Here is a 55,151-nt window from a genome sequence, read left to right on the forward strand (position 1 = left end):
GCCATGGCCGGTCCGGACGACGACAGCGACAAAACAGAAGAACCTACCCAACGAAAACTCGAGCAGGCGCACGAGCAGGGCGACGTCATCAAGAGCATGGAGGTGAGCACCTTTTTCGGGCTCGTCGCCGTGACCGCCGTCGTCGGGCTTACCGGTTCGGGAATGACCGGCGTGCTGCTGCCATCTCTCAGGGGTCTGTTCGAGCACGCCGCCGACATCTCCGTGGACGGCGGCGGTCTTCGCCGCCTCTACCTCACCCTGGTCGGCGGCTTCATGCTGGCGCTTGCCTTCCCGCTGGTGCTGATGGCGCTCGGCGGCATTGTCGGCAGCCTTGCCCAGCATCGCATGGTGTTCTCATGGAAGTCGCTGGAACCGCGGCTCGACAAGGTGTCGCCGCTTGCCGGGCTCAAGCGCTTGTTCTCGCCCGAGAGCCTCGCCAACTTCGTCAAGGGCCTGCTCAAGGTGGCGATCCTGGGCACGGTGATGACCATGGTGCTGTGGCCGGAGCGTGATCGCCTGGACGCGCTGGTCACCATCGACATTGCCCGGACGCTCTCGGTGGCCAAGTCGATTGCCCTGCGCATGCTGGGCTTCATGCTGGTGCTGATGTTCCTGATCGCCGCCGCCGACTACTTCTGGTCGCGTTACCGCTACATGCATCGCCAGCGGATGTCGTTGCAGGAAGTCAAGGACGAGCACAAGCAGACCGAAGGTGACCCGCATATCAAGGGCCGCATCCGTTCGTTGCGCATGCAGCGGGCGCGGCAGCGCATGATGCAGAAGGTGCCGGAGGCAACGGTGGTCGTCACCAACCCGACCCATTATGCGGTGGCGCTGAAATATGACGATACGACGCCCGCCCCGGTCTGCGTCGCCAAGGGCGTCGACGAGGTGGCGCTGCGCATTCGCGAGATGGCAAAGGGCGCCGACGTGCCGATCGTCGAGAACCCGCCGCTGGCTCGCGCCCTCTATGCCAGCGTCGATCTCGACGAGGTCATCCCGGAGCAGCATTACAAGGCGGTGGCGCAGGTGGTGGGCTACGTGTTGAACCTCAAGAAAAAGCCGAGCTGGCGGTCCTGATGGCGGCGTGCAGGGTGCCGACGAGCGGCAAAAGCCGGAATCATCGGGCCAGATCGGCGAAAAGGCGCAAGTCGGCGTTTGCCTCGTCACGGGTGATTGTTAAAGATCATGCCGAGAACAGACGATTCCCGGCCGGGGCGCGGAGCATCGGCAGGCGGGCAGGGTAACAGCAGCATGAACGAAACCGAGCCGTCGGCACCTTCCATCGAAACGCCGATCGTCGACCGTTCCGAGCGCGGCGGCAACGTCGGGCTGGTGATCGCGCTGGCGCTGGCGCTGGTGGCCGCCGCCGCGGTGTTCGCCGTGCTCGACCGGGCAGCGGCAGAACCCTTTGTGCTCGGCCTTCTCGGCCTCCTGGCGGTGATCGGCGTCTTCTCGCTGTTCGCCATCGCCATCGGTCTCGTACGCCTGTCGTCGCGCAACGATGGGCAGGTGCAGCTCGCCAAGCGCTTCCTCGACACCATGACGGACGGCGTCTGCGTCACCGACGGCGATGGCCGCATCGTCTATGCCAACGCCACCTATGGCCGCCTTATCCGCGCCGAATCGGCGGTCGACGTCCGGACCGTCGAGAGGGTGTTCTCGGGTGATCCCGATACGGCCGACGTGATTTTCCGGCTGGCCCAGGCCTCGCGCGAAGGGCGGCGGGCGACAGAGGAACTGCGCGTCGCTCATCCGCTCGGCCGGATCGACGGGCCTGCCCGCTGGTACCGCATCCGCGTGCGGCCGCTCAACGGCCTGTTCCAGCCGCTCAACGTCTGGCAGGTGGCGGACATTACGCGCGACCGCGATGAACAGGAAAACAGCTTCCAGGCGCTGCAGCGGGCGGTGAACTTCCTCGATCATGCGCCGGCCGGCTTCCTGTCGGCCAACGCACTCGGCCGCGTCGTCTACATGAATGCCACGCTGACCGACTGGCTCGGCTACGACCTCGCCGAGTTCGAGGCCGGCGCCATGCAGCTCAAGGAAATCGTGGTCGGCGATGGTGTCGCGTTGCTCGACGGCATCCGCGGCGCCTCGGGCGAGGTGAAGACCGGCATCGTCGACCTCGACATGGTCAAGCGCAACGGCCAGATCCTGCCGGTCCGCATCATCCACCGCGTGCCGGTGGGCAGCGATGGCGCCGTCGGCGACAGCCGCACGCTGGTGCTCAACCGCTCGCCCGGCGAGGATGTGTCGGAATCGCTCCGGGCGGCGGAGGTGCGCTTCACCCGCTTCTTCAACAACACGCCGGCTGCCATCGCCTCGATCGACAAGGACGGTCGAATCGGCCGCAACAACGCGCCGTTCATGCGCCTGTTCGGCGCCACCATCCGGCCGGACCCCTCGGCGCCGCGCGGCCGGCTGACCGACGTGGTGGCGGAACGCGACCGCAAGGCGATTTCCGAGGCCATCGTGTCGGCGGTGAACGGGCAGGGCACCCTCTCGGGCATCGATGTATCGCTGGCCGGAGAGGGCGAACGCTCGGCCCGCGTTTACGTGTCGCCCGTCGAGGAGGGCGCCGGCGACGGCGAGGTGGCCATCGTCTACGCTCTGGAGACCACCGAGCAGCGGGCGCTGGAGGCGCAGTTCGCGCAAGGGCAGAAGATGCAGGCAGTCGGCCAGTTGGCCGGCGGCGTGGCGCATGACTTCAACAATGTGCTGACCGCCATCATCGGCTTCTCCGACCTGTTGCTCAACAACCACCGGCCGACCGATCCGTCCTTCCAGGACATCATGAACATCAAGCAGAACGCCAACCGCGCAGCCGGCCTCGTCCGGCAGCTGCTGGCCTTCTCGCGCCGCCAGACCCTTCGGCCGCAGGTGCTGGTGCTGTCCGACGTTCTGGCCGAGCTGACCAACCTTCTGAGCCGTCTGCTCGGCGAGAAGGTGCAGCTCAAGGTCAACAACGGCCGCGACGTCTGGCCGGTTATGGCCGACCTCAACCAGCTCGAGCAGGTGATCATCAACCTCGCGGTCAACGCCCGCGACGCCATGACCAAGGCGGGCAAGCTGGAGATCCGCACCTCCAACGTGATGGAGGCCGACTGTGCCGCCTCTTATCCCTTCAAGGGCATGCCGGCCGCCGACTACGTGCACATCGAGGTGGAGGACAATGGCTCGGGCATGACGCCGGAGATCATGGAGAAGATCTTCGATCCCTTCTTCTCGACCAAGGAAGTGGGCAAGGGTACCGGCCTCGGTCTCTCCACCGTCTATGGCATCATCAAGCAGACCGGTGGCTACATCTATCCGGTGTCTGAGGTGGGCGTCGGCACCACCTTCCACATCTTCCTGCCGCGCCACGAAGCGCCGGCCGAGGCGGTGCCGAAGAAGAACGTCGAGGCGACGCCGATCGCCGACCTCACCGGCAACGCATCCATCCTGTTGGTCGAGGACGAGGAGGCGGTGCGCGCCTTCGCGGCACGTGCGCTGGTCTCGCGCGGCTACACCGTCCACGAGGCGTCCACCGGCGCCGAGGCGCTGGAGGTGATGGCGGACGTGGGCGGCAAGATCGATCTGGTTGTGTCGGACGTGGTGATGCCGGAGATGGATGGCCCGACGCTGCTGCGCGAGTTGCGCAAAACGCAGCCCGACCTCAAGATCATCTTCGTGTCGGGCTATGCCGAGGACGCGTTCAAGAAGAACCTGCCGGAAAACGAGCAGTTCAACTTCCTGCCCAAACCCTTCTCGCTGAAGCAATTGGCGACGACGGTCAAGGAAACGCTGGCCGAGTAGCTTGGCCGAGACTTTCTCAGCGCGGGCGCATGTCTTCGGGGCTGGGTGAACCAGTCCCGAAGCATTTCGGCTGTCAAGCCAATTCGCGAAGATGCTAGCGCATCCGCTCATTGAGATTATTGCCGATTTCTCATTTGCATCAGTGGCATGAGAAATCGGCAAGCAGAATACCAAGAGGCATTTTTGATGCCTCCTGGTATCAAGCCTTCAGGGCCTTGGCGATGTCGGCGGCGAGGCGGGCGTTGTTCATGACCAGGGCGATGTTGGTCTTGAGCGACGAGCCGGCGGTGCGCTCGAACATGTCGGCGAGGAGATAGGGTGTTACCTGCTTGGCCGAGATGCCGGCGGCCTTGGCCGAGGCCAGCGACGCCGCGATGAAGCCCTGCATGCGGACGGCCGGGATCTCGTCGGTCTCCGGCACCGGATTGGCGATCAGCATGCCCCCCTCGATGCCGATCATCTCGCGCGCCTTCTGGAAGGCGGCAATCTCCGAGGCCGAATCGAGCCGCAGGGGGGCCTTCAGGCCGGAGCCGCGCGACCAGAAGGCCGGAAACTCGTCGGTGCGATAGCCGACCACCGGCACGCCCTTGGTTTCCAGCACTTCCAGCGTCTTCGGCAGGTCGAGAATGGCCTTGGCGCCGGCGGCGACGACGATGACCGAGGTGCGGCCGAGCTCTTCGAGGTCGGCGGAGACGTCGAAGCTCTCCTCGGCGCCCTGATGGACGCCGCCGATGCCGCCGGTGGCGAACACGTCGATGCCGGCGAGACGGGCGCAGATCATGGTGGCGGCGACGGTCGTCGAGCCCGGCCGGCCGGTGGCCAGCGCGAAGGCGAGGTCGGCGCGCGACAGCTTCATGACGCCGGTCATGGTGCCGAGCCGGTCGAGCGTCTCGGCGTCGAGACCGACGCGGATCTTGCCTTCCAGCACGGCGATGGTGGCCGGCACGGCGCCCCGGCTACGGATTTCCGCCTCGACGGCGCGCGCCGTCTCGACATTGTCCGGGTAGGGCATGCCGTGGGTGACGATGGTGGACTCGAGCGCGACGACGGGCTTGCCGGCGGCGAGCGCAGCGTCGACTTCCGGCGAATAGACGAGTGGCAGGGATGCCATCATGCCTCCGAATGTGGCCGCACGACAGGGCCACGGAGTGGGCACGCGACGTCGGCGGCGGGTGATGGATCTCCGAGCCAAACCCTATACGACGAGACGGCTGCCTTGCGAAAGAGGGAAGACGCGGCTTGCGCCGAAAAGGGGAATAGCCCTGATCTTTCAATCAAGGCTGCGGATCTTGAATGCCGTCTAGGTCTCCGCCGCCAGAGCCGCAGCGATCACGTCGGCCGGAAGTTCGCCAAGGGCACCGGCGGTGGCGAGCGCAGCGCGGGCGGCCATCATGCCGACCTTGACGGCGGCGGCGAGCGGAGCGCCGGCCGCCAGCGCTAAGAGTATGCCGGCCGTCTGGGCATCGCCGACGCCGGTGACGTCGACAACTTCGGTCGGCAGGGGCGTCAACTCAATGATGCCTCCGTCGTCCAAGATCGCCAGCGGTTTGGAACCGCCGGTGATGACGGCTCGCCGGGCGCCGGTGGTCAGCAGCCGCTCGGCAGCCTCGATCGGCCTTTCTACAGGATGACCGACCAGAAGCTCCGCCGAGGGCAGGTTGCAGATGATGAGCGCGCCCGAGGCAACGAGTGGCTTGAGGCGCGGCGCCTTGGCTCTGGATATGGCGTCGAACACCAGCCTGTCGCCATAGGCGTCGGCGAGGCGGGCAAGTTCGCCAGGGGCGAGGTTGGCATCGGCGAAGACGAGCGGATCGCCATCGTTGTTCAGCGCGGCTGCCGGCAGAACGAAACTGTCATAGAGACCAAGATCGGAGATGGCCGATACGAGCTCGCCGGCCTCGTCGTGGATGGCGAGATAGGTGCCGGTGCGGCCGTTGGCGTCGACGACCATGGCGGAGGTGTCGATACCGGCGGACGTGAGCTCAGCGATGAGCTCGCGGCCAGCGGCGTCGTTGCCGACCTTCGACACGAAGCGGCAGGGCGCGCCGGCCCGTCCGAGCAGCACCGCCACATTGCGCGCCACCCCGCCGGGACGGCGCGTGACGATCCCCGGACAGGAGGTTGCAGGCTCATAGATGAAGGCCGCTCGGCCAAGCACATCCTGGTGACAACCGCCGACCACAAGAAGCGATCGAAAGCCGCCGTTTCGATTCCCCGATTTCAGAATTTTTCTCCCTATTTTCCGGCACCTTAACCTGACCGGAACACGACGGGAACGAAACCAGACTTGTATTTTTATGTCAAGGACATATATGCCGCTTGCTCTAGGGAACAAATCGTGTACATTGACCGTGAGTTTGAAATCCGGGAACGCCCGTGAAATAAGGAGCGGAGCAGTGTCGCAGAATTCACTTCGCCTCGTGGAAGGAACCTCCATGGACAAGACCAAGGCGCTCGACGCCGCCCTGTCGCAGATCGAACGGGCCTTCGGCAAGGGATCCATCATGCGCCTCGGCAAGGGGCAGGTGGTGGAAGTGGAAACCGTGCCGACCGGTTCGCTCGGCCTTGATATCGCGCTCGGCATCGGCGGCCTGCCGAAGGGCCGCATCGTCGAGATCTACGGGCCGGAATCGTCGGGCAAGACGACGCTGGCGCTGCATACGGTGGCCGAGGCCCAGAAGCGCGGCGGCGTTTGCGCCTTCATCGACGCCGAGCACGCGCTCGATCCGGTCTATGCCCGCAAGCTGGGCGTCAACCTCGATGATCTCCTCATCTCGCAGCCGGACGCCGGCGAGCAGGCGCTTGAGATCACGGACACCCTGGTTCGCTCCGGCGCCATCGACGTTCTGGTGGTCGACTCGGTGGCGGCGCTGACGCCGCGCGCCGAACTGGAAGGCGAGATGGGCGATCAGTTGCCGGGCCTGCAGGCCCGCCTGATGAGCCAGGCGCTCAGGAAGCTCACCGCGTCGGTCTCCAAGTCGAAGACCATGGTGATCTTCATCAACCAGATCCGCATGAAGATCGGCGTGATGTTCGGCAGCCCCGAGACGACGACCGGCGGCAACGCCCTCAAGTTCTACTCGTCGGTTCGCCTCGACATCCGCCGCATCGGCGCGCTGAAGAACCGCGAGGAGATCGTCGGCAACCAGACCCGCGTCAAGGTGGTCAAGAACAAGCTGGCGCCGCCGTTCCGCGAGGTCGAGTTCGACATCCTCTATGGTGAGGGCGTGTCCAAGGTTGGTGAGCTGATCGACCTCGGCGTCAAGGCCGGCATCGTCGAGAAGTCCGGCGCCTGGTTCTCCTACAACAGCCAGCGTCTCGGCCAGGGGCGCGAGAATGCCAAGCAGTTCCTGCGCGAGAACGAGGCGCTCGCCACCGAGATCGAGGCGGCCATCCGCCAGAATGCCGGCGTCATCGCCGACTCCATCCTCAAGGGTGCGCCCGAGGACGATGCCGAGGGCACGGCACCCGATCTCGAATGAGCTAGGCTTGCCGCGCGTGTCGCCCCCGCCCGAGGGGGGAGGGCGGCCCGTTCGGCGCCGGTTCGGGAGACAGAAATGCAGTTTCGCAATCCGGCCGGCGTTCACGCGCCGGTCGCTGCCTATAGTCACCAGGCCGAGGTACCGGCCGGAGCCCGTTGGCTCGTGATGGCCGGTCAGGTCGGCATGCGGCCCGACGGCAGCCTGCCTGTTGACCCGGCGGAACAGCTCGAAGTGGCGCTCGACAACGTCCGTCACAATCTTGAAGCGGCGGGCATGGGGATCGGCGATCTGGTCAAGATGACGACCTATCTGGTTGGCGAGGTCGATCCCGATCGGCGCCGGCAGATATTCGGCGCATTCTTCGGCGATCATCGGCCTTGCACCACGCTTCTTTATGTGTCGGCGCTGGGTACGCCGGCCCTCAAGGCCGAGGTCGACGCCTGGGCGGCGCGTGAGGCGCAGGAGGGCTGACCCGGCCTGTTGGATGAAAGCGGCTCCGTTGCACAGAAATCGGTCGGTTGCAGTCTTTCGCCGCCGCTGGACAGTCGCATGGCCGGCGGCTAAATAACGCTTTGCCTTGCTTGGAACCGATGACGTCGGAGCCGGTCTGGCCTGCGCGTCCTTCCCTCCGAGAGACTGCCCCCACGAGGCGCCCTCCGGATTGCCGAGACGATCCCCGCCGGCTGGTGCCCTGTTTCGCTGTCTCTCGACGCAGGGCTCAAGTTTGCGGGAGCGTGCGAGCGGCTCGCGGGAAATGGGGTTCGGGCGGACCGGCTGCGTGATGACGCGAGCGGTGCCGTCCCAGCGCAGGCAGGCGGATCGTCATGAGTGGTGTGAACGAGATCAGGAAGACCTTCGTCGACTATTTCGGCAGGAACGGTCACGAGGTGGTGTCGTCGAGCCCGCTGGTGCCGCGCAACGACCCGACCCTGATGTTCACCAACGCCGGCATGGTGCAATTCAAGAACGTCTTCACCGGCCTCGAGAAGCGTCCCTACAGCCGCGCCACCACCTCGCAGAAGTGCGTCCGGGCCGGCGGCAAGCACAACGACCTCGATAACGTCGGCTATACCGCTCGCCACCACACCTTCTTCGAGATGCTGGGCAACTTCTCCTTCGGCGACTATTTCAAGGATCGAGCGATCGAGCTGGCCTGGAACCTGATCACCAAGGAGTTCGGGCTGCCCAAGGATCGGCTGCTGGTCACCGTCTATTCCGAGGACGAGGAAGCCGCAGGCTACTGGAAGAAGATCGCCGGTCTCACCGACGACCGCATCATCCGCATCTCCACCTCGGACAATTTCTGGGCGATGGGCGACACCGGCCCCTGTGGCCCATGCTCGGAAATCTTCTACGATCACGGCGATCACGTCTGGGGCGGTCCTCCGGGTTCGGCCGAGGAGGACGGCGACCGCTTCATCGAGATCTGGAACCTCGTGTTCATGCAATACGAGCAGATTTCCAAGACCGAGCGCGTCAACCTGCCGCGGCCGTCGATCGACACAGGCATGGGGCTCGAGCGCATCGCCGCCGTGCTGCAGGGCGTCCACAACAACTATGACATCGACCTGTTCCAGGCGCTGATCCGCGCCTCGGTCGAGGCGACCGGCGTCGCCGCCGAAGGCGAGCGCCTCGCCTCGCATCGTGTCATCGCCGACCATCTACGCGCCTCGAGCTTCCTCGTCGCCGACGGCGTGCTGCCATCCAACGAGGGCCGCGGCTATGTTCTCCGCCGCATCATGCGCCGGGCCATGCGCCACGCGCATCTCCTCGGGTCGGAGCAGCCGCTCTTGCACCGTCTGGTGCCGGTGCTGGTGCGTGAAATGGGGCAGGCCTATCCGGAGCTGGTGCGCGCCGAGGCGCTGATCACCGAGACGCTGAAGCTCGAAGAGAGCCGTTTCCGCCGCACGCTGGCGCGTGGCCTCGGCCTGCTCGACGAAGCCACCAGCGGCCTGGAAAAGGGCGGCAGCCTCGATGGCGAGACGGCGTTCAAGCTCTACGACACCTACGGCTTCCCGCTCGACCTGACGCAGGACGCGCTGAAGGCGCGCGGCATCGCCGTCGACACCGACGGCTTTTCCGCCGCTATGGAGCGGCAGAAGGCAGAGGCGCGCGCCAACTGGGCCGGCTCGGGCGAAGCCGCGACGGAAACCGTCTGGTTCGGCCTGCGCGAGAAGGTCGGCGCCACCGAGTTCCTCGGCTACGACACCGAGAAGGCCGAGGGCGTTGTCGTGGCCCTGGTCAAGGATGGCAAGGAAATCACCGAGCTCAAGGCTGGCGAGACGGGCTCGCTGATCGTCAACCAGACGCCGTTCTACGGCGAGTCGGGCGGTCAGGTGGGCGATAGCGGCGTCATCTCCGGCGCCGGCTTCCGCTTGGTGGTGACCGACGTCGCCAAGAAGGCCGACGGCCTGTTCGTCCATCAGGTGACAGTCGAGAGCGGCGCCGTGAAGGTCGGCGAGGCGGTGGAACTTACCGTCGACCACGCCCGCCGGTCGCGCATTCGTGCCAACCACTCGGCGACCCACCTCTTGCATGAGGCGCTGCGCGAGGTACTCGGCAAGCATGCGGCGCAGAAGGGTTCGCTGGTGACGCCCGACCGGCTGCGCTTCGACTTCTCGCATCCGAAGCCGATGGACGAGACGGAGCTTGCCGAGGTCAGCCGCCTTGCCAATGCCATCGTGCTGCAGGACAGCCCGGTGACGACCCGCCTGATGGGGCAGGAAGAGGCGATCGCCGAGGGCGCCATGGCGCTGTTCGGCGAGAAGTATGGCGATGAAGTCCGCGTGGTCACCATGGGCACGGCGCTGGAAGGCGAGAAGGCCGGCAAGACCTATTCGACCGAGCTCTGCGGCGGCACGCACGTGTCGCGCACCGGTGAGATCGGCCTTGTCCATATCGTCGCCGAAAGCGCGGTGGCGGCCGGCGTGCGCCGCATCGAGGCGCTGACCGGTGATGGCGCGCGCGCCTATTTCGAGGATCAGGAGAAGACGGTCCGCAATGTCGCCCGGGAGCTGAAGGTACCGGTCGGCGACGTCGTCGATCGCGTGGCTGCCCTGGTGGAAGAGCGGCGCAAGCTGGAGCGCGAGCTCGCCGAGGTCCGGCGCAAGCTCGCCATGGGCGGCGGCGCGGCCGCCGACGAGGTGGCGGAAATCGCCGGCGTCAAGTTCCTGGGACGGGTGGCCGAGGGCGTCAGCCCGAAGGACCTGAAGGGTCTCGTCGACGAAGGCAAGGCCAAGCTCGGCTCGGGCGTGGTGGCGCTGGTCGGCGTTTCCGAGGACGGAAAGGCGGGCGTGGTGGTCGGCGTGACGCCGGACCTCACGGCGCGCTTCTCGGCCGTCGATCTGGTGCGCGTGGCGTCCGAGGCGCTGGGCGGCAAGGGAGGCGGCGGCCGTCCCGACATGGCGCAGGCCGGCGGCCCGGAGGGTGCCAAGGCGGCGGACGCGCTCGATGCCGTCAGGAAAGCGCTGGCCGGCTAAGGTCTGTCGACAGACAGAAACAAGGACGCCCGTCCGAGCGGTGGCTCGGGCGGGCGTTTCTTTTCAGCGAAAGCCACTGTCAAATCTGTTCGATCTTGCGGGCGGTTTCGTCGAGAAGCTCGGCCAGCGCGTCGATTTGCTCGGCCGTCAGCGTGGCGCCATGCGTCTTCAGGCGCAGGGCGAGACGCATGTTCTCGACGGCCCGGATGAGGCGCGGATCGCGCTCGGGCCGGCGGTCCGAGCCGGCTTCGGCAAAGCGAGCGAGGACGGCGTCGATGGCGGCGCGGTTCTCCTCGACAGTGGCCCGGCCGGTCTCGGTGGCAGCGTAGAGCTTCTTGTTGCCCTCGGCGCTCGCGACCTCGATCTGGCCGGTCTCTTCGAGCAGCGTCAGCGTCGGATAGATGACGCCAGCGCTCGGTGCATAGGCGCCGCCGGTGCGCTCTTCGATCTCCTTGATGATCTCGTAGCCGTGGCGGGGCTGCTCGGCGATCAGCGCCAGCACGACGAGGCGCAGCACACCGTTGTCGAAGAAGCGGCCGCGGCCGAAGGGGCCGCCGCGATGGCCGGGGCCGTGACGGTCGGGACGTTCGCCGCGTTCGCCCCAGAGGGAGCGGCCGAACGGACCGCGGCCACCGGTGGCGCGGGAATCGTCATGGTCCTGATCGTGAAGGCCGCGAAGGAAGTGGAACTTGTGATGCATGGATATCTCCGTTAGTTCGTGATGCAATTAGATATATCTAAAATGACTCTTATGACAAGAGGCGAGAGGTTTTGAGATGTGAATGGCCATGCGTTTCCGTCGAAGGCGATTTGCTCAAGTATTTGAGAAATATCGGTATAATCACTTGATCACAAAGCCGTGTTCTCCGCTCCCGATAACGCGGTGCCCGTTGCTCTCGCTCGGCGATCGGGATCGGCTATATCTAAATGGGCCGGTGACTGTCGGTCGTTCGGTGAGAGCCAACCAGGAAATGGAGGCGGGCGGTGTCTTTTGAGACAGAGATCGGTGAGATGGTTCGGGATGAGCGGGAATGGGTGATGGCGCTGTGGTCACGCTGCGGATTGACGCGGCCATGGAACGATCCGGAGGCGGATATGGCGCTGGCCGAGGCGACCGAGAATGCCACCGTTCTCGTGGCACGAGCAGAGGGACGCATCGTTGGAGCCGCCATGACCGGTCATGATGGCCATCGGGGGGCGCTCTACTATCTGGGCGTCGATCCGGATTGCCGCAGGGGTGGCATCGGCAAGGCGCTGGTACGGGCGGCTGAGGCTTGGTGCAAGACACGCGGCGCGCCCAAGCTCAACCTTCTCGTTCGCAACGAGAACCAGGTCGTGCTCGCCTTCTACGCGGCGCTCGGCTACCTGCCGACCAACTGCGTTTCGCTTTATCGAACGCTCGACCCTGAGCGTGCCGAGCGCGAGCGTTTAGAGAAAGCCGCCTGGGCAACGGCGCGTAGCTGACGGTCGGTCCGAGCCGACCCTCAACTAAAGTCTAATGATTGGATATAGTGTTCAAACTGTTGAACAAAACAGGATACTCGCTCGGCGAACGCATGTCGTCGGGGCAATATTTGCAAATGGGTAGCGATTTCACGTGTTACTACGACTAAGTAGAAATAGACCGATCGGTAAGATTTAAACATGATAGATTCCTGACGGATTGAAATCGCAGCCTGAGCGGTTGTTCTGTCCCGCGGCGGGGAGAGGCGATCGCGAGTGTCGGAGGCCGATACATGCTTGCGCTCGAGTTGGTGCTTGTACTGGTCGTGGCCGGCCTTGTCGTCGGAACTCAGTTCCGACTCATCGCCATGGCGCCGCTAGCGCTTGCGGCTTGCGCCTGTGCCTTTCTGGAAGCCATGACACTTGGCGCCTCCGGGTCACGTATCGCCCTGCATATCGCCGAAGCCGCCATCTTCTTTGAAGTTGCCTATGCGCTGGGGGCCATGCTGGTTCACGTCCGCCTGCCGTTCCTGCCGGTGCGGCCGCGCATCTGAGGCTCCCTGAACGATCGGACTATTTTCCAGGGTTTTGCTGCTGACAAAATTTGGCAGCATGGTGACGTATGTATGCTCCATCGCACTATTGCGAGGAGATGTTCATGGTCACGCCCACCTATTACCTGCTGCATGTCGCCGACCCCGAACGGAGTGGTCGCTTTTATGGCGAGCTGTTCGGTCGAGCTCCGGTCGAGACGTCGCCGACCTTCGTTCTGTTCGTTCTCGACGGCGGCATCAAGGTAGGGCTGTGGTCCGGTGCCACCGTCGAACCGGCAACCGGCGGAGCGCCGGGCGCCATGGAGATCGGCATCGCCATGAAGGCGCCGGCCGAGGTCGATGCCTTCCATGAAGGCTGGATCGCGCGCGGCTTACAGGTGTTTCAGGCCCCCACCGACATGGATTTCGGTCGTAGCTTCATGGTGACCGATCCGGACGGCCACCGCATTCGCATCTTTGCCGTTACCGCCTGATACACCGAGGCCCCGCCGGCGGATGTCGGCGGGGCCTCAGCTTATCCAGGTGGGAGAGGATCAGCTGTTGTCCTCGGTGGGGGCATCTGGGCCGTTCTTCTTGATCGACTCGATGGCGTTCATGGCGGAAGCCTTGGACTTGTAGCCCTCGGTCCAGAAAATGGTCTCGCCGTTGTATTTGAAGTAGGCGACGTATTCGTCGGCCTTGTTCTTCTTGATCTCGAACTTGTGTGCCACGTTTGCCCCTCCGTTTGAAGTTTCAGACGTTGGATGAGCTGTCCGATATCCTGCCCTAAGGCGACGCTCTGCGGACAGCACCATCCAACGGGAAAGTATTGCCAGCCTTGGAAGCTGTCATTGCTCTTCAGGTATGAGTTCGGCTTGAAGTTCTCATCAATATGTCTAGCCAAACGAAACGCGACGGACCGTTTCCGATCCGCCGCGTGATATCTCCATTCGTAGATGTCGGCTTACCACTTGGCCATTTCGGCTTCGAGGTTGGAGGCGACCTTCTCGAGGAAGCCGGTGGTCGACAGCCACTTCTGATCCGGCCCGATGAGAAGGGCGAGATCCTTGGTCATGAAGCCGGCCTCGACGGTGTCGACGCAGACCTTCTCCAGCGTCGCCGCGAACTTGGCGAGCTCGGCATTGTCGTCCAGCTTGGCGCGATGGGCGAGGCCGCGCGTCCAGGCGAAGATCGAGGCGATGGAGTTGGTCGAGGTCTCCTTGCCCTTCTGGTGCTCGCGATAGTGGCGGGTGACGGTGCCGTGGGCCGCCTCGGCTTCCACGGTCTTGCCATCCGGCGTCAGCAGCACGGAGGTCATCAGGCCGAGCGAGCCGAAGCCCTGGGCCACGGTGTCGGACTGCACGTCGCCGTCGTAGTTCTTGCAGGCCCAGATATAGCCGCCGGACCACTTCAGCGCCGAGGCGACCATGTCGTCGATCAGGCGGTGCTCGTAGGTGATGCCCAGCTTGTCGAACTCGCCCTTGAACTCGGCGTCGAACACCTCCTGGAAGATATCCTTGAAGCGGCCGTCATAGGCCTTGAGGATGGTGTTCTTGGTCGACAGGTAGACCGGCCACTTGCGCATGATGCCGTAGTTGAACGAAGCGCGGGCGAACTCGCGGATCGATTCGTCGAGGTTGTACATGGCGAGCGCCACGCCGGCGCCGGGGGCCTTGAAAACTTCCTTCTCGATCACCGCGCCGTCCTCACCGACGAACTTGATGGAGAGGGTGCCCTTGGTGGGGAACTTGAAATCGGTAGCCTTGTACTGGTCGCCGAAGGCATGACGGCCGACGACGATCGGCTGCGTCCAGCCGGGCACGAGGCGTGGCACGTTCTTGCAGATGATCGGCTCGCGGAAGATGACGCCGCCCAGGATGTTGCGGATGGTGCCGTTGGGCGACTTCCACATTTCCTTGAGGTTGAACTCCTTCACGCGCGCTTCGTCGGGCGTGATGGTGGCGCACTTGATGCCGACGCCGTGCTTCTTGATGGCGTTGGCGGCATCGACCGTCACCTGGTCGGCCGTGGCGTCGCGGTTCTCAACGGAGAGGTCGTAGTATTCGATGTCGATATCGAGATAGGGCAGGATCAGCTTGTCCTTGATCAACTGCCAAATGATGCGGGTCATCTCGTCGCCGTCGAGATCGACGACCGGGTTCGCAACCTTGATCTTCGCCATAGTGGGGTGACCTTCCGAACGTGGGACCGGGGCCCTGGGGCCGGTTCGCGCGCCTGCCGATACGCAAACGCACGGATGAACCGCCTGTAGCATGGCGTTGCTGCCGAGACCAGTCCGGCCAGTACGCTTTTGGGCGTACGCTAACGTAAACGGAAGGTGTCAGGACGGCAGAGTGACGACCACCGGCCCGTTGCGGGTGGCGACGATGGTGTGCTCGAACTGCACCGTCGGCGCACGCGGCTCGGAATAGAGCGTCCAATCGTCGTCGCCATCCTCAGCCCATTCGGCGCCCAGCGACAGGAAGGGTTCGACGGTGAAGACGAGGCCGTCGGTGATGACGCGCCGTTCGCGTGGGTCCGGCCAGGTGGCGATATCGGACGGCTCCTCGTGCAGGGCGCGGCCGACGCCATGGCTGCCGAGGTTGCGCACCAGCGTGTAGCCGTTCTTGCGGGCGAAGGCGCCGACGGCGCGGCCGACGCCGGCCAGAGGCTTGCCGGGCGCCACGGCGCCAATGCCGGCCCACATGGCCCGCCTACCGTCTCGGCAGAGCTTGTCCAGCCGGGTCGGAATGGGAGAGACGCCGAAGGAGGCGCCGCTGTCGGCAAAGAAGCCGTCCTTGGAGGCGGATACGTCGAGGTTGATCAGGTCACCTGCCTTGAGAACCCGGTCGCCGGGGATGCCATGGGCAATCTCCTCGTTGACCGAGATGCAGGCGATGCCGGGAAAGCCGTAGCTGGCCTTCGGCGCCGGGATGGCCCCGGCTTCGTCCAGAACGCGGCCGGCGATCTCATCGAGTTCGGCGGTGGTGATACCGGGGCGGACGGCGGTGGCCATGGCGGCGATGGCGTCAGCCACGGCGCGGCCGATGGCCTTGAGGCCGTCGAGCTCGTCTTCGTTGGTAACGGTCATATCGTCTTTCTCGGCGCCACGCGGCGCTTACTTGTGTTTGCCGATCCAGGTCGCGAAGGCGGCGAGGAAGCCGTTGAGGAAGGATTTGGTGTCCTCGCTCATGAGCTTTCCGTCCTTGTCCAGGATGTCGCCGATCTTGGAAACATAGGCTTCCGGCTGCTGCATGGGCGGCATGTCGAGGAAGACCAGCGACTGGCGCAGGTGGTGATTGGCACCGAAGGCGCCGAGCAAGCCCGGCGATACGCTGACGACGGCGGTGGGCTTGCCCTTCCAGACGCTGTGGCCATAGGGGCGGGAGCCGACGTCGAGGGCATTCTTCAGGAGGCCGGGAACCGACCTGTTGTACTCTGGCGTCACGAACAGCACGGCGTCGGCGCCAGCGATCTCGCTCCGGAACTTGGCCCAGGCAGCCGGCGGAGCGTCGCCTTCAAGGTCTGGATTGTAGAGCGGCAGGTCGCCGATCTCGACGATGCGGAGCGCCAGCTTGTCGGCGGCCAGCGTTGCGAGATTTTCGGCCACTGCCCGTGAGAAGGATCCCTTGCGCAGGCTGCCGACCAGAACTGCGACGTCATAGGCCATGCTTTCCTCCTGTGTCCGGCGGGTTGCCGCCATCGTTATAGGGGATTTGCCGGAATGCTGTCCATGCGCAGGATTGTTTGGGGGATTTAGTCTGTGTCGTCAAAATTTCCTGTCTAGTGATTTGATGGCGTGAAAATCTATTGACAGATAGGGGAATGAGAGGAATTTTGTCGGAATGGATGAGATCGATCGTCAAATCGTGATCTGCCTCGGCGACGATGCGCGCCGCTCGCTGGCCGACATCGGCCGCGAAGTCGGTCTGTCGACCTCGGCGGTGAACGAGCGCATCCGCCGCCTTCAGGCAGGCGGGGTGATCCGCCGCTTTACCGTCGATGCGGACGCCGAGGCGATGGGTCTTGGTGTGTCCGCCTTCGTCTTCATCGGGTTGGCTGCCGATGCCGATGAGGCGGCGTTCAGGCTGGTTGCCGCCGAACACCCCGCCATCGTCGAGTGCCAGCACGTCACTGGCGGCTGGAACTATCTCGTCAAGATCCGCGTGGCGTCGCTTTCCGGCATCGAGGCCTTTCTCGATGATCTCAAGCGGCGGCGGTTGATCGCTCGTAGCGAGACGATGATTGCGCTTTCCACCGTCGTCGAGCCGCCGTTTCGGCCAAGAGGGGATAGATCGTGAGTTTGCTGCTGTTTGCCGCCAAGGGTTTCGCTCTCGGATTTGCCGTCGCCGCACCACTGGGACCGATCGGGGCGCTCTGCATCAACAGGACGCTGCAGCGCGGCTTCTGGGTGGGGCTTTCCGGTGGCCTGGGCACAGCGTTCGCCGATGCTTTCTATGGAGCCCTGGCGGCACTTGGGTTTGCTGCCTTTTCGGCCTTTCTCGCCACGATCGACGGACCGATGCGCCTTGTCGGCGGCCTTGTCATGATCTGGCTTGGGTGGAAGGGCATGCAGCCGAAGCCGCCGCGCCCGGCGGCCGAGATCGGGGCACGTGACCTTCTCGGCACCATAGGCGCCACCTTTCTCCTCACCATCGCCAACCCGACGACGATCCTTTCTTTCGCGGTGTTCTTTGCAGGACTGGGCCTCGCCTCGGCGGCGGACGCGCCGTCCGCCCTGGTGGTGGTGGCCGGTGTCTTCGCCGGCTCGCTCGCCTGGTGGATCATTCTGACGGGCGGCGTGTCGCTGGTTCGCCACAAGCTGAGCGACCGCTTTGCGCTCTGGGTCGGCCGTCTGTCCGGTGGCCTTATCCTCGCCTTCGGCCTGCTGGCTGTGGGATCCTTCGTGCTCGGCCTTGTGCGCTAACCCCTCGATCGTTCGCGCATGCTCCTGAGGCAAGCCTCGATAAAAACGCGCAGCTTGGGCTGCAGCCGGCTCGACCTGGGGTAATAAAGGTAGAGCGCATCCTGAGCCGGTGCGAAGTTGTCAAGGCAGGTTTCGAGACGCCCGTCGGCCAACTCGCGGCGGATGTTTTGCGATGAGGCATAGGTAAGCCCGAGACCGGCCACCGCCATGGCGAGCAGGAGGGCGGAGTCGTCGGAGGTGAGTTGCCCCGGCGGGTCGATGGCGACGGCGATTCCCTCCCGCTCGAACTCCCAGCGATAGAGATCCCCGCTCGGCGGCAGGCGGAAGCGCAGGCAGACGTGGTGGGCGAGATCGTCAGGCGTCGTAGGCCGGCCGTGCGCGGCGAAATAGGCCGGCGAACCAACGACGACCCAGGAGAAGGGCGGGGTGACGCGGACTGTCAGCATATCCTGATCGATGAACTCGCCGATGCGGATGCCGGCGTCAAAGCCGCTCTCGACCAGGTCGTGGCGCTTGGTGTCGGTGATCACTTCGACGGCAATGTCGGGGTAGGCCGTCAGGAAGGCCGGCAGCATGGGGGTGAGTACTTCGCGCGCGATGATGGGATGGGTGAGAAGGCGGAGTGTGCCCGACGGCTTGGAGCTGAGGCTGGCGAGATTGCTGAGCGAGCCGGCAATGGCATCGGCGGCCGGCCTGACCTCGCCGAGAAGCCGCTCACCGGCTTCCGTGAGGGCGACGTGACGTGTGGTGCGGTGAAACAGTGGCAGGCCGATGCGTCGTTCCAGTGTCTGCACGGCCTGACTGACGGCGCCGGGCGTGACGCCGAGCTCGCCGGCGGCGGCACGGAAGCTGCCGCGCCGGACCACCGCAAGAAACTCGCTGATGCCATCAAAGAGGTCGGGCCGTGCCATGATCACTCCTGCGCGCGCGTGGTGCGGGCTCGCCCAAGCGCGATTTGGCAGCTCCGCTGCGGACGATGCATGATAACCGCCTCAATAGCGGATCATTGTATAGTTGATCTAATTAGCCTGTTGCGTTCGGCCTGGCTATTCCGACCGCAAGTCGAGGCTTATGTCATTGGTGGGCGCTGGTCGCTTCCATTGATGACCCCATCCGCCCGCCGCGCCGGCCGCTTTCTTGTTTCCCAATCGATTCTTCAAGGTGATGACATGCGCTACAACACGCTCGGGGGCACCGGCCTTCTCGTCTCGGAAATCTGCCTCGGCGCCATGACCTTCGGCGGCAAGGGTTTCTGGACCGTCGTCGGTTCGCTCGATCAGTCGGTGGCCGACCGCATCGTGGCCGGCGCTCTCGACAAGGGCGTCAACTTCATCGACACCGCCGACGTCTATTCGGAAGGGTTGTCGGAGGAGATCACCGGCGCGGCGATCCGCAACTCCGGCCGCGCCCGCTCGGACGTGGTGCTGGCCACCAAGGTGTTCGGTCCGGTTGGCAATGGTGTCAACGATCGCGGCGCCTCGCGCGGCCACATCATGGATGCCGTCAAAGGCAGTCTGAAGCGGCTCGGCACCGACTACATCGATCTCTACCAGATCCACGGCACGGATGTGGTGACGCCGATCGAGGAAACGGTGCGGGCGCTCGACGATCTCGTGCGTGAAGGTCTCATCCGCTATGTCGGCGTCTCCAACTGGCCGGCCTGGCGGATCATGAAGGCGCTCGGCATCGCCGACCGCCTCGGTCTCGATCGCATCGCCAGCCTTCAGGCCTATTACTCCATCGCCGGCCGCGACCTCGAACGCGAGATCGCGCCCCTTCTTCAGGCCGAGAAGGTTGGCCTGATGGTGTGGAGCCCGCTGGCGGGCGGCCTTCTGTCCGGCAAATACGGCCGCGACGGGTCGGCGCCGGAGGGCGCGCGGCGGGCCAACTTCGATTTCCCGCCGGTGAACAAGGACCGAGCCTTCGACGCCATCGACGTGATGGCCGAGATCGCCAGAGACAAGGGTGTGTCGGTGGCGCGCATTGCGCTGGCCTACGTGCTGCACAAGCCGTTCGTCTCCTCGGTGATCATCGGCGCCAAGTCGGTCGAACAGCTCGACGACAATATTGCCGCTGGCGATGTGGTCCTGTCGGCCGACGAACTCGCCCGCCTCGATGCCGTCTCGGCCCTGCCGGCCGAATATCCCGGCTGGATGCTGGAGCGGCAGGGCAACGAGCGCCTGGCCTCCGTCGCCAAGCCACGCTGAACGATCGGTCGGGTGGTGCGGCGAGGCGCCACCCACCGCGTGTTCCGAATATCGCCCTTTTCTTGACCGACGTGATGTGCCAAACCCGCGCCAAACTTGGGACAGGCAAGATCATGTCGGACGACACAGCGGCCGGCCGCGGACCGGCCATCATCCTCTGCGAGCCGCAGATGGGCGAGAATATCGGCGCGGCAGCACGCGCCATGGCGAACTTCGGGCTTTCCGATCTTCGGATCGTTGCGCCGCGCGACGGCTGGCCCAACGAGAAGGCGGAAGCCAATGCCGCCAAGGCGACGCACATCATCCATGCCGCGCGGGTCTATGACCGGCTGGAAGAGGCGATCACCGATCTTTCCTTCGTCTACGCCACCACGGCGCGCGATCGCGACGTCACCAAGGCCGTGCGCGGGCCGGTGCATGCCGCCAAGCACATGCGGGCGCTCGAAGCCCAGGGCGCGGGCGTCGGGCTGCTGTTCGGGCGCGAGCGCTGGGGCCTCAACAACGACGAGGTGGCGCTGGCCGACGAGATCCTGACGCTGCCGGTGGTGCCGGAATACGCCTCGCTCAACATCGCCCAGGCGGTGCTGGTGGTGGCCTACGAGTGGCGCAAAGCCGGGTTCGAGGATCCAGATGCGGCGCTGCCCTTTGCCGCGTCCGATCGATCGCCGCCGGCCGGCAAGGCGGAACTGCTCGGTCTGTTCGATCATCTGGAATCGGTGCTCGACGAGCGGCACTTTTTCCATCCGCCCGAGAAGCGGCCGACGATGATCCGAAACCTCCGCGCCATCTTCCAGCGCCAGCAACTGACGCAGCAGGAGATCCGGACGCTCCGGGGCATCATCACTTGCCTTGATGGCAAGAACCATCGGCCGAAGAAGCCTGTCACCGACAACGGCGAGGCCTAGGCCAAAGGTTTCGTTAACCCTGCGGGCCGCAGGATGAAAGCCGCTCGGCCCGATGTCGCCGCATTCGGCTGGCAAGGCTGGATGGACGAGGCAGGCTCTAGGGAATTCCATGCGCATCCTGGTGTTCGACAGCGGAGTCGGCGGCCTTTCGGTCGCCCGCGAGATCGGCAAGGCGTTGCCGGATGCCGGCATGGACTATGTCGCCGACCTCGCCGTGTTTCCTTATGGCGCTCTTGAGCCGGACGTCCTCATCGAGCGCGTCGTCTCGCTGATGGACGAGGCGTTTGCGGTGCTCGATCCGGCGGCGCTGGTGATCGCCTGCAACACCGCCTCGACGCTGGTGCTGCCGCCACTGCGCGCCCGTTTCAAACTGCCGATCGTCGGTACCGTGCCGGCAGTGAAGCCGGCGGCGGAGCACAGTCGGTCGCGCCTGGCCTCGGTGCTGGCAACGCCCGGCACGGTGAAGCGCGACTATACGCACGACCTCATCGAAACCTTCGGTGGCGACTGTCGCTTCACGCTGGTGGGGTCCGGGGCGCTGGCCGGGCTCGTCGAGCGGCAGTTCTCGGGCGAGGCGGTCACCGACACGGAGCTTTTCGCCGAGATCGCCCCCTGCTTCGTGGAAGAGGAGGGCAGGCGGACCGACACGGTGGTGCTCGCCTGCACCCACTATCCGCTCGTTCTCGATCGGCTGAAGGCGCTGGCGCCGTGGCCGGTGGAGTGGATCGATCCAGCACCGGCCATCGCGCGCCGCGTCGCGACGGTGACGGCCGGCGCCGGTCCGTCGCGCGACGAGGGTCTCCCGCTCCGCTTCTTCTCGACCGGCCGCCGTCCGGCCCGCGCCATGCTCGATGCCTTCGGATTCGTCGAAGGCACTGGGCTTTTCAGCGCTGCCGCGGAAAAAAGCGCTGATCTCGGCTCGAAAGCCGGCAAAGCCGCGCTTTCAGTTTGACAGCGGCCGCTCCCTCGACTATTCACCCCTCAACCCGCCGGTTCCTTGGCAACGAGGAGCCGGCGTGGCCGTTCACGTGTCCCGTGGGGGACCTGCCGCGCGCAGTGTTTCCCTGTCGGTTTCGGGTGGCTATCGGGCCAGATCGAAGCAGAGGAGGGCGCGCGTCCTGAATGAACACTGACAAAAAGCGGGATACGCGATGTCTAAGCGCCATAGTGCAAAGTACAAGATCGACCGCCGCATGGGCGAGAACCTCTGGGGTCGCCCGAAGAGCCCGGTCAACAAGCGTGAATACGGCCCCGGCCAGCACGGCCAGCGCCGCAAGGGCAAGACCTCGGACTACGGTCTGCAGCTGCGCGCCAAGCAGAAGCTGAAGGGTTACTACGGTGACCTCAGCGAGAAGCAGTTCTACAAGATTTACGAAGAGGCCGTCCGCCTGCGTGGCGACACCTCGGAAGCGCTGATCGGCTTGCTCGAGACCCGTCTCGACGCCGTCGTCTATCGCGCCAAGTTCGTGCCGACCCCCTTCGCGGCCCGCCAGTTCGTCAACCACGGCCACGTCACCGTCAACGGCCGCAAGGTCAACGTCGGTTCGTACCGCTGCAAGGTCGGCGACGTGATCGAGGTTCGCCAGAAGTCCAAGGAACTGGCGATCGTTCTCGAGTCGGTCGAGCTCGCCGAGCGCGACACGCCCGACTACATCGAGGTCGACACCTCCAAGAAGATCGCCAAGCTGGTCCGCGTGCCGGCCCTGGCCGACGTTCCCTACGCCGTCAAGATGGAGCCGAACCTGGTCGTCGAGTATTACTCGCGCTGATAGGGTTCCGAGCTTCGGACAAGTGGAAAGGCCGCCCCGCAAGGCGGCCTTTTTGCTGTTCAGAGACCCAGATCCTCATAAACGGCCTGGAAGATGTCCTTCGGGAAGGCACCGACGCAGCCCTCAATGGCCGTGTTGGTGAAGATGACGATCGTGAGGCCGCTGGCCGGATCGACATACCACTGATGGCCGTAGATGCCGCCCCAGGCCCAGGTGCCGGGCTTGCAGGGCGCCTTCTGCACTGTGGGATCGCGATAGACCGACCAGCCATGCGAATAGCCCTGGCCGGACGGTGCCGGGTCGATATCCACCGTGTGCGCCTCGGCGAGCAGCGGCATGGAGGCCGGCGACAGGAGCGGCCTGCCGCCTTGGCGCATCGCTTCGAGGAACACAAGGAAGTCCTCGGCCGTGCCGATCATGCCGGCGCCGCCGGAGGGAAAGGCCGTGGGGTCGAAGGCGCGCCCCGTCCAGAACTCGATAAACCCCTCGCCGTCCTTCACGCGTTCGATGTTGCCCATGCGGGTCGGTGGGGTGCCATCGGCATAGACCACGGCAAGACGGGAGGGATCGACGGGGCGGAAGGCGGTGTCGGCCATGCCGAGCGGGTGGGTGACGCGGGCCTTGACGATCTCGGGCAGGGAGCGGCCGTCGGCCACTTCCATCACTCCGCCCAACACGTCGATGGCGACGGAGTAACGCCAGCCGGCACCAGGCGGGAAGGCGAGGGGCAGGGCGGCGATGCGTCGGATGTTCTCGGCAAGGTCGAAGTCGGACGGACCGGTACCGCCGGCCGCTGGCCTGCCGTTGCCATTGTCGAGGTCATAGCTGAGGCCGGCTGTGTGGTTCATGAGCTGCGAAATGGTGATCGGCGGGGCACTGCCGTCGGCAAGGCGTGGCCGGAAGTCGGGCAGGTAACGGGTGACCGGATCGTCGAGCCGCATCCTGCCGGCCTCCACCATGGCAAGGGCGGCCACGGAAACCATCGGCTTGGTCACGGACGCCAGGCGAAAGATAGTGTGTGGCGCCATGGGCCAGTCGGCCTCTCGATCGAAGAAGCCGGCCTGCCGATCGTAGACAAGCTCGCCATTCAGCTTGATCAATATGTTGGCGCCGACGATCGTTCTGTCCACGGCGCGGTCGACGACCCTGTCGACTCCTGGAAACTGGCTGGCCTTGCCCACTTCGTCTTCTCCCTCAGATTGTTCGCATGCACTCTGCCATTCTATGGCTGCGGCCGGCATCCTAATATCTCACGGGTCGAGTTTTGGCAGGATGGCGAGTGGACCACTTTCGGATAAGCGGTCGCCAAGTTACAATACGTTACCATATTGACACGTTACTAAAATGGAACATATTATCTCGCCATGGCAGATGTTTTCGATGCCCTCGCCAGTGCGCACCGTCGCCAGTTGCTGGACGCCCTCAGAGAACGGGACGGCCAGACGCTGGGCGAGCTCGAAGGCTGTCTGCCGTTGTCACGCTTCGCGGTGATGAAGCATCTCGGCGTTCTGGAGGATGCCGGGCTGGTGGTCACCCGCAAGGTCGGGCGCGAGAAGTTTCACTATCTCAACCCCGTTCCCATTCAGGAAGTGAGCGATCGCTGGATCTCGCGCTACGCTTCGCCGTTTGCCCGCGGTCTTGCCGATCTCAAGGGCGGATTTCAGCAGGGGATTTTCAAGATGAACACCGCAGTGGTTGCACCGAAGCATGTTTACGAGCTTTTCATCGACGCCGCGCCGGAGGCCGTCTGGGCCGTTCTGACAGATGACGCCAAGACGCCGCTCTGGCAGCATTTCAACATGGCCTCGCGCACTGAATGGCGGGTCGGCGGCAAGATCGAGTTCCTCTTGGGCGGACATTCGATGATCGTTGGCGAACTGCTCGAGTTGACGCCGCCGAAGCGTCTGTCTCACAGCTTCGCTGCCCGGTGGGCAGACGATGTCGCCGGCGATCCGCCATCACGCGTCACCTGGGATCTGGAGCCGGCAGGCGACGGAGCAACAAAGTTGACGCTGGTACACGATGATTTCGGCGGCGATACCACCACCAGCCGCATGGTGACGGCCGGCTGGGTCGAGGCCATCTCTCGCCTGAAGACGCTGGTCGAAACGGGGCGGACCTTCTCGATGCCCGGACGGCCTGGTGCGTAGGCGGTACGCAGACAAGCAGAAAGGCCGCCCTTGAGGACGGCCCTTCGGAATATTACGCTGGATTGAGGCTCAGATCCGGGCGCGTCCGCCCGGACCGAGGGCCGGCGGCCGATGGGTCGCTCGACCTTCCCTCACCTCATTACCGCTGGACTATCGGCGTTCAGCCGGCGAAGCCGCGGCGGAAGTTGACAGTGGCGTTCTCGTCCGAGGAGTCGCCGCTGTAGTAGACCGGCGCCGGATAACGGGCGGCGTCAGCCTTGGCAGCCGCAGCGTTGGCCGGGTTCTCGATCACCACGCGGTTGACGAGAAGCGGTTCGTCGGAATCGGACGAGGGGTTCACCTCGGTGACGATCCGAGCACCGGTGTCACCATGGGTGGCGATCACGGCGCCGGACGTGTCGGTGCTGGCCGCGGCGGCATAGCGGGCGGCATCGGCCTTGGCGGCAGCGGCGTTAGCCGGATTGGGAGCCGGGTTCACCTGGACCCAACGCGCCTCGGCGCTGTCGTCGGCCGCAGCCGGGTCATACATGAGGCCGGCAGCGGAAGCGACGGTCGGCAGGGCGAACAGGGCAACGGCAGCGGCGGTGATGATGGAGGTCTTCATGGTCTTAACTCCTTGTGAGGGACATGTGCTTGTGAGGGACATGTACGCGTTACGCTTGGTGTCTTGGCAGCGTGGAGGTCTTGGTGGAGATCTTGGGGCGCTGCCGATGACCCTCATTTGGACCCTGACCGTTCACGTTCAAACCGGCCGGCGCTGACGTATGCGCGCCGGTCTGTTGAACGCGAGTCGCGAAAAAGTGTGCGGGGAGTTGAACGGCTCGGGGTGGTCAGGAAAAGTCCGCAGTCTTGCGCGGGAAACCGTCCTTTGCTGGCTCACACGGCGTGAGTCAGCCTGTGAAGAGGGCGCCGGGCCGTTCACGAACGCATCGTGCTTGCGGCGAGAATTTTGCGAGAAATTCGCAAAAAGCCCATCTCCGCCGCCCTTGAAACCGCTCCGCTGCGGCTGTTTCGCGTGTCCTCGCAGCCTGTCAGGCAAAGAAAAAGCCCCTGCCGAGGATCGACAAGGGCTTTTGAATGAGACCAGAAATACGGGTGGCCCTTACTCGGCTGCCGCCTCGTTGACGGCGATGCCGGCCTCCTTGAGATGGGCCTGCAGCTCCTGCTTCTGGAACATCTCCCGGACGATGTCGCAGCCACCGACGAACTCGCCCTTCACATAAAGCTGCGGCAGCGTCGGCCAGTTGGAATAGGTCTTGATGCCGTCACGCAGTTCGGGGTTTTCCAGCACGTTGATGCCTTTGAAGGGCACGCCGAGGTAACTGAGGATCTGCACCACCTGGCCGGAGAAGCCGCACTGCGGGAAGTCCGGCGTGCCCTTCATGAACAGGACGATATCGTTGCTCTTCACTTCGTTGTCGATGAACGACTTGATGTCAGCCATTGGTCTACCTCGGTCGGTCGGATTCAAGGTCCGAGTTGGAAGCATTCAAAGTTAAGGCGCGCTGGTCTGAAGTGCAAGGGCATGCAGCTCGCCGCCCATCTTTCCCTTGAGGGCGTCGTAGACGAGTTGGTGCTGCTTGACACGCGTCAGGCCGCGAAAGGCTTCCGATACGACGATGGCCGAATAGTGGTCGCCGTCCCCGGCAAGATCGCGGATTTCGACGCTGGCGTCGGGCAGCGCCTCCTTGATCATCGCCTCGATGTCTCTTGCCTGCATCGCCATGTCGAACACCCCTCTTTTCGTTGCCGGCCAGGAGTCACCTGGCACATATCGATCGATGGCATCATCCGGCCGAAAAGAAAATGCTCCAGGCGCATACCCCAGAGCATATTCCATTGATCCGGTCCGAGTCTGGCTTATGCCTTGCCGCCCATGAAAGCAGGGAACCAGCTGTCATAGGCCGCCTTGAGGTCGGTAACCGACGCCTTGCCGGCCGGGCCGAAGTCGACGGCATCGCCGCCGACCGTGCCGATCCGCTCGACGCTGACGCCGCTCTTAGCCGCGTCGGCAAGAATGGCCGAGACGTCGCCGGGCTTCAAGGCGATCAGATAGCGGGCCTGATCCTCGGCAAAGACTGCGACATGCGGAGCGAGGCCACCAAGCTCGACGCGCACGCCGCGCCGGCCGGCCATCGCCATTTCGGCGAGCGCCACGCCGAGGCCGCCGTCGGAAAGGTCGTGGCAGGTGGTGACGCGGCCGGAGGCGATGAGGCCGCGCACGAAATCGCCGTTCTTCTTTTCAAGCGTGAGGTCGACCGGCGGCGGCGTTCCTTCCTCGCGGCCGTGGAGGTCGCGCAGATAGACCGACTGGCCGAGATGGCTGCCGTGGCCGCCGACGAGCAGAACCTCGTCGCCATCGGCCTTGAAGGCGATGGTGGCCATCTTCGTCACGTCCGGCAGCAGGCCGACGCCGACGATGGTAGGAGAAGGCAGGATGCCCACGCCGTTGGTCTCGTTGTAGAGCGATACGTTGCCCGAGACGATCGGGAAGTTCAGGGCGCGGCAGGCTTCGGCGATGCCCTGAAGCGCGCGCACGAACTGGCCCATGGCCTCGGGCTTCTCGGGGTTGCCGAAGTTGAGGTTGTCGGTGAGCGCGATCGGATCGCCGCCGACGGCGGTGACATTGCGCCAGCTCTCGGCGACGGCCTGCTTGCCGCCCTCGAAGGGATCGGCGTCGCAGTAGCGCGGCGTCACGTCGGCCGACATGGCGAGTGCCTTGTTGGTGCCCTCGACGCGGACGACACCGGCGTCACCGCCGGGGATCTGCGCCGAGTTGCCCTGGACGAGGCAGTCATACTGCTCGTAGACCCAGGCGCGCGACGCCTGATCCGGCGCGCCCATCAGGCGGATGAGGGCGGCGCCGACGTCGTTGACGGCCGGAATGGCGTCGTCGGCGAGCGGCGCAGCCGTCTTCGGCTCGACCCAGGGACGATCATACTCGGGCGCCTCGTCGCCCAGTTCCTTGATCGGCAGGTTCGCGACTTCCTTGCCCTGCCAGATGATGCGGAAGCGCAGGTCGTCGGTGGTGACGCCGCAGACCGCGAAGTCGAGCTCCCACTTGCGGAAGACGGCCTCGGCCTCCTTCTCCTTGGACGGCTCGAGCACCATCAGCATGCGCTCCTGGCTCTCGGAGAGCATCATCTCATAGGGCGTCATGTCCTCTTCGCGCTGTGGCACGCGGTCGAGATCGAGGCGGATGCCGAGGTTGCCCTTGGCGCCCATTTCCACCGCCGAGCAGGTGAGGCCGGCGGCGCCCATGTCTTGGATGGCGACGACGGCGCCTGTCTTCATCAGCTCAAGACAGGCTTCCAGGAGGCGCTTCTCGGTGAAGGGGTCGCCGACCTGCACGGTCGGGCGCTTCTCCTCGATGGTGTCGTCGAATTCGGCCGACGCCATCGTGGCGCCACCGACGCCGTCGCGGCCGGTCTTGGCGCCGAGATAGACGACGGGCAGGCCGACACCCTTGGCCTCCGAGAGGAAGATGCCGTCGCGCTTGGCGATGCCCAAGGCAAAGGCGTTGACGAGACAGTTGCCGTTGTAGCGGGCGTGGAAGCGGACTTCGCCGCCAATGGTCGGCACGCCGAAGGAGTTGCCGTAGCCGCCGACGCCCGCGACGACGCCAGCGACAAGATGGCGGGTCTTCGGATGGTCCGGCTCGCCGAAGGACAGCGAGTTCATGGCGGCGATCGGCCGGGCGCCCATGGTGAACACGTCGCGGAGAATGCCGCCGACGCCCGTAGTCGCGCCCTGATAGGGCTCGATGTAGGAGGGATGGTTGTGGCTTTCCATCTTGAAGATGGCGACATCGCCGTCGCCGATGTCGATGACGCCGGCGTTCTCGCCGGGGCCGATGACGACTTTCTCGCCCTTGGTCGGCAGCGTCTTCAGCCACTTCTTGGACGACTTGTAGGAACAATGCTCGTTCCACATGGCCGAGAAGATGCCGAGTTCGGTCAGCGTCGGCTTGCGCCCGATCAGCCGGAGAATGCGGTCATACTCGTCGGGCTTCAGCCCGTGGCGGGAGATGAGGTCGGGCGTAATGTCGATGTCGTTCTGGAACACGGGCAATCCCCTTGGAGACCGGGCCGACGGTTGGGCAGGGGATAGAACGACTGGCGCAAAACCGCAAGAAAGCGGCCGCACAAAAAAGCGCGTCTCGCCGCTTTTTCAAGCGCAAGGACGAGTCATCATTTCACACGGCGGTCTTGGTGTTGACCACCTTGATCGTCTCGACCGGCGGATCCTGCCGTGGAGGAGCCGGGCGCGGTGCGGTCGGTTGCTGGGGCGAAATAGTCGGCATGCGCTGTTCGGCGAGGCCGGTCCGCTGGACATAGAGCGTGTCGAGGGCGCAGAACTCCCGCACGAAATCGAGAACGGCGGCTGCCGACATGGAGGTTGGATTGATGTCGACCGTCGGGCTGTATTTCAGGTAGAGCCGTTCGGCGTCGATTGTCCGTCCGGCATAACCCACCGCCCAGCCCTCGAAAACGCGCTTGTCGATGGTATTGATGGCCAGCACGGTCAGGTCTTCGATGCGCGGGTCCTCGAACAGCAGCCGCAGGCGCTTCGAGACCTGCTCGCGCGCGCCCTCGATGACCTCCATCATGTATTTCTCGTTGAAGACCAGGCCGCCGGTGAGGCCGGACGCGGGGCTGTAGTCGCTGGCCGCCGCCAGAATGCTTTTGATCATCCCGGCGGATTCACCAATCTTTACGTTGGTGCGACCGTAGAACACCAGGCGAGACAGCATGGCACAAGGCTCCGGCCAATGTTGATCCAATCAACACAGAGGCTATGCTCTCACCCGGCAGACAAATGGTTACCGAAGCCGGCGGCGGCAGAAAAACGCCGGGCTATCTGCTTTTTAAGGTAAATCGGGGTTAACCGGCTCGCAATAATTGTCAATGGCGCACCGCCGCAACCGACGATGCGCCAGTCCGTCAGGCGGCGAGGGAGGTGGCGACGCTCTCGAACAGGCCACGGCCGTCGAATCCACCGTGCAGCGCCTCGATCAGGTTCTCCGGGTGGGGCATCATGCCCAGCACATTGCCCGCCTCGTTGAGGATGCCGGCGATGTCGTTGATCGAGCCGTTGGGGTTGGTGCCCTCGGCATAGCGGAAGGCGACGCGGCCATCGCCTTCGAGGCGCGCCAGCGTTTCGGGATCGGCGAAATAGTTGCCGTCGTGGTGGGCCACCGGACAGCGGATCACCTGGCCCTTGGCATAGGCGCGGGTGAAGTCGGTGTCGTTGTTGGTCACCTCGAGCTTCACTTCCTTGCAGACGAAGCGGAGATGGGCGTTGCGCATCAGCGCGCCCGGCAGGAGACCGGCCTCGGTCAGGATCTGGAAGCCGTTGCAGACGCCGAGGACGCGGACGCCGGCCTTGGCCTTCCTTGCCACGTCGAGCATGGCCGGCGAGCGGGCGGCGATAGCGCCGCAGCGCAGATAGTCGCCGTAGGAAAAGCCGCCGGGCAGGACGATCAGGTCGACGTCCGGCAGCGTCGCGTCCTGGTGCCAGACGACCGTCGGCTTGATGCCGGTGACCGAGTGCAGGGCCTTGACCATGTCGTGGTCACGGTTGGAGCCGGGAAAGAGGACGACGGCAGAGCGCATATCGTGTTCTCCTCGAAGGGTCAGGGCATCAGGAACAGGACGGCGAGGGTGGCGGCGATGACCGGTATGCCGATGAAGATCGCCGCCTTGGCGAGCATGAAGCGAATGATCCGGCGCGTATCGTCGGAACCGTCGGCCATGTCCGCCTCAGCCGAGGATGGCGATGTCGTAGTTCTCGATGACGGTGTTGGCGAGCAGCTTCTCGCACATGTCGGCCACCGTCGCGCGGGCCTTGTCCTTATCGGTTTCGGCGAGGGTAAGATCGACGATCTTGCCCTGGCGGGCGCCGTCGATGCCGGCAAACCCGAGGCCGCGCAGCGCGCCCTCGATCGCCTTGCCCTGCGGATCAAGAACGCCCGCCTTGAGGGTGATGGTGACGCGCACTTTCATGGCCGTATCCCGAAAATGAAGAACGCCGGGGGAATAACCCGGCGTTCTCGGATTCACAAGTCGGTTTTCGTGGCGTTTTCGCCTTTAGGGGCGCTGCTTTTCGCGGCGCCGGTCCTCATTTCACCAAGGTCGGGCCGGAGGGGCGCGTCTGCTCGGATTCGTTGAGGATGCCGAGGCGACGGGCGACTTCGGTGTAGCTCTCGACGAGGCCGCCCATATCCTTGCGGAAACGGTCCTTGTCGAGGCGATCGCCGGTGGCGATGTCCCACAGGCGGCAGCTGTCGGGGCTGATCTCATCGGCGACGACGATGCGCATCATGTCGCCTTCCCAGAGGCGGCCGCATTCCATCTTGAAGTCGACGAGGCGGATGCCGACACCGAGGAACAGGCCGGCCAGGAAGTCGTTGACGCGGATGGCCAGCGCCATGATGTCGTCGATTTCCTGCGGCGAGGCCCAGCCGAAGGCGGTGATGTGCTCTTCGGAGACCATCGGGTCCTTGAGCTCGTCGCTCTTGAAATAGAACTCGATGATCGAGCGCGGCAACTGCGTGCCCTCTTCGATACCGAGTCGCGTGGCGATCGAGCCCGCCGCGACGTTGCGCACCACCACCTCAAGGGGAATGATCTCCACCTCGCGGATCAACTGCTCGCGCATGTTGAGGCGGCGGATGAAATGGGTGGGGATGCCCATGTTGTTGAGATGGGTGAAGAGATATTCCGAAATCCGGTTGTTCAGAACACCCTTGCCGTCGATGATCTCGTGCTTCTTGGCATTGAACGCCGTGGCGTCGTCCTTGAAGTGTTGAATCAACGTACCCGGCTCGGGACCTTCGTACAGGATCTTGGCCTTACCTTCGTAGATACGCCGGCGGCGGTTCATGGGGATATACCGTGGTCTGTTGATGAAATCCATGAGGCCGGGGCTCCGGGTCCGATTCACAAATTAGCCCGCTTGTCGCCTCGGCGGGAATCCAGGATGCGTCGACACGATGACCGGCGGGTGACGCCTCGTAACGTGGACACATTCTAAGCACAGAAAGCGGGCGAACTGACGTCCGCCCGCTCCCTCGCCTTGTTGCACACTATCCGATCGGGTCGGCGATAACAATCCCGTCGTGCTGCAATTTCGCGTAGTGGTCATTCCTTAACTCTGACGGTTGTTTACCGACTTCCGTCCAAGTTGATCACAACAGTGTGAAAGCATATATTGAATGCAAGGAGAGTGTTTGAGCTTTTGCCTGTCAGAGAAAGGAGGTTCGGATGTCCACGTCATGGAGCCGAAGCCTGCCTTTGTCGGGCGAAAGTGGCCACGATGGCCCCATCGCAGTCTTCGATAACCGCGAAAAAGCCTTCGAGATCAAGTTCGCCCGCGAAGAAGAGATGAAGTTCCGCGCCACGGCGCGGCGCAACAAGCTCGTCGGTCTGTGGGCAGCACGCAAATTGGGGATGGGCGATCCCGAGGCGGCCGACTATGCTCGGACCGTCGTCTTTGCGGATCTCAACCGGGTCGGTGGTCGCGATATCGCCTCCAAGCTGGCGGCCGACTTTGCCGATGCCGGCGTTCCCGTGACGGACGACGAGATACAAGCGGCGATGCGCGACTTCATGGCGCGCGCCGAGTTCGAGGTCAGGACCGAAGCCTGATCCGTCCGAAAGGGAATCAATGGAACGTCCATCCTTGCGCGCCGCTCTTGCCGGTGCTCGTCCGCTCAGGGTCGGCTGGTCATGCCTGCCCGATCCGCTGGCCGCCGAGATCATGGTACGGGCCGGCTTCGAGGCGGTGCTGCTCGACCTGCAGCACGGCGTGATCGACATGGGCGTGGCCCCGGCCATGCTCGCCGCCGTCCGCGCCGCCGGCGGTCATGCGCTCGCCCGCATTCCGGTCGGCGAATACCAGTCGGCCTCGCGCCTCCTCGACTGGGGCGCCGAGATGGTGGTGGCGCCGATGATCGAGACGGCGGACGACGCCCGCGCCTTCGCCGCCTTCATGAAATATCCGCCCGACGGCCAGCGCTCCTACGGGCCGGCCCGTGCCGTACAGCTGTCAGGACTGTCGGCCGATGCCTATCGCACGTCCGCCAATGGCTCGACGCTTGCTGTGGTGATGATCGAGACGCGCGCGGCGCTCGCCAATCTCGATGCCATCCTGGCGGTGCCGGGAATCGACGGCGTGTTCGTCGGTCCCTACGACCTCTCCATTGCCCTGTCGCCAGATGGCGAGCCGGGGCTCGACCGGTCCGATACCATTGCCGCCATGGAGCGGGTGGTGCGGCAGGCCAAGGCAGCCGGCAAGGTGTGCGGCGCCTTCGGCGCCAACGCGGCGCTGGTGCGCCGCTATCTCGGGCTCGGCTTCACCTTCGCGACGCTGTCGACCGACATGGATCTGCTGGCCGTCGCCACCAGGGCGGCGATCGCCGAGGTGGAAGGCTAAGCTGACAGTGAAGGCGGTGCCCGTCAGGGTGCCGCCGGCGCGCCGGCCCGCTTCAAGAGCGTCGCAAAGCGCGTGAGGCCCTCCGGCCAGGGACCGTAGCCGGTGTCGCCGTTGATATGACCGGCGAACCCTGCGTCGACGAAATCCGAGCCCCAGGCGGCGGCATACTCATCGGCCCGCTCGAAGGCGCAGTAGGGGTCGTCGCGGCTGGCCACCAACATCGAGGGGAAGGGCAGGGGATCGCTGGACAGGCCGGCAAAGCTCTGGATCTCCGGCACGTCGAGCCGGTCGACGTCGGGCAAGCCGACCAGAAAGGCGGCGGCCACCTTCCGTCCGACGTAGGGCGCGGCGTGAATCACCGTGGCGACGCCGAGCGAGTGGGCGACCAGCACCACCGGCCGCTTCGCCTTGCCGATGGCGATGCCCAGGGCGGACACCCAGGCGTCGCGGTCGGGATGCGCCCAGTCGCGCTGGGCGACGCGGCGCGCGGTCGGCAGGCGCTTTTCCCAGCGGGTCTGCCAGTGATCGGGGCCGGAGTTGTTCCAGCCGGGGACGATGAGGATATCGCATTCCGAGGTCTTCATGGCGCGACCTTGAATGCCTTTCGGGCGGAATGCAAGGCAAGCTGTTTCATGGGTGCGAGAGGCCGTGGCTTCCGGGGCTCAGCTTCGGATGCGGATGAAGTTCAGGTAGAGATTCAACTCGAACCGGCTGATATAAATAGCCTTTCCGGCGAGGGTGTAAACGGGGCCGGGCTCGGCGCCGCCTTGGTTGAGACGATGATTCGCCGGGGGGGCGGTCTTCCTGATGTTCTGATTCAGCTTCAACGGAGCGAGTCGCTTCGGACGTTGATAAAATGTAAGTTATGACTTACGGTAAGTCATGGCTAACATGAATTCTGCCTTGCTCGCCCTTGCTGATCCCACACGCCGCGCCGTGTTCGAGCGCGTCGCGCGGGCTCCCGCGCCGGTGAGCGACATCGCCAAGGGCCTGCCCGTCTCCCGGCCGGCCGTGTCGCAGCATCTTAAAGTGCTGAAGGAGGCTGGATTGGTGGTGGACCATGCCGATGGCGCGCGGCGCATCTATCGCATCGATCCCAGGGGGCTCGGCCCGCTCAGGGCATGGCTCGATCAGTTCTGGGGTGCGGCTCTCGACGCCTTCGCCGCCGATCTCGAAGCGCAAGAACTCGAAACGCATGCAAAGGACGACAAGGATGACGAGCATGACTAAGACGATCGTTGCCGCCCCCGTTCGCCGGTCCGTGACCGTCAAGGTCGAGCCGGCGCGCGCTTTCCAGGCCTTCGTGGGAAACATCGGCCGCTGGTGGCCGAAGAGCCATGCCATCGGCGGCAAGCCGCTGGCCGAGGCCGTGCTGGAGCCGCGGGTCGGCGGACGCTGGTATGAGGTGAGCGAGGATGGCTCGACCTGCGATTGGGGTAAGGTACTGGCCTACGAGCCACCGGGCCGCCTGGTGCTCGCCTGGCAGATCGATGCCGACTGGAAGTTCGATCCCGATCTGATCACCGAGGTCGAGGTGAAGTTCATTCCCGACGGTGCCGGCACGCGCGTCGAACTGGAGCATCGCAACATCGAGCGATTCGGCGCCAAGGCCGCCGCGATGGCCGAGATGATCGGCTCGGACGCCGGCGGCTGGCTGATGATCCTGGCGCTTTACGCCCAGGACGCCGATGCGGCCTGACCACCCCTCAAGGTGATGCAGGAAGCCCCGCTCGCCGGGGCTTCCGTCACATTCCTTCGCCGAACACCCGGGCGAAGATCGTCTCGACGTGCTTCAAGTGATAGTCGAGGTCGAACTTGTCGCGGATCTCCTCCTCGGAGAGGGCGGCGCGCACCTCGCTGTCCTTCAGGAGCTCTGACAGGAAGTCGACGGTCGAACTGCCGCCGTGGTGGTAGCTCTCCCATACCTTCATGGCGTTGCGCTGGACGAGACGGTAGGCGTCCTCGCGCGACACGCCGGCCTGCGTCAGCGCCAGCAGGATGCGCTGCGAATGCACGAGGCCGCCGAGCCGGTCCATGTTGGCGACCATGCGCTCGGGGTAGACCAGGAGCTTGTCGACGACGCCGGTGAGGCGGGCGAGGGCGAAGTCGAGGGTGATGGTGGCATCCGGGCCGATGTAGCGCTCCACTGAGGAGTGCGAGATGTCGCGCTCGTGCCAGAGGGCGACATTCTCGAGCGCCGGCGTCACGGCGGCGCGGACCACGCGGGCGAGACCGGTGAGGTTCTCGGTCAGCACCGGGTTACGCTTGTGCGGCATGGCCGAGGAGCCCTTCTGGCCCGGCGAGAAATACTCCTCGGCTTCCAGAACCTCGGTGCGCTGCAGGTGGCGGATCTCGATGGCCAGGCGCTCGATCGACGAGGCGACGACGCCGAGCGTTGCAAAGAACATGGCATGGCGGTCGCGCGGGATGACCTGGGTCGACACCGGTTCCGGCCGAAGGCCCAGCGCCTCGGCAACGTGGATCTCGACGCGCGGGTCGATGTTGGCGAAGGTGCCGACGGCGCCGGAGATGGCGCAGGTGGAAATCTCCTCACGGGCGGCGACGAGGCGGGCGCGGCAGCGGTCGAACTCGGCGTAGGCCTCGGCCATCTTGAGGCCGAAGGTGACCGGCTCGGCGTGGATACCGTGGCTGCGACCGATGCAGACGGTATGCTTATGCTCCTTGGCGCGGCGCTTCAGCGCGGCGAGCAGGGCATCGACGTCGGCGATCAACAGGTCGGCGGCGCGCTTGAGCTGAACGTTGAAGCAGGTGTCGAGCACGTCGGACGAGGTCAGGCCCTGATGGACGAAGCGGCTGTCGGGGCCAACGAACTCGGCGAGATGGGTCAGGAAGGCGATGACGTCGTGCTTGGTGACGCGTTCGATCTCGTCGATGCGATCGACGTCAAAGGTCGCCGCGCCACCCTTCTCCCAGATGGTCCTGGCCGCTTCCTTCGGCACCACACCGATGGCGGCGAGCGCGTCGGTGGCATGCGCCTCGATCTCGAACCAGATGCGGAACTTGGTTTCCTGGCTCCAGATGGCGGTCATCTCGGGGCGGGCGTAGCGCGGGATCATGGCTCGGCCTTCTCTTGAGGGGATGGGCGCGGTTTAGCAGGAAGGGCGAGGGGGCTCAACCTTGCTCGGAGCCGCGGCGGCCGGTTGCTTCCTCCTCAACTCGCACCCTGAATCCGGAACGAGGGCTAAGCGGCTGATATCCGGTAATTTTCCGACGCTGCTCCGAAAGAGAATCACGCCTCGCCATAGTGCCGGTCGTGGTAGATCAGCACCTCTTTTGCCCCCTCGGGGTGACGGGGCTTGGTCAGTGTCGCGAGCACCGTGCCGAAATAGACGGTATGCGACCCGACATCCTCGAAAGAGAGGAGGCGGCAATCGAGCGCCATCACGGCGCCTTTCAGCACGGGCGAGCCGGTGGTCAGCGTGGTCCAGTCGCCGTGCTTGAAGCGGTCTTCCAGGTGAAGCCCGGTCCGTCCGGCGAAAATGTTGGCCAGCGTCACTGCATCTTTGGGTAGCAGGTTGACCGCGAACTGGGCATTTTCCCGCATCAGCTTGTTCTGCGGGCTTTTGCGGTTGAGGCAAACCAGCACGGTGGGCGGATCGTCGGACACCGAGGCGACCGCCGTGGCCGTGAAGCCCGCTTTTCCGGCGGAACCCGCTGATGTCACGATGTTGACGCCCGATGGCAGGCGGGCAATGGCGTCGCGAAAGGCTTCGCCGGTAGCCGGCGGCAGATCGGCCAAGGTGCCGGACTGCCTCGCTAGATCGCGATCGGCTGTGCTGTCGTTGGCCATTGTTGCCTCTTGCAAATCGAATCCCTTGATCTCGCTAGGCTTATCACGAACGTCGCAGCTGGCGGACCCCATTCTTGGCGCCGCGATCAAACCGGCAAACTTCTTGCATGGGCCCTCTGGAACGGGGTTGGAAATCTGACCGCTCTTTTTCGGACATTGCGCGTAAGTCACGGCGATGTCGGTCGATGGCAGTTGCATTCCCTACACCTGGGCGGGGTTGCCGCTCGTTTCCACTAATGGGGAATTCCTTACGGATTAACAAGTAGGCTGAGTTGTCTTGATCAATCGATGCTGCTAATGGAATCCATAACGCCTACAAATGAAGCAGCTAAAAATGCTGCCACAGGGCGTCTGGCAGGGGGTCTCAGTTTCATGGAAGTTTTCGTCCAGCAGGTGATCAATGGGATCACGATCGGATCGCTGTACGGTCTGATCGCCATTGGTTACACCATGGTGTTCGGCATCATCGGCATGGTGAATTTCGCCCATGGCGATGTGTTCATGGTGTCTGCCTTTTTCGCGCTCATCTTTCTCCTGGTGCTGACGTCATGGTTCGGCATCGCCTCGATGACCCTGGCGCTCATCCTGGTGATGGTGGTCGCCATGGTGCTGACCGGATTGCTCGTCTGGGCGATCGAGCGAATAGCCTACGCGCCGCTCAGAGGATCGTTCCGCCTTGCGCCGCTCATCTCGGCCATCGGCATGTCGATCGTGCTGTCCAACTTCATCCAGGTCGCTCAGGGTCCGCGCAACAAGCCCATCCCGCCGGTCACCCGTGATGTCTACACGCTCTGGGAAGGGGCGAGCGGCTATCCGGTCAACATTTCACTGAAGCAGATCATCATCTGGGTGGTGACGGCGCTCCTGCTCGCCGCCTTCTGGTATGTGGTGCAGAAGACGGCGTTGGGCCGGGCGCAGCGCGCCTGCGAGCAGGACCGCAAGATGGCCTCGCTCCTCGGCATCAACGTCGACCGCACCATCTCGCTCACCTTCGTCATCGGCGCGGCGCTGGCTGCCGTCGCGGGCACCATGTTCCTGATGTACTACGGCGTTGTGGTGTTCTCGGACGGCTTCACGCCGGGCGTGAAGGCCTTCACGGCAGCGGTTCTCGGCGGCATCGGCTCGCTACCCGGCGCGGTTCTCGGCGGCCTCTTGATCGGCCTCATCGAGACGCTATGGGGGCAGTATGTGTCGGCCGACTATCAGAATGTCGCCGCCTTCTCCATCCTGGTCATCGTGCTGATTTTCATGCCGCAGGGCCTGCTCGGGCGTCCGGAAGTCGAGAAGGTCTGATCATGAGTTCAGTTGTGAAGTCAAAGGACAGGGCAGGCATCGATTTCGGCCGCGCCCTCAAGGATGGCGTGATCATCGGCATCATCGCCTTCGCCCTGCTCGGGCCGCTGGTCGGTCTCAAGACCGACCAGAACATGGCCAATGAGCTGATCCTGCAGAACAGGCTCGGCCTTGCGGCCATCCTGTCGGTCATCGTCGGCGTCGGACGGTTCCTGCTGTCGGCCTTCGTCTATCCGTGGATCGCCGCGCGCGGCAACCGCTCCAAGGCGGCGGTGACGCTGGCCGAACTGGAAGCCAGGGCGCGCGTCACCCGGGGGCTCTCGATCACCGGCCTGATCTTCCTGTTCGTCTACCCGATCCTGATCATTTCGCTGTTCGGGGTGCAGGGGTCGATCAAGTGGGTCGACAACTACGGCGTCCAGATCCTGATCTACGTGATGCTGGGCTGGGGGCTCAACATCGTCATCGGCCTCGCCGGCCTGCTCGATCTCGGCTATGTCGCCTTCTACGCGGTCGGCGCCTATTCCTATGCGCTGCTCGCCATCAACTTCCACCTGAGCTTCTGGGTGCTGTTGCCGGTGGCCGGCATTCTCGCTGCCTTCTGGGGCATCATCCTCGGCTTCCCGGTGCTCCGGCTCCGGGGCGACTATCTCGCCATCGTCACGCTGGCCTTCGGCGAGATCATCCGTCTGGTGCTGATCAACTGGAAGGATTTCTCCGGCGGATCGGCGGGCATCTCGTCGATCCCCAAGGTGACGATGTTCGGCATCTACTCCTTCGACGTCAGCGCCCCCAATAACTTCGCCAAGGCGTTCCACCTCGCGGCCTCCTCGGCCTATTACAAGGTGTTTCTCTACTATCTCATCCTGCTCCTGGCGTTGCTCACGGCCTTCATCACCATCCGGCTGCGCCGGTTGCCAATCGGCCGCGCCTGGGAGGCGCTGCGCGAGGATGAGGTGGCCTGCCGGTCGCTCGGCATCAACACCACCAACACCAAGCTGACGGCCTTCGCCATCGGCGCCATGTTCGGCGGTTTCGCCGGCTCCTTCTTTGCCGCCCGCCAGGGCTTCGTCTCCCCCGAATCCTTCATCTTCATGGAATCGGCGGTGATCGTCGCCATCGTGGTGCTGGGCGGCATGGGGTCGATGATCGGTGTCGCGCTGGCCGCGGTGGCGATGATCGGTGGTACCGAGCTCCTGCGCGAACTCGACTTCCTGAAGCTGGTGTTCGGCAAGGACTTCAACCCAGACCAGTATCGCATGCTGCTGTTCGGCCTCGCCATGGTGATCATCATGGTGTGGAAGCCGAGAGGCTTCGTCTCAGCCCGCCAGCCAACCGCCTTCCTGTTCAAGCGAAAGACGGTATCCGGCGATCTCGTGAAGGAAGGCCACGGCTGACATGACGACCTCTCTCAGGAAATGGGACAGCGATCCTGTCCTCACCGTCGAGCATCTGACCATGCGGTTCGGCGGTCTCGTGGCGGTGAACGATTTGAGCTTTTCCGTCGGTCGCGGTGACATCACCGCACTGATCGGCCCCAACGGTGCCGGCAAGACGACGGTGTTCAACTGCATCACCGGCTTCTACAAGCCGACCACCGGCATGATGTCGATGCGGCCCAGGGATGGGTCGGTCCACCTTCTGGAGCGGCTGCCCGACTTCATCGTCGCCCGGAAAGCCAAGGTGGCGCGCACCTTCCAGAACATCCGCCTGTTCTCGGGCATGACGCTTCTGGAAAACCTTCTGGTCGCCCAGCACAATCCGCTGATGATCGCCTCGGGCATGACCATCCTCGGCGTGCTCGGCATCGGCGGCTACAAGGCCAAGGAAAGGGAGGCGATCGAACGGGCCCGCTATTGGCTCGACAAGATCGGTCTCAGCGGCCGCGCCGACGATCCGGCCGGCGATCTGCCTTATGGCGCCCAGCGGCGTCTGGAGATCGCCCGTGCCATGTGCACCGGTCCGGACCTCCTTTGCCTCGACGAGCCGGCCGCCGGCCTCAACCCGCGCGAATCGGCCGAGCTCAACTCGCTGCTCCTGTCGATCCGTGAACAGGACGGCACCTCGATCCTGCTCATCGAGCACGACATGTCCGTGGTGATGGGCATCTCCGACCACGTCGTCGTGCTCGAATACGGCACCAAGATCGCCGACGGTACGCCCACCGAAACGCGGAACGATCCGCGCGTCATCGCCGCCTATCTCGGCGTCGACGACGAAGAGGTGGAAGAGATCGAGCACGAGCTCGACGAAGTGACCGGCAGCGAAGGGGGCAGGGCATGAGCGCCACGGACACCAAGCCCCTGCTGACCGTCAGGGGCGTCAAGACCTATTACGGCAACATCATCGCGTTGAAGGGCGTCGACATCGACGTCCACCAGGGCGAGATCGTCACGCTGATCGGGGCCAACGGCGCCGGCAAGTCGACACTGATGATGACCATCTGCGGCAATCCGAGGGCGCGCGAGGGTTCGATCGTCTACGACGGTGAGGACATCACCCGTCTGCCGACCCACGAGATCGCCCGCCTCAGGATCGCCCAGTCGCCCGAGGGGCGGCGCATCTTCCCGCGCATGACCGTGCTCGAGAACCTGCAGATGGGCGCGTCGATCGACGGCATGGAGTTCTTCGACACCGACATCCAGTACATGTTCGACCTGTTCCCGCGTCTCAAGGAACGCCTCCACCAGCGTGGCGGCACCTTGTCGGGCGGCGAGCAGCAGATGCTGGCCATCGCCCGCGCGCTGATGGCCCGGCCGAAGCTCCTCATGCTCGACGAACCGTCGCTCGGTCTGGCGCCGCTGATCGTCAAGCAGATCTTCGACGCCATCCGCGAGCTCAACCGTCGCGACGGCCTCACGGTGTTCCTGGTCGAGCAGAACGCCTTCCATGCGCTGAAGCTCGCCCATCGCGGCTACGTGATGGTCAACGGCGTGATCACCATGAGCGGCTCCGGCCGCGAACTTCTGGAGAACCCCGAGGTGCGCGCAGCGTATCTCGAGGGTGGTGCCCACTAAGGAGAACCAGAATGCAGGGCATCCTCTACGAAGAAGCCTCGAGCCTCACCTTCGTCTTCGTGACGTTGCTTCTGGGCGGCCTCGGCGCCTGGATGACGGGCCGCGCTTGCGCCAAGACCTGGCGTCCGCGACTGGTCATGGCGATCTACGTCGCCATCCTCAGCGTCGGCATCCGTTTCATCCATTTCTCGATCTTCGGCGGCACACTTCTGTCGCCGCACTATTATATCGTCGATGCGATCGTGCTCGAAGCGATCGCCTTCGCCGGATTCCAGTTTACGCGGGCGCGGCAAATGGCTACGCAGTATTACTGGCTATACGAGCTGACCGGCCCCTTCTCCTGGAAGGGGCGCGGCTGAGCGGAAACGACATGGCCGCGGCCGGCTTTCGGCCTCGGCAAGGCGTTCCGGGTGGTGACCGGTCATGGAGCAGGGGTTTTCTCCGCCGGTCACCGCTTTGAGACCCAGGGGTTCGGGCTTGAACCCGCTTGACTTCCAGTGACAGAAAAATGGGAGACCACAATATGAAGAAGTTCCTCCTGTCCGGCGTCGTGTTCGCCGCTGGCCTCGCCTTTGCCGGCGCTGCCTCCGCCGACGTCATCATCGGCGTCGCCGGTCCGCTGACCGGCCCGAACGCCGCCTTCGGCGCGCAGCTTCAGAAGGGCGCGGAGCAGGCCGCTGCCGACATCAACGCCGCCGGCGGCATCAACGGCGAGAAGGTGGTGATCGAGCTCGGCGACGACGTGTCGGACCCCAAGCAGGGCGTCTCGGTCGCCAACAAGTTCGTGGGTGACGGCGTCAAGTTCGTGGTCGGCCACTTCAACTCGTCGGTGTCGATCCCGGCCTCGGAAGTCTACGCCGAGAACGGCATCTTCCAGGTGACCCCGGCCTCCACCAACCCGAACTTCACCGAGCGCGGCCTCTGGAACACCTTCCGCGTCTGCGGTCGTGACGACCAGCAGGGCGCCGTCGCCGGCAAGTACATTGCCGAGAAGCTGGCCGGCAAGAAGGTGGCCGTGCTGCACGACAAGACCACCTACGGCCAGGGCCTCGCCGACGAGACCAAGAAGGCGCTCAACGCCGCCGGCGTCACCGAAGCCCTCTATGAAGGCGTCAACGTCGGCGACAAGGACTTCTCGGCCCTCATCTCCAAGATGAAGGAAGCCGGCGTCGAGGTCATCTACTGGGGCGGCCTGCACACCGAGGGCGGCCTGATCGCCCGCCAGTCGTCGGAAGCCGGCCTCAAGGCGACGATGATGTCGGGTGACGGCATCGCCTCCGACGAGTTCGCCGCCATCGGCGGTCCGGCCGTCGAGGGCACGCTGATGACCTTCGGTCCCGACCCGCGCCAGAACCCGGCCGCCACGGATGCCGTGAAGAAGTTCCGCGACGCCGGCTTCGAGCCCGAGGCCTATACGCTCTACAGCTACGCCGCCGTGCAGATCATCGCCGCCGGCGCCAAGGCGGCCGGTTCGGTCGATCCGCAGGCTGTGGCCGACAACATCCACAAGGGCGAGAAGATCCCGACCGTCATCGGCGAACTCGCCTATGACGAGAAGGGCGACCGCAAGGACGCCGACTACACCGTCTATCAGTGGTACAAGGCCGACGACGGCAAGATCACCTACAAGATGCTGCCGTAAGCTGCCTTCCGGCCGCTGTGGCGGCCGAATGTCGCAAGGTCTCATCGAGCGCCGCCGGAGCGATCCGGCGGCGTTTCGTTTTGCAGGCCAAGCTGCTATTGCTGCAGGAGGCAGCATGGATGGCAGAGGCGATGGTGGTCATGAGCGGCATCGGGCGGGCTTGTCTTCTTGTCGCGGTCCTTACCGCTGTTCCCTTTTCACATGCGCGCGCCGACGTGGTGATCGGCATTGCCGGTCCGATGGGCGGCAGCTTCGCCGATATCGGGCGCGACATCAAAGCTGGCGTCGAAATCGCCGTGGCCACAGCCAACGCGCGCGGCGGTATTGATGGCGAGAAGATCCGCACGGTCTCCGTTGACGACAAATGCGAGGCGGAGACCGGCGCCGCGGTGGCCAACCAGTTGCTCGGCAAGGGCGTGAAGGCCGTCGTCGGTCACGCCTGCACGGCGGCGGCGTTGCCGGCCGGCCGCGTCTATGCCGAGGCGGGCGTGCTGTTCCTGTCGCCGGCGGCCACCAATCCACGCCTCACCGATGAAAAGATCGGTACCGGTGTTTTCCGGTTGGCCATCCGCTCCGATCGCGAGGGGCGGGCGATCGCCGAGTATCTCAAGGCGAGCTTCAAGGGCAAGCGCGTCGCCTTCGTCCACGATGGCAGCGTCTATGGCCAGGGGCTGGTCGAGCAGGCGGCCAAGCTGTTCGCCGACGACGGCGGCGCCGTCGCCATGACCGAGAGTTTCACACCCGGCGAGAAGAGCCAGAACAACCTGATCGGCAAGATCCAGGACGCGGCGGTGTCGGCGGTGGTGATGGGCGCCTTGCAGGCCGACGCGGCGGTGATTGCTGGCGAGGTTCGGGCGCGCGGGCTCGACGCGGCGCTGATCGGCAACGAGGCGCTGGCGCTCTCCGAGTTCAAGGCTCTCGCCGGAGAGGCCGCCGAAGGCGCCGTGTTCTTCCTGCCCACCGTCGACAAGTCGCGACCCGAGGCCGTGAACCTCCTGCTGGCGCTCGAAGAGCGGCAGTTGATGCCGACCGATACGATCTTCACCGCCCACGCCGCCACCGAGGCGGCGATCGCAGCGCTCGCCAACGGTGAAGATCTGCCGGCGGAGGCGGCGTTCCTTCGCAAGCCTGGCGCCAACACCGTGCTCGGCAAGGTCGTCTTTGATGGCAAGGGCGACTGGCGCGGCGCCACCTATGTGCCGCAGGTCTGGCGTGGCGGGGCCTTCGTGCCGCTGCGCTGAGTTCGGCAACCGCTAGGAGCTGCCCTTGGCCGGCGGCCATGCGCGGCTTCCACTGGCGTTTGCCGCCAGCAACTGGTACTGTCAACCCGACGACAAACGAGCATGCGTGCCGCTCGAGCCCCCGCGCCGACCCGGAAGGGAAGGGGCGGATGACAGGCTGGTTTCACCTGAAACGGGAAACCGGCTCCGGATCGCGGCGCGCCGGAGTACTTTCTGTGGGTGACGCGGGCGATCAAGGCGACCGCGCAGATTCCACGCGAGGACGTGCCGATCCCGCCGCGAATGCGGCGGACGGAGCGTCCGGTGCCCTGTCGAAGCGGGCGGCGCGACGCCGCCGCAAACGCCGGTCCGGTTCGGGCGCGGCGGGCGACAGGACCTCGGTGGGACATGCGCCAGCATCGGGCGACAGACAGCCGGAACGGGCAGCCAGCCCGCATCCGGCCCGTGGCGATTCGCCCGCTACCACTTCTGTAGAGAAAACGGACACTCCCCCGGGGAAGACGCGTGAAGATGGCGCCCGCCGTCGTCGTCGGCGTGGCCCGTCAAAGGGTGCCCTACGCGGCGTGCGCAAGCCCGGACGCGAGGATGGACGCCCCGAAGAGGGGCGTGGCCGGGAGGGCGATCGTCGCAAGGGTGGCGATCGGCACGCCGAGGCTGGCGAGGCGCGGCCGGCTGGAGGCGCGGGTCATCATCACGGCCACGGCTCGCACGGGCGCGATCGCCGTCACGGCGCCCCCGCAACAGGTCCGCTTTATGCGGCGCTCGATCTTGGCACCAACAATTGCCGCCTGCTGGTGGCCGAGCCGCAGGACCGGGGGTTCCGCGTCGTCGACGCCTACTCGCGCATCGTCCGCCTCGGCGAGGGCATCGGCCGCACGGGCCGTTTGTCCGATGCGGCGATGGATCGTGCCGTCGACGCGCTCGCGGTCTGCCGAAGCAAGCTCGCCGATCTCAAGGTACGACGGATGCGCTTGATTGCCACGGAAGCCTGCCGGCAGGCCGAGAACGGGCCACTGTTCCTCGATCGGGTGCGGCGCGAGACCGGCCTCAACCTCGAAATCGTCAGCCGGGAGACCGAGGCGCGCCTTGCCGTGGCCGGCTGCGCCACGCTGATCGATCCGCGCTCGCAGGGCGTGCTGCTGTTCGACATCGGCGGCGGCTCGTCGGAACTGGTCTGGCTCGATCTCCGGCGGCGGGGAGAGGCGCGCGGCTTCGCGCTCACCCGCTTCATCAAGAGCTGGACGTCGCTGCCGGTCGGCGTCGTCACTCTCAGCGAGCGGCACGGCGGCCATATGGTAACGCCGGACGTCTATCGCGACATGGTCGAAGAGGTGGTCGGGCTTCTCGAAGGGTTCGATGGCATGGAAGGCGCCGCCGAACTGGTCGCTTCGGGCGGTGCGCACATGCTGGGTACCTCCGGCACGGTGACGACGCTGGCCGGCATCCACCTCGGCCTCAAGCGCTACGACCGCCGGCGTGTCGACGGTGTCTGGCTCGACGGCAGCGAGGTTGACGAGATGATCAACCGGCTGATCGGCATGGGCTATGATCAGCGGGTCGCCAATCCCTGCATCGGCTCGGATCGTGCCGATCTGGTGCTGGCTGGCTGCGCCATTCTGGAAGCCATCCGCCGCAAGTGGCCCTGCCAGCGGCTGCGCGTCGCCGACCGCGGCCTGCGCGAGGGCATCCTGGTCGAACTCATGGCCCGCGACGGCGTCTGGCGCCGCCGGCCGCAGCCCGCAAGGACGGAAGCGCATGTCTGACAAGGGAAAATCCGGCGGAGACAAGCCGGCCGGCCCGGACAAGTCCAAGGGCCCAGATAAACCCAAGGGCAAAGGTAGGGCCGAGACCGGCCTCAAGGTGAAGGTGAAGACCGCGCGTGGCCGCACCGCTTCGTCGGTGCGCTGGCTGCAACGCCAGCTCAATGACCCTTATGTGGTGAAGGCACGCAAGGAAGGCTGGCGCTCGCGCGCCGCCTTCAAGCTGATCGAGATCGACGAGAAATACCATCTCCTGAAGCCGGGCAACTGGGTGGTCGACCTCGGCGCCGCGCCGGGTGGCTGGTGTCAGGTGGCGGCCAAGAAGACCGGATCGACGCCGGCCAACCCGCTGGTGGTAGGCATCGACTATCTGGAGATGGACGGCGTGCCGGGCGTGGCGCTGCTTCAGAAGGATTTTCTCGACGAGGATGCGCCGGACGCGCTGATGGCGGCACTGGGCGGCCACACGCCCGACGTGGTGTTGTCCGACATGGCGGCGCCGACCACTGGCCATCACAAGACCGACCATCTCCGCACTACCTATCTCTGCGAAGTGGCGGCTGCCTTCGCCGTCGATGTGCTGCGGCCCGGCGGCTCCTTCGTCGCCAAGGTGTTCCGTGGCGGCACCGAGAACGAGCTTCTGGCGACGCTGAAGCAGAATTTCGCGCAGGTCTTCCACTTCAAGCCACCGTCCTCGCGGCAGGAAAGCGTCGAGATGTATGTCGTCGCCAAGGGCTTCAAGGGCCGACCGTCGGCCGGGACGGAGGCAGACGAGGACGATCGGCCGTGAGAGGCAAGCGGGACGCCGGATGGGATCGAATCCCCGATGCGCCGGATGCTCCCATCCGGGCGGCGCCGACCGACCCGAAGAAACTCCGCGAGAAGCTGCGCCGCTCGGGGTTTGCCTATCTCCAGCGCTACTCGGCCTCCGAGGCGCATTTCGCCGAGTTGATGGAGCAGAAGCTGCGTCGCTGGGAAGCGGCCGGCTATGTCGGTCTGGGCGAAGCCCGGCCTGCAGACCTTGTGGCCGAACTGACCGCGGAGTTCCGTGAACTCGGTCTGCTCGATGATGCGGGCTTTGCCGCCTCGCGCGTCGCCTCGGCGCGTCGCAAGGGCACGTCGCGCCTCAAGATCGCGCTTGGCCTCCGCGCCAAGGGTGTCGATGGCGAACTGGCTCGAACGGCAATCGAGGAGGAGGGCACTGACGAGACGGTGGCGGCCCTGCGCTTTTGCCGGCGCCGGCGGATCGGCCCGTGGCGGCGGGGCGAGCGGCCGGATCGCGACGGCCTCAACAAGGAAATCGCCATCCTGGCGCGGCAGGGCTTTGCCACTCAGCTTGGGCGTGCCGTCGTGCTAATGTCGCCCGAGGAAGCCGAGGAAAAGCTCGGCGCGATTTGAGATCATCGTCGATGGAATGGGTGTCGGAAGTGCTGCTGATCGGCCTTCGTCCGCATGGGGAAACCAGCGCGGTGATCGAGGTGATGACGCCCGACTACGGTCGCCATCTCGGCCTCGTCAAAGGCGCGCGGTCCAGGCGCTTGCAGCCGGTTCTGCAGACCGGCAACTCGCTGCTGGTCACCTGGCGGGCGCGGCTTGAGACGCATCTCGGCCTGTTTTCCGTGGAACTGGCGGAAGCCCGGGCGGCGCGATTGATGGAGAGTGCCTCCGGCGTGTTCGGGGTGCAGATCGTCGCCGGCCACCTGCGGCTCCTGGCCGAGCGGGAGGCACATCCGGGGCTTTATCGGGCGGCCATCGCGCTGCTCGATCATCTCGACGGACTTCTACAATCGGCGGCGCTGATCGCCCGCTTCGAGCTGATGCTGCTCGACGAACTAGGCTTCGGGCTCGACCTCACCTCATGCGCCGCCACGGGGCGAACCGACGACCTTCGCTTCGTCAGCCCCAAGTCGGCGCGGGCGGTTTGTGGCGAAGCCGGCGCACCCTATGCCGACCGTCTGCTCGGCCTTCCCGCGTTTCTGCTGCCGGGAGGCGAGGAAACACCCGACGCTGCCGACGTCGTAGCAGCCCTGAAGCTCACCGGCTTCTTCCTCGACCGGCATGTCGCCGGCCCCAGGGCGATCGATCTTCCGCCGGCGCGGTCGCAGATGCTCGGCAAGCTGGAGGCCGAGCATCGGCAGGTTTCCTCGAACTTCACCTGACCCGCGTCAGGCGACGGCGGCGAGGAACAGTGCCTCGCGCCGGACCGAGCCATCGGCGTTGCGCGGGATTTCCGACACCGACATCAGCGCAGCAGGGCGATCGAGCTTGCCAGCTTCCTCGCCGTCGAGCCAGATCAGCAAGTCGGTCAGGGAGGGCCGTTCGCCGCTCTTCGGCACCACGGCGAGGCCGAGACGATGACCCACGGGACCCGCCTCGATCGGAAAGACGGCGGCGTCCTCGACGCTGGGGTGGCGCGAGAACAGCGCATCGAGCCGCTTCGGCGACAGGGTGATGCCGGCGATGCCGATGGTCTCGCCGAGCGTACCAGTGATAACGAGGCGACCGTCGCGTTCCTCGGCGGCGAGGCCCGTGCGCAAGAAGCCCTCGGAGGTGACGCCGAGCAGGGCGCTGCGGCGACCGGACTGCGGCTCGGGCCAGGGCGCGTCGGGAATGGCCGCGCCGCCCAGCAGCAGTTCGCCGCCCTCCGCCTTGCGGCCTCGCGCGCCGGCCTTCGCCTTGATCTTTGCCTCGTACAGAACCGGCGCCGTGTCGAGGCCGCCCATATGCACCGCGCCCGATGGCAGTGCCAGAGCGCCGCCGGCGGCGTCGCGGGCGCGCGGGATGAGGCAGAGGCCGCCGAGGGTCAGAAGATCGACGGTGCGGGCCACCGGCGCCGGAGCGAGGCCCAGGCCGACGCCGACAGCAGAGAAGGCAACCGGGCGGTCGATACGGGCGGCGAGCGGGGCGACCATCACCTCGGGCAGCACGACGCGGTCGGCGCCAACGGTCTCGACGGCGTCGGCGAGGCCGGCGAGCGAGGTGCCGTGGTGGAAGGCGACGTGGCCGCCGGATACCAGCGCCGTGGCGATCGAACCGGCCACCGAGGCGAGGCTGGCCGGATGCATGGTGGACAGCACGGTCTCGGCGGCGACGATGCCGGTCTCGATGAGGTGGCCGGTGGCGATCGCCAGCAGTTGGTTGTGGCTGTAGGGAACGATCAGCAGTTCGTCGTCGGGCGTGCGCGCCATGGAGAGCAAGGCGACGTGATCGGCCGCTTCGCCGCGCCGCGCCACCTCCGGCGGTTCGCCCAGCGCGTCGAGGTCGGCGAGCACTTCGGAAAGGTCGATCAGGCCGTCCGGCTGGCCGTCGCCGACGGCGAAGACGAAGCGGATGGCGAAGGTGTCGGCGGCGACGTCGCGCACCAGCTCGCCCGATGGTTCGTCCTCGATTTCCGAGCCGGTGACCATGGCCTTGATCGAGGCTGCCTCGATGGCCGCCTCGATCTCCGACTTGGTCCAGTAGATCGGCAGCGGCGCCACCACGAGGCCGGCTTTCAGCGCCGCGAACAGGATGATGGCCGCGTCGGCGCAGGGCGGCAGGTGGATGCCCAGCACCATGTCCGGCCGGAGGCCCACGGCGGCGAAGAAGGCAGCGAGCCCGTTGATGCGTCTTTCCGCCGCAGCGAAGCTGTAGCTTGCCGAAAGGCCCGGCACCGCGCCGGCGCCGACATCCTCGAAGGCGATCGCCTCGGGCACCGCGTCAGCATTGCGATGCAGGAGCTCGACGAGCGTCACGTTGTTCCAGGCGCCGGAAGCGACGTAGGTTTCGGCTCGTTGTTCGGACGTCAGGATCATCGCGCTTTTCCCTGTTTGCCCTTGCAGGACTTGGGCGTCAGGACTTGGCGTCCGCCCACCAGGCGGACGGTTGAATGCCGGTGAGCGCCGTCGTGTCCGGCCGGTGGATACGTGTCCAGCGGGCGACCAGATCTTCGGGCAGGTGGTAGAGCGGTATGCAGTAGAGACCGGAGATCAGCAGGCGGTCGAGGGCGCGGACGGCCGTCTCGAACGCCGGGCGCTCGGTGGCCGAGAGCATGGCGTCGATCATGGCGTCGATCGCCGGACTGGACGCGCCGGCATAGTTGAACGTGCCTTCGGTGACCGCCGCCTTCTGCGACCAGCGGTTCACCTGCTCGTTGCCCGGCGACAGCGTTGCCGTCCACAGCATCTGCAGCATGTCGAAGTCGAACGCCTTCTGGCGGTCGTAATACTGCGTCGAGTCGACGAGCCGCACCGACATGTCGATGCCGACCAGCTTGAGCGTCGCCTGATAGGCGAGGGCGAGACGCTCTTCGTCGGCCACCTTGGCCATGAACTCGAAGGCGAACTGCCGTCCGCCGGCGTCAACCAGCCGGCGGCCATCGAGCTTCCAGCCGGCTTTGCCGAGCAGGTCGAGCGCGGAGCGCAGCGCCTTGCGGTCGCGGCCCGAACCGTCGCTGACCGGCGGCGCATAGGTTCCGGCCATCACGTCGGGCCGCAGCTGATCCTCGAAGGGAGCGAGCAGCGCCTTCTCGGCTTCCGAGGCGGGAACACCGAGAGCCGACAGGCTGGAGCCCTGGAAATAGGAACCGCTCCGGGCATAGGCGCCGTAGTAGAGCGTGCGATTGACGGCCTCGAAGTCGAACAGCAACGTCAGTGCCTCGCGCACCCGGGCGTCCTTGAACAGATCGCGGCGGGTGTTGAACACGAAGCCGGTCATGCCCTTCGGCGAACCGTTGGCGATCTTCTCCAGAACGACGCGGCCATCCTTGGCTGCCGGAAAATCATAGGCCTTGGCCCAATGGCCGGGATCGGTATCGATGTAGACGTCGAAGGCGCCGGACTTGAAGGCCTCGAAGAAGGCGGTGCCGTCCTTGAAATACTCGATGCGGATCTCGTCGAAATTGTCGCAACCGCGCTTGACGGGCAACTCGCGCGCCCAATAGTCGGGGTTGCGCTTCAGTACCACCTGCCGGCCTTCGTCGACGCTCGCCACTTGATAAGGACCTGAGCCAAGCATCGGCTTCATGGACGACTGGTCGAAGGTGTCCGGGTTCACCGCGTGACGTGGCAGGATGGGCGTATAGCCGCCGATGAGCAGCGGCAGCTCGCGGTCGGCGCCATCGGCGAAGGAGAAGCGCAGGGTACGCTCGCCGACCCGATCGACCGAGACCACCTTGTCGAAGCGGCGCTTGTAGACCGGCCGCCCCTTGGTCTTCAGGAGGTCGACGGTGAACAGCACGTCGTCGACGGTTACCGGCTGGCCGTCGGCGAACTTGGCGGCGGCATTCAGCGTGAACTCGACCCAACTGCGGTCAGGCGGCATCTCGACGCCTTCGGCGAGCAGGCCGTAGAGCGAGAAGGCCTCGTCGGCGGAGCGATAGAGAAGCGTGTCCCAGACGTTGTAGCCATAGAGCACGTCGGACAGGCCGCGCGGCGCGTTGCCCTTGACGATGAAGGGGTTGAGGCTGTCGAAAGAGCCGGGAAAGCCCAAGGCGAAGGTGCCGCCCTTCGGCGCGGCGGGATCGGCATAGGGAAGATGCTCGAAGCCGGCAGGCAAGGCGGGCTCGCCGTGCATGGCGATGCCGTGAGCCGGAGCCGCGCGGGCCGGCAACGACAGGAGAAGGCCGGCGCTGGCGGTGCCAAGACAGAAGACGCGGCGGGTAATGACGCCAGACATGAACCAGGCTCCGTTCGGACGCGAATCTTTCCAGGACGTTAACACGTCCACCCTGTCCGGACCGATGATTTTTGGCTTGAGCGGCTCGTGGTCCACCGCCGAACCGTGCGGATGGGCAGCGTTTTTTCCTCTGTGGCCGTCGGGTCACCTTGTTGCCCAAATTTGCCGTCATCGGGTTCGGTGACTTCCGGGCGGGGGCGAGGTGCGCCCCGCGTGCCGCAGGGGGGAGACAAAGTCACTTTCGGCGGCTTCCTGGGCTTCAGATTGCGTGAAGCGCTGTTGACAAGTCGATCGAAATCAGACGATCGGTAGCGCCACAGATGTGTGCCTCCGGATCGACGCATGCAAAGGATTGGGCGAATGGCAACAGTTAATTCTTTCAGGACTCTGACCTGCGTCGCGGCGCTGCTCGTGTCGGCGACGGCTACCATGGCGCAGGACAAGCCGGCTGCTCCGGCAGCACCCTCCGCCGGCGCACCGGCTGCGGCCTCGGCCGGCGACAGCAACAATCCGTGGAACAAGCTCTGCGGCCAGGACTCCCGCACTAAGAAGCAGGTCTGCTTCACGGTTCGCGAACTGCGCACCGACAGCGGCCAGTTCCTCGCCTCGGCCGGCGTTCGCGAAGTGGACGGCGAGTCGCGCAAGATCCTCCTGGTGCAGACGCCGGTGTCCATGCTGATTCAGCCGGGCATCCGCGTGCAGGTCGACCAGAACACCCAGGTGCCGGGCAAGTACACCATCTGCATGCCCAACGCCTGTTTCGCCGAGATCCCGATCACCGACGATTTCACCGCGTCGATGAAGAAGGGCAAGGATCTGATCATCACCACGCAGAACCAGCAGGCGAAGGCGCTGAACTTCCCGATTTCGCTCAGCGGCTTCACGGCTTCCTACGAAGGCCCGGCGATCGACACGGCGGCACTGCAGCGCCAGCGCGAGCAGCTCGCCTCTGAGGTGCAGCGCAAGGCCAAGGAAGCCCAGCAGAAGCTGCTCGACGCGCAGAACGCCGCGTCCGGCGCCGCGACCAAGCCCTGATCGGCGGCTGGCATTTCAAACAATCAAGCCCGGCTGGTCTCCCAGCCGGGCTTTTTGTTACCTGCGGCACGCCAGGTTCAGGCAACGCGAAGCGCCTGCCGCACGCCCGCAGCGTAGGCCGGATCGACCTTCTCGAAATGGCCGAGCTGGCGTTCGACGATTTCCAGCGGCACGCCGGCCATGGCGGCGGCGATGTTCTGGAAAAGCCGCTGCTTCTGCTCATCGTTGAACAGACGGAACAGCGCGCCGGCCTGCGAGTAGTCGTCATTGCCGGCGCGGTGGTCGTAACGGTCGGCGTCGCCCGATATCCTGAGCGGCGGTTCACGATATTCCGGCGCCTGACGCGGTCCGCCGAAGCTATTGGGCTCGTAATAGGCGTCCGGGTTCGGCTTGTTGGGCATGAAGTTCATGGCGCCGTCCTTGTGGTAGTGATGGACGGGGCATTTCGGCGCGTTGACCGGCAAGGCCTCGTAATGGGTGCCGAGCCGGTAGCGGTGGGCGTCGGCATAGGAGAAGATGCGGGCCTGCAGCATCTTGTCCGGCGAGAAGCCGACGCCTGGAACGATGTTGGAGGGCGAGAAGGCGGCTTGCTCGATCTCATTGAAATAGTTGTCGGCGTTGCGGTTGAGCTCGAGGGTGCCGACCTCGATCAGCGGATAGTCGGCATGCGGCCAGACCTTGGTGAGATCGAAGGGGTTGTAGGGCGTCTTTTCCGCGTCGAGTTCCGGCATGATCTGCACGAAGAAGCGCCAGCGCGGATAGTTGCCGGCTTCGATGGCGCCGAACAGGTCTTCCTGTGTCGATTCGCGGCTGCGGCCGACCACTTCCGCCGCCTCGGCGTTGGTGTAATGGCGATGCCCCTGCATCGTCTTGAAATGGAACTTCACCCAGAAGCGTTCGCCGGCCTCGTTGATGAAGGAATAGGTGTGCGAGCCGAAGCCGTCGATATGGCGGACGTCGGTCGGCAGGCCGCGATCGGAGAACAGGATGGTGACCTGATGGATGCTTTCGGGCGACTGCGACCAGAAGTCCCACATGGCGGTGGGCGAGCGGAGATTGGTGCGGGGGTGGCGCTTCTGGGTATGGATGAAGTCGGGGAACTTCAGCGGATCGCGGACGAAGAACACCGGCGTGTTGTTGCCGACGATGTCCCAGTTGCCTTCCTCGGTATAGAACTTCAGGGCGAAGCCGCGCACGTCGCGTTCGGCGTCGGCGGCGCCGAGTTCGCCGGCCACCGTTGAGAAGCGCAGGAGCAGCGGCGTCTTCTTGCCGACCTCGGAAAACAGCTTGGCGCGGCTGTAGCGGCTGATGTCCTGCGTCACCGTAAGCTCGCCGAAGGCGCCCCAGCCCTTGGCGTGCACCACGCGCTCGGGGATACGCTCGCGGTTCTGGTGAGCGAGCTTCTCGATGAGCTGCCAATCCTGCATCAGTACGGGACCGCGCGAGCCGGCGGTGAGCGAGTTCTGATTGTCGGCGATGGGCGAACCGGCGGTGGTGGTCTGGATCGGTCTGTCGGACATGGCGGGTCTTTCTGCGGCGGAAGAGGGGGAGGCCTTGTGCCTCACGCCAATGACATGACGGCATTTTCTGGAATCATTCCAATTGCTTTGTCCGGTCGGGCTGATAGGATTTCCTTATGAAGATCACCCTGCGCCAGCTGCGCTACCTCGATGCGCTTGCCGCCGAAGGTCACTTCGGCCGCGCTGCCGAGCGGGCGGCGGTCAGCCAACCGGCCTTGTCCGCACAGATCCGCGAACTGGAGGACGCTCTGGGTTGCCAGTTGGTCGAACGCGCGGCCTCGGGAGCCCGGCTGACGCCGGCTGGGAAGGAGATCGTCGAGCGCGGCCGCCGCATCCTCACCGAGGTGGGCGACCTTGAAGCCTTCGCGCGCGTTGCCGCCGACCCGATGGTCGGGTCGCTGCGGCTCGGCATCATCCCGTCGATCGGCCCTTACCTGCTGCCAAAACTGCTGCCGTCGCTCGCGTCAGCCTTTCCGGCGTTGCGGGTCGGCGTGCGCGAAACCGTCACGGCCACGCTGGTGGGCGAGTTGCAGGACGGCGGGCTCGACCTCGTCATTGCCAGCCTGCCGCTCGGCGATCCGTCGTTCAGGGAAATAGCGGTGTTCAGCGATGCCTTCCTGCTGGCGACGCCGGCGACCGGGCCGCTGTCGCTCGGCGCCTTCGGCAGCGCCGCCGACATCCCGACCGAGGCGCTGCTGCTTCTGGAAGATGGCCACTGCCTGCGCGACCAGACGCTCGCCTCATGCGGCGCGCTTGATGCCCGGCGGCTGACGCGGACAGGCGTCACCTCACTTGCCACCATCCTGCAACTGGTGGCGGCCGGGCAGGGGATCACGCTGCTGCCAGAGCTCTTTCTCGCATCTACCCCGCTTGAGGCAGGCCGCGTGCGCCTTCGCCGTTTCGACGCGCCCGAGCCGCACCGCACCGTCGGCCTTGCCTGGCGGCGCAGCAGCCCGCTGTCGACGCTTTGCGAGAGGATTGCTGGCCTGATTGCCGAGATGAGACCGGAGCTCGATGGCGTTCCGGCCTGAGCTCTTGCCTAAATACC

55 protein-coding genes and 1 pseudogene are annotated in these 55,151 nt (G+C 65.1%); 32 read left to right on the plus strand and 24 right to left on the minus strand.

All coding sequences use genetic code 11. The features are described from left to right. Positions 1-3: 3 nt before the first annotated feature. Together flhB and cckA are read left to right on the plus strand one after the other, a co-directional pair. Positions 4-1,080: a flagellar biosynthesis protein FlhB gene (gene flhB / locus CXZ10_RS02025; RefSeq protein WP_101287284.1), complete on the plus strand. Its 1,077-nt coding sequence runs from the start codon at positions 4-6 to the stop codon at positions 1,078-1,080. Positions 1,081-1,254: 174 nt separating this feature from the next. Further along, the gene (cckA, locus tag CXZ10_RS02030) at positions 1,255-3,798 is read left to right on the plus strand and encodes a cell cycle histidine kinase CckA (RefSeq protein ID WP_101287285.1); all 2,544 of its coding nucleotides are present in this window, start codon (positions 1,255-1,257) and stop codon (positions 3,796-3,798) included. Between the two features lie 199 nt (positions 3,799-3,997). On the opposite strand, the gene CXZ10_RS02035 is transcribed toward cckA, so the two are convergent. Both CXZ10_RS02035 and CXZ10_RS02040 read right to left on the minus strand, forming a co-directional pair. Further along, positions 3,998-4,912 carry a pseudouridine-5'-phosphate glycosidase gene (locus CXZ10_RS02035; protein WP_101287286.1) on the minus strand — a complete coding sequence of 305 codons (915 nt, stop codon included), beginning with the start codon at positions 4,910-4,912 and terminating at the stop codon, positions 3,998-4,000. Positions 4,913-5,098: 186 nt separating this feature from the next. Next, the gene (locus tag CXZ10_RS02040; protein ID WP_180335830.1) at positions 5,099-5,980 is read right to left on the minus strand and encodes a PfkB family carbohydrate kinase; all 882 of its coding nucleotides are present in this window, start codon (positions 5,978-5,980) and stop codon (positions 5,099-5,101) included. Between the two features lie 214 nt (positions 5,981-6,194). Here CXZ10_RS02040 and recA point away from each other — a divergent pair, with 214 nt between their 5' ends. The 3 genes from recA (at position 6,195) to alaS (ending at position 10,759) form a co-directional block, all read left to right on the plus strand. Next, entirely contained in the window at positions 6,195-7,280 is a 1,086-nt protein-coding gene (gene recA / locus CXZ10_RS02045) for a recombinase RecA (RefSeq protein ID WP_101287287.1), read from the plus strand. Between the two features lie 75 nt (positions 7,281-7,355). Beyond that, entirely contained in the window at positions 7,356-7,751 is a 396-nt protein-coding gene (locus tag CXZ10_RS02050) for a RidA family protein (protein WP_101287288.1), read from the plus strand. A gap of 353 nt (positions 7,752-8,104) precedes the next feature. Beyond that, entirely contained in the window at positions 8,105-10,759 is a 2,655-nt protein-coding gene (gene alaS / locus CXZ10_RS02055) for an alanine--tRNA ligase (protein ID WP_101287289.1), read from the plus strand. Positions 10,760-10,838: 79 nt separating this feature from the next. Here alaS and CXZ10_RS02060 read toward each other — a convergent pair whose 3' ends face one another. Further along, complete coding sequence (locus tag CXZ10_RS02060; protein WP_101287290.1) at positions 10,839-11,459, minus strand: PadR family transcriptional regulator; 621 nt, start codon at positions 11,457-11,459, stop codon at positions 10,839-10,841. 284 nt (positions 11,460-11,743) lie between these two features. On the opposite strand from CXZ10_RS02060, the gene CXZ10_RS02065 reads away from it, so the two are divergent. The 3 genes from CXZ10_RS02065 (at position 11,744) to CXZ10_RS02075 (ending at position 13,229) form a co-directional block, all read left to right on the plus strand. Further along, a complete protein-coding gene (locus CXZ10_RS02065; protein WP_244617095.1) occupies positions 11,744-12,223 on the plus strand; it encodes a GNAT family acetyltransferase in 480 nt (159 codons plus the stop codon). Between the two features lie 272 nt (positions 12,224-12,495). Beyond that, complete coding sequence (locus CXZ10_RS02070) at positions 12,496-12,756, plus strand: hypothetical protein (RefSeq protein ID WP_101287292.1); 261 nt, start codon at positions 12,496-12,498, stop codon at positions 12,754-12,756. 104 nt (positions 12,757-12,860) lie between these two features. Beyond that, complete coding sequence (locus CXZ10_RS02075; protein WP_101287293.1) at positions 12,861-13,229, plus strand: VOC family protein; 369 nt, start codon at positions 12,861-12,863, stop codon at positions 13,227-13,229. 60 nt (positions 13,230-13,289) lie between these two features. Here the strand turns inward: CXZ10_RS02075 and CXZ10_RS02080 are convergent, their stop codons facing one another. From CXZ10_RS02080 to CXZ10_RS02095, 4 genes are all read right to left on the minus strand, one after another. Beyond that, the gene (locus CXZ10_RS02080) at positions 13,290-13,466 is read right to left on the minus strand and encodes a YegP family protein (protein ID WP_101287294.1); all 177 of its coding nucleotides are present in this window, start codon (positions 13,464-13,466) and stop codon (positions 13,290-13,292) included. 233 nt (positions 13,467-13,699) lie between these two features. Beyond that, complete coding sequence (locus CXZ10_RS02085) at positions 13,700-14,917, minus strand: NADP-dependent isocitrate dehydrogenase (protein WP_101287295.1); 1,218 nt, start codon at positions 14,915-14,917, stop codon at positions 13,700-13,702. A gap of 159 nt (positions 14,918-15,076) precedes the next feature. Continuing rightward, the gene (gene map, locus CXZ10_RS02090) at positions 15,077-15,826 is read right to left on the minus strand and encodes a type I methionyl aminopeptidase (RefSeq protein WP_101287296.1); all 750 of its coding nucleotides are present in this window, start codon (positions 15,824-15,826) and stop codon (positions 15,077-15,079) included. Between the two features lie 27 nt (positions 15,827-15,853). After that, a complete protein-coding gene (locus CXZ10_RS02095) occupies positions 15,854-16,405 on the minus strand; it encodes an NADPH-dependent FMN reductase (RefSeq protein ID WP_101287297.1) in 552 nt (183 codons plus the stop codon). A gap of 175 nt (positions 16,406-16,580) precedes the next feature. On the opposite strand from CXZ10_RS02095, the gene CXZ10_RS02100 reads away from it, so the two are divergent. Together CXZ10_RS02100 and CXZ10_RS02105 are read left to right on the plus strand one after the other, a co-directional pair. Further along, positions 16,581-17,036 (plus strand): Lrp/AsnC family transcriptional regulator, encoded by a 456-nt coding sequence (locus tag CXZ10_RS02100; protein WP_101287298.1) that lies wholly within the window; start codon positions 16,581-16,583, stop codon positions 17,034-17,036. Then, complete coding sequence (locus CXZ10_RS02105; protein ID WP_180335831.1) at positions 17,033-17,662, plus strand: LysE family translocator; 630 nt, start codon at positions 17,033-17,035, stop codon at positions 17,660-17,662. The genes CXZ10_RS02100 and CXZ10_RS02105 overlap by 4 nt, the downstream gene beginning before the upstream one ends. Here the strand turns inward: CXZ10_RS02105 and CXZ10_RS02110 are convergent. Further along, positions 17,659-18,573: a LysR family transcriptional regulator gene (locus CXZ10_RS02110; protein WP_101287299.1), complete on the minus strand. Its 915-nt coding sequence runs from the start codon at positions 18,571-18,573 to the stop codon at positions 17,659-17,661. The two genes, CXZ10_RS02105 and CXZ10_RS02110, sit on opposite strands and share 4 nt — an antisense overlap. Positions 18,574-18,831: 258 nt before the next feature. Between CXZ10_RS02110 and CXZ10_RS02115 the strand changes: the two genes are divergently transcribed. The 4 genes from CXZ10_RS02115 (at position 18,832) to rpsD (ending at position 22,543) form a co-directional block, all read left to right on the plus strand. Beyond that, positions 18,832-19,869, plus strand: a complete 1,038-nt coding sequence (locus tag CXZ10_RS02115) for an aldo/keto reductase (protein WP_101287300.1) — start codon at positions 18,832-18,834, stop codon at positions 19,867-19,869. A 113-nt stretch (positions 19,870-19,982) separates the two neighbouring features. Next, positions 19,983-20,774 carry an RNA methyltransferase gene (locus tag CXZ10_RS02120; RefSeq protein WP_101287301.1) on the plus strand — a complete coding sequence of 264 codons (792 nt, stop codon included), beginning with the start codon at positions 19,983-19,985 and terminating at the stop codon, positions 20,772-20,774. 109 nt (positions 20,775-20,883) lie between these two features. Further along, positions 20,884-21,726: a glutamate racemase gene (gene murI, locus CXZ10_RS02125; RefSeq protein ID WP_244617094.1), complete on the plus strand. Its 843-nt coding sequence runs from the start codon at positions 20,884-20,886 to the stop codon at positions 21,724-21,726. 199 nt (positions 21,727-21,925) lie between these two features. Further along, complete coding sequence (gene rpsD, locus CXZ10_RS02130; RefSeq protein ID WP_101287303.1) at positions 21,926-22,543, plus strand: 30S ribosomal protein S4; 618 nt, start codon at positions 21,926-21,928, stop codon at positions 22,541-22,543. Between the two features lie 59 nt (positions 22,544-22,602). On the opposite strand, the gene CXZ10_RS02135 is transcribed toward rpsD, so the two are convergent. Next, positions 22,603-23,724, minus strand: a complete 1,122-nt coding sequence (locus CXZ10_RS02135) for a serine hydrolase domain-containing protein (protein WP_244617093.1) — start codon at positions 23,722-23,724, stop codon at positions 22,603-22,605. Positions 23,725-23,907: 183 nt separating this feature from the next. Between CXZ10_RS02135 and CXZ10_RS02140 the strand changes: the two genes are divergently transcribed. Continuing rightward, the gene (locus tag CXZ10_RS02140) at positions 23,908-24,693 is read left to right on the plus strand and encodes an ArsR/SmtB family transcription factor (protein WP_101287305.1); all 786 of its coding nucleotides are present in this window, start codon (positions 23,908-23,910) and stop codon (positions 24,691-24,693) included. A gap of 160 nt (positions 24,694-24,853) precedes the next feature. Here CXZ10_RS02140 and CXZ10_RS02145 read toward each other — a convergent pair whose 3' ends face one another. From CXZ10_RS02145 to purC, 9 genes are all read right to left on the minus strand, one after another. Beyond that, entirely contained in the window at positions 24,854-25,297 is a 444-nt protein-coding gene (locus CXZ10_RS02145; protein ID WP_101287306.1) for a hypothetical protein, read from the minus strand. Positions 25,298-25,795: 498 nt separating this feature from the next. Continuing rightward, a complete protein-coding gene (gene grxD, locus CXZ10_RS02150) occupies positions 25,796-26,137 on the minus strand; it encodes a Grx4 family monothiol glutaredoxin (protein ID WP_101287307.1) in 342 nt (113 codons plus the stop codon). Between the two features lie 51 nt (positions 26,138-26,188). Next, positions 26,189-26,419 (minus strand): BolA family protein, encoded by a 231-nt coding sequence (locus tag CXZ10_RS02155; protein ID WP_026792434.1) that lies wholly within the window; start codon positions 26,417-26,419, stop codon positions 26,189-26,191. A gap of 134 nt (positions 26,420-26,553) precedes the next feature. Beyond that, complete coding sequence (purL, locus tag CXZ10_RS02160) at positions 26,554-28,758, minus strand: phosphoribosylformylglycinamidine synthase subunit PurL (RefSeq protein ID WP_101287308.1); 2,205 nt, start codon at positions 28,756-28,758, stop codon at positions 26,554-26,556. Positions 28,759-28,888: 130 nt separating this feature from the next. Beyond that, entirely contained in the window at positions 28,889-29,446 is a 558-nt protein-coding gene (locus tag CXZ10_RS02165; RefSeq protein ID WP_101287309.1) for a BLUF domain-containing protein, read from the minus strand. Between the two features lie 190 nt (positions 29,447-29,636). Further along, entirely contained in the window at positions 29,637-30,308 is a 672-nt protein-coding gene (gene purQ / locus CXZ10_RS02170) for a phosphoribosylformylglycinamidine synthase subunit PurQ (protein WP_101287310.1), read from the minus strand. Positions 30,309-30,328: 20 nt separating this feature from the next. After that, a complete protein-coding gene (locus CXZ10_RS21735; RefSeq protein WP_244617092.1) occupies positions 30,329-30,448 on the minus strand; it encodes a phosphoribosylformylglycinamidine synthase-associated small membrane protein in 120 nt (39 codons plus the stop codon). Positions 30,449-30,455: 7 nt separating this feature from the next. After that, positions 30,456-30,698 carry a phosphoribosylformylglycinamidine synthase subunit PurS gene (gene purS / locus CXZ10_RS02175; protein WP_101287311.1) on the minus strand — a complete coding sequence of 81 codons (243 nt, stop codon included), beginning with the start codon at positions 30,696-30,698 and terminating at the stop codon, positions 30,456-30,458. Between the two features lie 115 nt (positions 30,699-30,813). Continuing rightward, the gene (gene purC, locus CXZ10_RS02180; RefSeq protein ID WP_026782764.1) at positions 30,814-31,611 is read right to left on the minus strand and encodes a phosphoribosylaminoimidazolesuccinocarboxamide synthase; all 798 of its coding nucleotides are present in this window, start codon (positions 31,609-31,611) and stop codon (positions 30,814-30,816) included. Between the two features lie 347 nt (positions 31,612-31,958). Here purC and CXZ10_RS02185 point away from each other — a divergent pair, with 347 nt between their 5' ends. Continuing rightward, entirely contained in the window at positions 31,959-32,342 is a 384-nt protein-coding gene (locus CXZ10_RS02185; RefSeq protein WP_101287312.1) for a DUF1476 domain-containing protein, read from the plus strand. Between the two features lie 19 nt (positions 32,343-32,361). Then, on the plus strand, positions 32,362-33,129 hold the full coding sequence (locus CXZ10_RS02190; protein ID WP_101287313.1) for an HpcH/HpaI aldolase family protein: 768 nt from the start codon (positions 32,362-32,364) through the stop codon (positions 33,127-33,129). A 23-nt stretch (positions 33,130-33,152) separates the two neighbouring features. Here the strand turns inward: CXZ10_RS02190 and CXZ10_RS02195 are convergent, their stop codons facing one another. Beyond that, a complete protein-coding gene (locus tag CXZ10_RS02195; RefSeq protein WP_101287314.1) occupies positions 33,153-33,713 on the minus strand; it encodes an RBBP9/YdeN family alpha/beta hydrolase in 561 nt (186 codons plus the stop codon). A 298-nt stretch (positions 33,714-34,011) separates the two neighbouring features. Here CXZ10_RS02195 and CXZ10_RS02200 point away from each other — a divergent pair, with 298 nt between their 5' ends. Both CXZ10_RS02200 and CXZ10_RS02205 read left to right on the plus strand, forming a co-directional pair. After that, positions 34,012-34,359, plus strand: a complete 348-nt coding sequence (locus CXZ10_RS02200; protein WP_101287315.1) for an ArsR/SmtB family transcription factor — start codon at positions 34,012-34,014, stop codon at positions 34,357-34,359. Further along, positions 34,352-34,828 (plus strand): SRPBCC family protein, encoded by a 477-nt coding sequence (locus tag CXZ10_RS02205; protein WP_101287316.1) that lies wholly within the window; start codon positions 34,352-34,354, stop codon positions 34,826-34,828. The genes CXZ10_RS02200 and CXZ10_RS02205 overlap by 8 nt, the downstream gene beginning before the upstream one ends. Positions 34,829-34,874: 46 nt before the next feature. Here the strand turns inward: CXZ10_RS02205 and purB are convergent, their stop codons facing one another. Next, positions 34,875-36,206, minus strand: a complete 1,332-nt coding sequence (gene purB / locus CXZ10_RS02210; RefSeq protein WP_101287317.1) for an adenylosuccinate lyase — start codon at positions 36,204-36,206, stop codon at positions 34,875-34,877. Between the two features lie 173 nt (positions 36,207-36,379). Next, the gene (locus tag CXZ10_RS02215; RefSeq protein ID WP_101287318.1) at positions 36,380-37,138 is read right to left on the minus strand and encodes a flavin reductase; all 759 of its coding nucleotides are present in this window, start codon (positions 37,136-37,138) and stop codon (positions 36,380-36,382) included. Between the two features lie 174 nt (positions 37,139-37,312). Between CXZ10_RS02215 and CXZ10_RS02220 the strand changes: the two genes are divergently transcribed. From CXZ10_RS02220 to recO, 11 genes and pseudogenes are all read left to right on the plus strand, one after another. Then, positions 37,313-38,233 carry a branched-chain amino acid ABC transporter permease gene (locus CXZ10_RS02220; protein ID WP_101287319.1) on the plus strand — a complete coding sequence of 307 codons (921 nt, stop codon included), beginning with the start codon at positions 37,313-37,315 and terminating at the stop codon, positions 38,231-38,233. A gap of 2 nt (positions 38,234-38,235) precedes the next feature. After that, positions 38,236-39,630, plus strand: coding sequence for a high-affinity branched-chain amino acid ABC transporter permease LivM (gene livM / locus CXZ10_RS02225; protein WP_101287320.1), 1,395 nt, complete (start codon positions 38,236-38,238; stop codon positions 39,628-39,630). An 11-nt stretch (positions 39,631-39,641) separates the two neighbouring features. Next, a pseudogene (locus CXZ10_RS02230) lies at positions 39,642-40,486 on the plus strand (ABC transporter ATP-binding protein); the annotation flags it as partial. Between the two features lie 26 nt (positions 40,487-40,512). Then, positions 40,513-41,250 carry an ABC transporter ATP-binding protein gene (locus tag CXZ10_RS02235; protein ID WP_101287322.1) on the plus strand — a complete coding sequence of 246 codons (738 nt, stop codon included), beginning with the start codon at positions 40,513-40,515 and terminating at the stop codon, positions 41,248-41,250. 11 nt (positions 41,251-41,261) lie between these two features. After that, positions 41,262-41,609 carry a DUF6867 family protein gene (locus CXZ10_RS02240; RefSeq protein WP_101287323.1) on the plus strand — a complete coding sequence of 116 codons (348 nt, stop codon included), beginning with the start codon at positions 41,262-41,264 and terminating at the stop codon, positions 41,607-41,609. Positions 41,610-41,773: 164 nt separating this feature from the next. Beyond that, complete coding sequence (locus tag CXZ10_RS02245) at positions 41,774-42,892, plus strand: branched-chain amino acid ABC transporter substrate-binding protein (RefSeq protein WP_101287324.1); 1,119 nt, start codon at positions 41,774-41,776, stop codon at positions 42,890-42,892. 119 nt (positions 42,893-43,011) lie between these two features. Continuing rightward, entirely contained in the window at positions 43,012-44,133 is a 1,122-nt protein-coding gene (locus tag CXZ10_RS02250) for a branched-chain amino acid ABC transporter substrate-binding protein (protein ID WP_101287325.1), read from the plus strand. A 149-nt stretch (positions 44,134-44,282) separates the two neighbouring features. Next, positions 44,283-45,896, plus strand: a complete 1,614-nt coding sequence (locus CXZ10_RS02255) for a Ppx/GppA phosphatase family protein (RefSeq protein ID WP_101287326.1) — start codon at positions 44,283-44,285, stop codon at positions 45,894-45,896. After that, positions 45,889-46,683 carry an RlmE family RNA methyltransferase gene (locus CXZ10_RS02260; protein WP_101287327.1) on the plus strand — a complete coding sequence of 265 codons (795 nt, stop codon included), beginning with the start codon at positions 45,889-45,891 and terminating at the stop codon, positions 46,681-46,683. The genes CXZ10_RS02255 and CXZ10_RS02260 overlap by 8 nt, the downstream gene beginning before the upstream one ends. After that, positions 46,680-47,291 carry a regulatory protein RecX gene (locus CXZ10_RS02265; protein ID WP_101287328.1) on the plus strand — a complete coding sequence of 204 codons (612 nt, stop codon included), beginning with the start codon at positions 46,680-46,682 and terminating at the stop codon, positions 47,289-47,291. Before CXZ10_RS02260 ends, CXZ10_RS02265 begins: the two co-directional genes overlap by 4 nt. Before the next feature lie 11 nt (positions 47,292-47,302). Then, positions 47,303-48,052 carry a DNA repair protein RecO gene (gene recO / locus CXZ10_RS02270; protein WP_101287329.1) on the plus strand — a complete coding sequence of 250 codons (750 nt, stop codon included), beginning with the start codon at positions 47,303-47,305 and terminating at the stop codon, positions 48,050-48,052. 6 nt (positions 48,053-48,058) lie between these two features. Here the strand turns inward: recO and CXZ10_RS02275 are convergent, their stop codons facing one another. After that, complete coding sequence (locus CXZ10_RS02275) at positions 48,059-49,687, minus strand: AMP-binding protein (protein WP_101287330.1); 1,629 nt, start codon at positions 49,685-49,687, stop codon at positions 48,059-48,061. A 37-nt stretch (positions 49,688-49,724) separates the two neighbouring features. After that, positions 49,725-51,548 carry an extracellular solute-binding protein gene (locus CXZ10_RS02280; RefSeq protein WP_101288320.1) on the minus strand — a complete coding sequence of 608 codons (1,824 nt, stop codon included), beginning with the start codon at positions 51,546-51,548 and terminating at the stop codon, positions 49,725-49,727. Between the two features lie 360 nt (positions 51,549-51,908). On the opposite strand from CXZ10_RS02280, the gene CXZ10_RS02285 reads away from it, so the two are divergent. Then, a complete protein-coding gene (locus CXZ10_RS02285; protein WP_180335832.1) occupies positions 51,909-52,583 on the plus strand; it encodes an invasion associated locus B family protein in 675 nt (224 codons plus the stop codon). 77 nt (positions 52,584-52,660) lie between these two features. Here CXZ10_RS02285 and CXZ10_RS02290 read toward each other — a convergent pair whose 3' ends face one another. After that, a complete protein-coding gene (locus tag CXZ10_RS02290; protein ID WP_101287332.1) occupies positions 52,661-54,103 on the minus strand; it encodes a catalase in 1,443 nt (480 codons plus the stop codon). A 116-nt stretch (positions 54,104-54,219) separates the two neighbouring features. On the opposite strand from CXZ10_RS02290, the gene CXZ10_RS02295 reads away from it, so the two are divergent. Beyond that, entirely contained in the window at positions 54,220-55,134 is a 915-nt protein-coding gene (locus CXZ10_RS02295) for a LysR substrate-binding domain-containing protein (RefSeq protein ID WP_101287333.1), read from the plus strand. Positions 55,135-55,151: the final 17 nt, after the last annotated feature.

It is taken from the genome of Pleomorphomonas diazotrophica, assembly GCF_002844595.1.
Lineage (GTDB): Bacteria > Pseudomonadota > Alphaproteobacteria > Rhizobiales > Pleomorphomonadaceae > Pleomorphomonas > Pleomorphomonas diazotrophica.

Excerpts from the sequence above, each read along its gene's own strand:
- CXZ10_RS02115 (WP_101287300.1), top strand. The coding sequence starts at position 18,832 with ATGCGCTACAACACGCTCGGGGGCACCGGCCTTCTCGTCTCGGAAATC.
- CXZ10_RS02070 (WP_101287292.1), top strand. The coding sequence starts at position 12,496 with ATGCTTGCGCTCGAGTTGGTGCTTGTACTGGTCGTGGCCGGCCTTGTC.
- purC (WP_026782764.1), bottom strand. The coding sequence starts at position 31,611 with ATGGATTTCATCAACAGACCACGGTATATCCCCATGAACCGCCGCCGG.
- purS (WP_101287311.1), bottom strand. The coding sequence starts at position 30,698 with ATGAAAGTGCGCGTCACCATCACCCTCAAGGCGGGCGTTCTTGATCCG.
- CXZ10_RS21735 (WP_244617092.1), bottom strand. The coding sequence starts at position 30,448 with ATGGCCGACGGTTCCGACGATACGCGCCGGATCATTCGCTTCATGCTC.
- CXZ10_RS02100 (WP_101287298.1), top strand. The coding sequence starts at position 16,581 with ATGGATGAGATCGATCGTCAAATCGTGATCTGCCTCGGCGACGATGCG.
- CXZ10_RS02190 (WP_101287313.1), top strand. The coding sequence starts at position 32,362 with ATGGAACGTCCATCCTTGCGCGCCGCTCTTGCCGGTGCTCGTCCGCTC.
- rpsD (WP_101287303.1), top strand. The coding sequence starts at position 21,926 with ATGTCTAAGCGCCATAGTGCAAAGTACAAGATCGACCGCCGCATGGGC.
- CXZ10_RS02285 (WP_180335832.1), top strand. The coding sequence starts at position 51,909 with ATGGCAACAGTTAATTCTTTCAGGACTCTGACCTGCGTCGCGGCGCTG.
- CXZ10_RS02185 (WP_101287312.1), top strand. The coding sequence starts at position 31,959 with ATGTCCACGTCATGGAGCCGAAGCCTGCCTTTGTCGGGCGAAAGTGGC.
- CXZ10_RS02140 (WP_101287305.1), top strand. The coding sequence starts at position 23,908 with ATGGCAGATGTTTTCGATGCCCTCGCCAGTGCGCACCGTCGCCAGTTG.
- CXZ10_RS02280 (WP_101288320.1), bottom strand. The coding sequence starts at position 51,548 with ATGTCTGGCGTCATTACCCGCCGCGTCTTCTGTCTTGGCACCGCCAGC.
- CXZ10_RS02275 (WP_101287330.1), bottom strand. The coding sequence starts at position 49,687 with ATGATCCTGACGTCCGAACAACGAGCCGAAACCTACGTCGCTTCCGGC.
- CXZ10_RS02050 (WP_101287288.1), top strand. The coding sequence starts at position 7,356 with ATGCAGTTTCGCAATCCGGCCGGCGTTCACGCGCCGGTCGCTGCCTAT.
- CXZ10_RS02245 (WP_101287324.1), top strand. The coding sequence starts at position 41,774 with ATGAAGAAGTTCCTCCTGTCCGGCGTCGTGTTCGCCGCTGGCCTCGCC.
- cckA (WP_101287285.1), top strand. The coding sequence starts at position 1,255 with ATGAACGAAACCGAGCCGTCGGCACCTTCCATCGAAACGCCGATCGTC.
- CXZ10_RS02155 (WP_026792434.1), bottom strand. The coding sequence starts at position 26,419 with ATGGCGATGCAGGCAAGAGACATCGAGGCGATGATCAAGGAGGCGCTG.
- CXZ10_RS02035 (WP_101287286.1), bottom strand. The coding sequence starts at position 4,912 with ATGATGGCATCCCTGCCACTCGTCTATTCGCCGGAAGTCGACGCTGCG.
- CXZ10_RS02235 (WP_101287322.1), top strand. The coding sequence starts at position 40,513 with ATGAGCGCCACGGACACCAAGCCCCTGCTGACCGTCAGGGGCGTCAAG.
- CXZ10_RS02290 (WP_101287332.1), bottom strand. The coding sequence starts at position 54,103 with ATGTCCGACAGACCGATCCAGACCACCACCGCCGGTTCGCCCATCGCC.
- CXZ10_RS02120 (WP_101287301.1), top strand. The coding sequence starts at position 19,983 with ATGTCGGACGACACAGCGGCCGGCCGCGGACCGGCCATCATCCTCTGC.
- CXZ10_RS02110 (WP_101287299.1), bottom strand. The coding sequence starts at position 18,573 with ATGGCACGGCCCGACCTCTTTGATGGCATCAGCGAGTTTCTTGCGGTG.
- CXZ10_RS02060 (WP_101287290.1), bottom strand. The coding sequence starts at position 11,459 with ATGCATCACAAGTTCCACTTCCTTCGCGGCCTTCACGATCAGGACCAT.
- purB (WP_101287317.1), bottom strand. The coding sequence starts at position 36,206 with ATGATCCCGCGCTACGCCCGCCCCGAGATGACCGCCATCTGGAGCCAG.
- CXZ10_RS02250 (WP_101287325.1), top strand. The coding sequence starts at position 43,012 with ATGGCAGAGGCGATGGTGGTCATGAGCGGCATCGGGCGGGCTTGTCTT.
- CXZ10_RS02205 (WP_101287316.1), top strand. The coding sequence starts at position 34,352 with ATGACTAAGACGATCGTTGCCGCCCCCGTTCGCCGGTCCGTGACCGTC.
- flhB (WP_101287284.1), top strand. The coding sequence starts at position 4 with ATGGCCGGTCCGGACGACGACAGCGACAAAACAGAAGAACCTACCCAA.
- grxD (WP_101287307.1), bottom strand. The coding sequence starts at position 26,137 with ATGGCTGACATCAAGTCGTTCATCGACAACGAAGTGAAGAGCAACGAT.
- purQ (WP_101287310.1), bottom strand. The coding sequence starts at position 30,308 with ATGCGCTCTGCCGTCGTCCTCTTTCCCGGCTCCAACCGTGACCACGAC.
- murI (WP_244617094.1), top strand. The coding sequence starts at position 20,884 with ATGCGCATCCTGGTGTTCGACAGCGGAGTCGGCGGCCTTTCGGTCGCC.
- CXZ10_RS02220 (WP_101287319.1), top strand. The coding sequence starts at position 37,313 with ATGGAAGTTTTCGTCCAGCAGGTGATCAATGGGATCACGATCGGATCG.
- recO (WP_101287329.1), top strand. The coding sequence starts at position 47,303 with ATGGAATGGGTGTCGGAAGTGCTGCTGATCGGCCTTCGTCCGCATGGG.
- CXZ10_RS02075 (WP_101287293.1), top strand. The coding sequence starts at position 12,861 with ATGGTCACGCCCACCTATTACCTGCTGCATGTCGCCGACCCCGAACGG.
- CXZ10_RS02295 (WP_101287333.1), top strand. The coding sequence starts at position 54,220 with ATGAAGATCACCCTGCGCCAGCTGCGCTACCTCGATGCGCTTGCCGCC.
- CXZ10_RS02215 (WP_101287318.1), bottom strand. The coding sequence starts at position 37,138 with ATGCAACTGCCATCGACCGACATCGCCGTGACTTACGCGCAATGTCCG.
- livM (WP_101287320.1), top strand. The coding sequence starts at position 38,236 with ATGAGTTCAGTTGTGAAGTCAAAGGACAGGGCAGGCATCGATTTCGGC.
- CXZ10_RS02145 (WP_101287306.1), bottom strand. The coding sequence starts at position 25,297 with ATGAAGACCTCCATCATCACCGCCGCTGCCGTTGCCCTGTTCGCCCTG.
- CXZ10_RS02200 (WP_101287315.1), top strand. The coding sequence starts at position 34,012 with ATGGCTAACATGAATTCTGCCTTGCTCGCCCTTGCTGATCCCACACGC.
- CXZ10_RS02095 (WP_101287297.1), bottom strand. The coding sequence starts at position 16,405 with ATGGCCTATGACGTCGCAGTTCTGGTCGGCAGCCTGCGCAAGGGATCC.
- CXZ10_RS02255 (WP_101287326.1), top strand. The coding sequence starts at position 44,283 with ATGACAGGCTGGTTTCACCTGAAACGGGAAACCGGCTCCGGATCGCGG.
- CXZ10_RS02085 (WP_101287295.1), bottom strand. The coding sequence starts at position 14,917 with ATGGCGAAGATCAAGGTTGCGAACCCGGTCGTCGATCTCGACGGCGAC.
- CXZ10_RS02165 (WP_101287309.1), bottom strand. The coding sequence starts at position 29,446 with ATGCTGTCTCGCCTGGTGTTCTACGGTCGCACCAACGTAAAGATTGGT.
- CXZ10_RS02260 (WP_101287327.1), top strand. The coding sequence starts at position 45,889 with ATGTCTGACAAGGGAAAATCCGGCGGAGACAAGCCGGCCGGCCCGGAC.
- alaS (WP_101287289.1), top strand. The coding sequence starts at position 8,105 with ATGAGTGGTGTGAACGAGATCAGGAAGACCTTCGTCGACTATTTCGGC.
- CXZ10_RS02240 (WP_101287323.1), top strand. The coding sequence starts at position 41,262 with ATGCAGGGCATCCTCTACGAAGAAGCCTCGAGCCTCACCTTCGTCTTC.
- map (WP_101287296.1), bottom strand. The coding sequence starts at position 15,826 with ATGACCGTTACCAACGAAGACGAGCTCGACGGCCTCAAGGCCATCGGC.
- CXZ10_RS02195 (WP_101287314.1), bottom strand. The coding sequence starts at position 33,713 with ATGAAGACCTCGGAATGCGATATCCTCATCGTCCCCGGCTGGAACAAC.